The organism is Lentzea sp. NPDC055074, assembly GCF_053608005.1.
The window spans coordinates 94,909-151,436 of sequence record NZ_JBSGUQ010000005.1 but is presented as its reverse complement, the minus strand read 5'-3'; the positions used below and the strand labels follow the sequence as shown (position 1 = coordinate 151,436).

56 protein-coding genes (1 of these 56 running past the window's edge) are annotated in these 56,528 nt (G+C 69.5%); 24 read left to right on the top strand and 32 right to left on the bottom strand.

Features of this window, described 5'->3' with window-relative positions; translation table 11 throughout:
- The 7 genes from ACWF7A_RS13920 to ACWF7A_RS13890 all read right to left on the bottom strand — a co-directional run.
- Positions 1-1,800 carry the 5' portion of a caspase family protein gene (locus ACWF7A_RS13920; protein WP_452250814.1) on the bottom strand. Its footprint begins 615 nt before the window's first position, so only the first 1,800 of its 2,415 coding nucleotides appear in the window; the start codon lies at positions 1,798-1,800; the stop codon falls past the left edge of the window.
- 44 nt (positions 1,801-1,844) lie between these two features.
- Positions 1,845-2,720: a hypothetical protein gene (locus ACWF7A_RS13915; RefSeq protein ID WP_452250813.1), complete on the bottom strand. Its 876-nt coding sequence runs from the start codon at positions 2,718-2,720 to the stop codon at positions 1,845-1,847.
- Positions 2,721-2,792: 72 nt separating this feature from the next.
- Positions 2,793-4,460, bottom strand: coding sequence for an ABC transporter family substrate-binding protein (locus ACWF7A_RS13910; protein ID WP_452250812.1), 1,668 nt, complete (start codon positions 4,458-4,460; stop codon positions 2,793-2,795).
- A 113-nt stretch (positions 4,461-4,573) separates the two neighbouring features.
- On the bottom strand, positions 4,574-6,703 hold the full coding sequence (locus ACWF7A_RS13905) for a dipeptide ABC transporter ATP-binding protein (RefSeq protein WP_452250811.1): 2,130 nt from the start codon (positions 6,701-6,703) through the stop codon (positions 4,574-4,576).
- Positions 6,703-7,680 carry an ABC transporter permease gene (locus tag ACWF7A_RS13900; RefSeq protein WP_452250810.1) on the bottom strand — a complete coding sequence of 326 codons (978 nt, stop codon included), beginning with the start codon at positions 7,678-7,680 and terminating at the stop codon, positions 6,703-6,705. Before ACWF7A_RS13900 ends, ACWF7A_RS13905 begins: the two co-directional genes overlap by 1 nt.
- Before the next feature lie 16 nt (positions 7,681-7,696).
- Positions 7,697-8,674, bottom strand: coding sequence for an ABC transporter permease (locus ACWF7A_RS13895; protein ID WP_452250809.1), 978 nt, complete (start codon positions 8,672-8,674; stop codon positions 7,697-7,699).
- A gap of 486 nt (positions 8,675-9,160) precedes the next feature.
- Complete coding sequence (locus ACWF7A_RS13890; protein WP_452250808.1) at positions 9,161-10,189, bottom strand: hypothetical protein; 1,029 nt, start codon at positions 10,187-10,189, stop codon at positions 9,161-9,163.
- Between the two features lie 18 nt (positions 10,190-10,207).
- Here ACWF7A_RS13890 and ACWF7A_RS13885 point away from each other — a divergent pair, with 18 nt between their 5' ends.
- From ACWF7A_RS13885 to ACWF7A_RS13875, 3 genes are read left to right on the top strand one after another with little or no spacing between them, the layout of a single operon-like run.
- Positions 10,208-10,711: a DUF6886 family protein gene (locus ACWF7A_RS13885; protein WP_452250807.1), complete on the top strand. Its 504-nt coding sequence runs from the start codon at positions 10,208-10,210 to the stop codon at positions 10,709-10,711.
- A 9-nt stretch (positions 10,712-10,720) separates the two neighbouring features.
- Positions 10,721-11,377, top strand: a complete 657-nt coding sequence (locus tag ACWF7A_RS13880; RefSeq protein WP_452250806.1) for a response regulator transcription factor — start codon at positions 10,721-10,723, stop codon at positions 11,375-11,377.
- Complete coding sequence (locus ACWF7A_RS13875; RefSeq protein WP_452250805.1) at positions 11,374-12,642, top strand: ATP-binding protein; 1,269 nt, start codon at positions 11,374-11,376, stop codon at positions 12,640-12,642. The genes ACWF7A_RS13880 and ACWF7A_RS13875 overlap by 4 nt, the downstream gene beginning before the upstream one ends.
- On the opposite strand, the gene ACWF7A_RS13870 is transcribed toward ACWF7A_RS13875, so the two are convergent.
- Positions 12,599-13,126: an SgcJ/EcaC family oxidoreductase gene (locus ACWF7A_RS13870; RefSeq protein ID WP_452250804.1), complete on the bottom strand. Its 528-nt coding sequence runs from the start codon at positions 13,124-13,126 to the stop codon at positions 12,599-12,601. The two genes, ACWF7A_RS13875 and ACWF7A_RS13870, sit on opposite strands and share 44 nt — an antisense overlap.
- An 83-nt stretch (positions 13,127-13,209) precedes the next feature.
- On the opposite strand from ACWF7A_RS13870, the gene ACWF7A_RS13865 reads away from it, so the two are divergent.
- Entirely contained in the window at positions 13,210-13,584 is a 375-nt protein-coding gene (locus tag ACWF7A_RS13865) for a PH domain-containing protein (protein ID WP_452250803.1), read from the top strand.
- Between the two features lie 3 nt (positions 13,585-13,587).
- On the opposite strand, the gene ACWF7A_RS13860 is transcribed toward ACWF7A_RS13865, so the two are convergent.
- A complete protein-coding gene (locus tag ACWF7A_RS13860; protein ID WP_452250802.1) occupies positions 13,588-14,025 on the bottom strand; it encodes a DoxX family membrane protein in 438 nt (145 codons plus the stop codon).
- 104 nt (positions 14,026-14,129) lie between these two features.
- Positions 14,130-14,789, bottom strand: coding sequence for a winged helix-turn-helix transcriptional regulator (locus ACWF7A_RS13855; RefSeq protein WP_452250801.1), 660 nt, complete (start codon positions 14,787-14,789; stop codon positions 14,130-14,132).
- Positions 14,790-14,883: 94 nt separating this feature from the next.
- Here ACWF7A_RS13855 and ACWF7A_RS13850 point away from each other — a divergent pair, with 94 nt between their 5' ends.
- The 3 genes from ACWF7A_RS13850 (at position 14,884) to ACWF7A_RS13840 (ending at position 16,947) form a co-directional block, all read left to right on the top strand.
- Positions 14,884-16,029 carry an acyl-CoA dehydrogenase family protein gene (locus ACWF7A_RS13850; RefSeq protein WP_452250800.1) on the top strand — a complete coding sequence of 382 codons (1,146 nt, stop codon included), beginning with the start codon at positions 14,884-14,886 and terminating at the stop codon, positions 16,027-16,029.
- Positions 16,030-16,097: 68 nt separating this feature from the next.
- Positions 16,098-16,505 carry a VOC family protein gene (locus ACWF7A_RS13845; RefSeq protein ID WP_452250799.1) on the top strand — a complete coding sequence of 136 codons (408 nt, stop codon included), beginning with the start codon at positions 16,098-16,100 and terminating at the stop codon, positions 16,503-16,505.
- Positions 16,506-16,566: 61 nt separating this feature from the next.
- Entirely contained in the window at positions 16,567-16,947 is a 381-nt protein-coding gene (locus tag ACWF7A_RS13840; protein ID WP_452250798.1) for a class I SAM-dependent methyltransferase, read from the top strand.
- A gap of 160 nt (positions 16,948-17,107) precedes the next feature.
- On the opposite strand, the gene ACWF7A_RS13835 is transcribed toward ACWF7A_RS13840, so the two are convergent.
- From ACWF7A_RS13835 to ACWF7A_RS13825, 3 genes are read right to left on the bottom strand one after another with little or no spacing between them, the layout of a single operon-like run.
- The gene (locus tag ACWF7A_RS13835; protein ID WP_452250797.1) at positions 17,108-17,590 is read right to left on the bottom strand and encodes a hypothetical protein; all 483 of its coding nucleotides are present in this window, start codon (positions 17,588-17,590) and stop codon (positions 17,108-17,110) included.
- A gap of 53 nt (positions 17,591-17,643) precedes the next feature.
- Positions 17,644-18,573: a glycoside hydrolase family 6 protein gene (locus tag ACWF7A_RS13830; protein WP_452250796.1), complete on the bottom strand. Its 930-nt coding sequence runs from the start codon at positions 18,571-18,573 to the stop codon at positions 17,644-17,646.
- Between the two features lie 17 nt (positions 18,574-18,590).
- Positions 18,591-20,660: a glycoside hydrolase family 9 protein gene (locus tag ACWF7A_RS13825; protein WP_452250795.1), complete on the bottom strand. Its 2,070-nt coding sequence runs from the start codon at positions 20,658-20,660 to the stop codon at positions 18,591-18,593.
- A gap of 141 nt (positions 20,661-20,801) precedes the next feature.
- Between ACWF7A_RS13825 and ACWF7A_RS13820 the strand changes: the two genes are divergently transcribed.
- Genes ACWF7A_RS13820 through ACWF7A_RS13805 form a run of 4 tightly spaced genes read left to right on the top strand, consistent with a single transcriptional unit; the run spans position 20,802 to position 24,746 of the window.
- Positions 20,802-22,037 (top strand): ABC transporter substrate-binding protein, encoded by a 1,236-nt coding sequence (locus ACWF7A_RS13820; RefSeq protein ID WP_452250794.1) that lies wholly within the window; start codon positions 20,802-20,804, stop codon positions 22,035-22,037.
- Complete coding sequence (locus ACWF7A_RS13815; protein ID WP_452250793.1) at positions 22,034-22,915, top strand: carbohydrate ABC transporter permease; 882 nt, start codon at positions 22,034-22,036, stop codon at positions 22,913-22,915. Before ACWF7A_RS13820 ends, ACWF7A_RS13815 begins: the two co-directional genes overlap by 4 nt.
- Entirely contained in the window at positions 22,912-23,718 is an 807-nt protein-coding gene (locus tag ACWF7A_RS13810; protein WP_452250792.1) for a carbohydrate ABC transporter permease, read from the top strand. Before ACWF7A_RS13815 ends, ACWF7A_RS13810 begins: the two co-directional genes overlap by 4 nt.
- 26 nt (positions 23,719-23,744) lie before the next feature.
- Positions 23,745-24,746 carry a LacI family DNA-binding transcriptional regulator gene (locus ACWF7A_RS13805; protein ID WP_452250791.1) on the top strand — a complete coding sequence of 334 codons (1,002 nt, stop codon included), beginning with the start codon at positions 23,745-23,747 and terminating at the stop codon, positions 24,744-24,746.
- Here the strand turns inward: ACWF7A_RS13805 and ACWF7A_RS13800 are convergent.
- The 6 genes from ACWF7A_RS13800 to ACWF7A_RS13775 are packed head-to-tail and all read right to left on the bottom strand — an operon-like array spanning position 24,738 to position 31,497.
- Complete coding sequence (locus tag ACWF7A_RS13800) at positions 24,738-26,456, bottom strand: DUF2264 domain-containing protein (protein ID WP_452250790.1); 1,719 nt, start codon at positions 26,454-26,456, stop codon at positions 24,738-24,740. The two genes, ACWF7A_RS13805 and ACWF7A_RS13800, sit on opposite strands and share 9 nt — an antisense overlap.
- Positions 26,457-26,490: 34 nt before the next feature.
- Positions 26,491-27,441, bottom strand: coding sequence for a hydroxyacid dehydrogenase (locus ACWF7A_RS13795; RefSeq protein ID WP_452250789.1), 951 nt, complete (start codon positions 27,439-27,441; stop codon positions 26,491-26,493).
- Positions 27,438-28,265: a carbohydrate ABC transporter permease gene (locus ACWF7A_RS13790; RefSeq protein WP_452250788.1), complete on the bottom strand. Its 828-nt coding sequence runs from the start codon at positions 28,263-28,265 to the stop codon at positions 27,438-27,440. Before ACWF7A_RS13790 ends, ACWF7A_RS13795 begins: the two co-directional genes overlap by 4 nt.
- Entirely contained in the window at positions 28,265-29,140 is an 876-nt protein-coding gene (locus tag ACWF7A_RS13785) for a carbohydrate ABC transporter permease (RefSeq protein WP_452250787.1), read from the bottom strand. Before ACWF7A_RS13785 ends, ACWF7A_RS13790 begins: the two co-directional genes overlap by 1 nt.
- Positions 29,137-30,435 carry an ABC transporter substrate-binding protein gene (locus tag ACWF7A_RS13780; protein WP_452250786.1) on the bottom strand — a complete coding sequence of 433 codons (1,299 nt, stop codon included), beginning with the start codon at positions 30,433-30,435 and terminating at the stop codon, positions 29,137-29,139. Before ACWF7A_RS13780 ends, ACWF7A_RS13785 begins: the two co-directional genes overlap by 4 nt.
- Before the next feature lie 33 nt (positions 30,436-30,468).
- Positions 30,469-31,497, bottom strand: a complete 1,029-nt coding sequence (locus tag ACWF7A_RS13775) for a substrate-binding domain-containing protein (RefSeq protein WP_452250785.1) — start codon at positions 31,495-31,497, stop codon at positions 30,469-30,471.
- 97 nt (positions 31,498-31,594) lie between these two features.
- On the opposite strand from ACWF7A_RS13775, the gene ACWF7A_RS13770 reads away from it, so the two are divergent.
- Genes ACWF7A_RS13770 through ACWF7A_RS13755 form a run of 4 tightly spaced genes read left to right on the top strand, consistent with a single transcriptional unit; the run spans position 31,595 to position 33,610 of the window.
- Entirely contained in the window at positions 31,595-32,515 is a 921-nt protein-coding gene (locus tag ACWF7A_RS13770) for a TIGR01777 family oxidoreductase (RefSeq protein WP_452250784.1), read from the top strand.
- A 1-nt stretch (position 32,516) separates the two neighbouring features.
- A complete protein-coding gene (locus tag ACWF7A_RS13765) occupies positions 32,517-32,768 on the top strand; it encodes a hypothetical protein (protein WP_452250783.1) in 252 nt (83 codons plus the stop codon).
- The gene (locus ACWF7A_RS13760; RefSeq protein ID WP_452250782.1) at positions 32,761-33,027 is read left to right on the top strand and encodes an SH3-like domain-containing protein; all 267 of its coding nucleotides are present in this window, start codon (positions 32,761-32,763) and stop codon (positions 33,025-33,027) included. The genes ACWF7A_RS13765 and ACWF7A_RS13760 overlap by 8 nt, the downstream gene beginning before the upstream one ends.
- Positions 33,020-33,610 (top strand): nitrile hydratase subunit alpha, encoded by a 591-nt coding sequence (locus tag ACWF7A_RS13755; protein ID WP_452250781.1) that lies wholly within the window; start codon positions 33,020-33,022, stop codon positions 33,608-33,610. The genes ACWF7A_RS13760 and ACWF7A_RS13755 overlap by 8 nt, the downstream gene beginning before the upstream one ends.
- Positions 33,611-33,618: 8 nt before the next feature.
- Here the strand turns inward: ACWF7A_RS13755 and ACWF7A_RS13750 are convergent, their stop codons facing one another.
- The 5 genes from ACWF7A_RS13750 to ACWF7A_RS13730 form a co-directional block, all read right to left on the bottom strand.
- Positions 33,619-34,131 carry a hypothetical protein gene (locus tag ACWF7A_RS13750; RefSeq protein WP_452250780.1) on the bottom strand — a complete coding sequence of 171 codons (513 nt, stop codon included), beginning with the start codon at positions 34,129-34,131 and terminating at the stop codon, positions 33,619-33,621.
- Positions 34,132-34,145: 14 nt separating this feature from the next.
- Positions 34,146-35,372: an MFS transporter gene (locus tag ACWF7A_RS13745; protein WP_452250779.1), complete on the bottom strand. Its 1,227-nt coding sequence runs from the start codon at positions 35,370-35,372 to the stop codon at positions 34,146-34,148.
- A gap of 58 nt (positions 35,373-35,430) precedes the next feature.
- Positions 35,431-35,814 carry a hypothetical protein gene (locus ACWF7A_RS13740; protein ID WP_452250778.1) on the bottom strand — a complete coding sequence of 128 codons (384 nt, stop codon included), beginning with the start codon at positions 35,812-35,814 and terminating at the stop codon, positions 35,431-35,433.
- A gap of 136 nt (positions 35,815-35,950) precedes the next feature.
- Positions 35,951-37,609, bottom strand: coding sequence for a peroxidase family protein (locus ACWF7A_RS13735; RefSeq protein WP_452250777.1), 1,659 nt, complete (start codon positions 37,607-37,609; stop codon positions 35,951-35,953).
- Between the two features lie 132 nt (positions 37,610-37,741).
- Positions 37,742-38,779: a glycosyltransferase gene (locus ACWF7A_RS13730; RefSeq protein WP_452250776.1), complete on the bottom strand. Its 1,038-nt coding sequence runs from the start codon at positions 38,777-38,779 to the stop codon at positions 37,742-37,744.
- A 43-nt stretch (positions 38,780-38,822) separates the two neighbouring features.
- Here ACWF7A_RS13730 and ACWF7A_RS13725 point away from each other — a divergent pair, with 43 nt between their 5' ends.
- Positions 38,823-39,146, top strand: a complete 324-nt coding sequence (locus tag ACWF7A_RS13725) for an STAS domain-containing protein (RefSeq protein WP_452250775.1) — start codon at positions 38,823-38,825, stop codon at positions 39,144-39,146.
- Here the strand turns inward: ACWF7A_RS13725 and aroQ are convergent.
- The gene (gene aroQ / locus ACWF7A_RS13720) at positions 39,143-39,694 is read right to left on the bottom strand and encodes a gamma subclass chorismate mutase AroQ (RefSeq protein ID WP_452250774.1); all 552 of its coding nucleotides are present in this window, start codon (positions 39,692-39,694) and stop codon (positions 39,143-39,145) included. The two genes, ACWF7A_RS13725 and aroQ, sit on opposite strands and share 4 nt — an antisense overlap.
- Positions 39,695-39,703: 9 nt before the next feature.
- Between aroQ and ACWF7A_RS13715 the strand changes: the two genes are divergently transcribed.
- Positions 39,704-40,060 (top strand): RNA-binding S4 domain-containing protein, encoded by a 357-nt coding sequence (locus tag ACWF7A_RS13715; RefSeq protein ID WP_452250773.1) that lies wholly within the window; start codon positions 39,704-39,706, stop codon positions 40,058-40,060.
- 25 nt (positions 40,061-40,085) lie between these two features.
- Here ACWF7A_RS13715 and ACWF7A_RS13710 read toward each other — a convergent pair whose 3' ends face one another.
- The 4 genes from ACWF7A_RS13710 to ACWF7A_RS13695 all read right to left on the bottom strand — a co-directional run bounded on the left by ACWF7A_RS13710 (position 40,086) and on the right by ACWF7A_RS13695 (position 44,575).
- Entirely contained in the window at positions 40,086-40,952 is an 867-nt protein-coding gene (locus ACWF7A_RS13710; protein WP_452250772.1) for an NAD-dependent protein deacetylase, read from the bottom strand.
- A 1-nt stretch (position 40,953) separates the two neighbouring features.
- A complete protein-coding gene (locus ACWF7A_RS13705; RefSeq protein WP_452250771.1) occupies positions 40,954-42,648 on the bottom strand; it encodes a cellulase family glycosylhydrolase in 1,695 nt (564 codons plus the stop codon).
- 151 nt (positions 42,649-42,799) lie between these two features.
- Positions 42,800-43,681: a class A beta-lactamase gene (gene bla, locus ACWF7A_RS13700; RefSeq protein WP_452250770.1), complete on the bottom strand. Its 882-nt coding sequence runs from the start codon at positions 43,679-43,681 to the stop codon at positions 42,800-42,802.
- 63 nt (positions 43,682-43,744) lie between these two features.
- Positions 43,745-44,575: a phosphatase PAP2 family protein gene (locus ACWF7A_RS13695; RefSeq protein WP_452250769.1), complete on the bottom strand. Its 831-nt coding sequence runs from the start codon at positions 44,573-44,575 to the stop codon at positions 43,745-43,747.
- A gap of 66 nt (positions 44,576-44,641) precedes the next feature.
- Here ACWF7A_RS13695 and ACWF7A_RS13690 point away from each other — a divergent pair, with 66 nt between their 5' ends.
- Positions 44,642-44,980 (top strand): hypothetical protein, encoded by a 339-nt coding sequence (locus ACWF7A_RS13690; protein ID WP_452250768.1) that lies wholly within the window; start codon positions 44,642-44,644, stop codon positions 44,978-44,980.
- Here ACWF7A_RS13690 and ACWF7A_RS13685 read toward each other — a convergent pair.
- Entirely contained in the window at positions 44,953-45,624 is a 672-nt protein-coding gene (locus ACWF7A_RS13685) for a TetR/AcrR family transcriptional regulator (protein ID WP_452250767.1), read from the bottom strand. The two genes, ACWF7A_RS13690 and ACWF7A_RS13685, sit on opposite strands and share 28 nt — an antisense overlap.
- 80 nt (positions 45,625-45,704) lie before the next feature.
- Here ACWF7A_RS13685 and ACWF7A_RS13680 point away from each other — a divergent pair, with 80 nt between their 5' ends.
- From ACWF7A_RS13680 to ACWF7A_RS13660, 5 genes are all read left to right on the top strand, one after another.
- On the top strand, positions 45,705-46,721 hold the full coding sequence (locus ACWF7A_RS13680) for a hypothetical protein (protein ID WP_452250766.1): 1,017 nt from the start codon (positions 45,705-45,707) through the stop codon (positions 46,719-46,721).
- Positions 46,722-46,731: 10 nt separating this feature from the next.
- A complete protein-coding gene (locus ACWF7A_RS13675) occupies positions 46,732-47,295 on the top strand; it encodes an ester cyclase (RefSeq protein ID WP_452250765.1) in 564 nt (187 codons plus the stop codon).
- A gap of 61 nt (positions 47,296-47,356) precedes the next feature.
- Positions 47,357-48,880, top strand: a complete 1,524-nt coding sequence (locus tag ACWF7A_RS13670) for a hypothetical protein (RefSeq protein ID WP_452250764.1) — start codon at positions 47,357-47,359, stop codon at positions 48,878-48,880.
- 82 nt (positions 48,881-48,962) lie between these two features.
- On the top strand, positions 48,963-49,988 hold the full coding sequence (locus tag ACWF7A_RS13665; protein WP_452250763.1) for a hypothetical protein: 1,026 nt from the start codon (positions 48,963-48,965) through the stop codon (positions 49,986-49,988).
- Complete coding sequence (locus tag ACWF7A_RS13660; RefSeq protein WP_452250762.1) at positions 49,985-54,058, top strand: P-loop NTPase; 4,074 nt, start codon at positions 49,985-49,987, stop codon at positions 54,056-54,058. Before ACWF7A_RS13665 ends, ACWF7A_RS13660 begins: the two co-directional genes overlap by 4 nt.
- 7 nt (positions 54,059-54,065) lie before the next feature.
- Here the strand turns inward: ACWF7A_RS13660 and ACWF7A_RS13655 are convergent, their stop codons facing one another.
- Complete coding sequence (locus tag ACWF7A_RS13655; RefSeq protein WP_452250761.1) at positions 54,066-54,671, bottom strand: response regulator; 606 nt, start codon at positions 54,669-54,671, stop codon at positions 54,066-54,068.
- On the bottom strand, positions 54,668-55,630 hold the full coding sequence (locus ACWF7A_RS13650) for a sensor histidine kinase (protein ID WP_452250760.1): 963 nt from the start codon (positions 55,628-55,630) through the stop codon (positions 54,668-54,670). The genes ACWF7A_RS13655 and ACWF7A_RS13650 overlap by 4 nt, the downstream gene beginning before the upstream one ends.
- 75 nt (positions 55,631-55,705) lie before the next feature.
- Here ACWF7A_RS13650 and ACWF7A_RS13645 point away from each other — a divergent pair, with 75 nt between their 5' ends.
- Complete coding sequence (locus ACWF7A_RS13645) at positions 55,706-56,230, top strand: GlcG/HbpS family heme-binding protein (protein ID WP_452250759.1); 525 nt, start codon at positions 55,706-55,708, stop codon at positions 56,228-56,230.
- The last annotated feature ends 298 nt before the right edge of the window (positions 56,231-56,528 follow it).

Below are 56,528 nucleotides of genomic sequence, written 5' to 3'. Positions count from 1 at the left end.
CACGAACAGGGCCGCTACCAGGGCCCACGGCCAGATCGCGGCGAAGAAGAAGGTGTTGGGGCCCGCTTCGGCCAGCACTCGGACGATGCCGCCGGGAACCGTCATCAGGCTGAGGACGAGCAGGGAGAGGGCCAGGCCTGCGGCGAGGCGGGGCAGCGCGGCGGCCACCTGGTGGTTCGGAATCGATACCGACTGGCCGGCCCCCTGGGGGGATTCACCCCCCATCCCAATCTTCTCAGGCGGCACCGACAGTTTTCGGGCTGTCGTGTCGTCCTCGGCGCGCAGCCTCGAGGTCGGGGCGGGTGCGGTGGCGGGCTTGCGAGCCGAGGCCGCGGGCACGGCAGCAGACACGGGTGCGCGCCCGATGCCGGACGCGGTGCCGGGTCCGGTGCCGAGTGCGGACGCGGTACCGAGTGTGGACGCGGTACCGGGTCCGGACGAAGACGCGGTGCCCGCCGCGGGTGCGGTGCCGGCACGGGCGGACGCGGGCTTCTCCCCCAACGCCTCCCGAGCCGCCGAAGCCACCATCCGGCTGTCGTCCTCCGTCAGCCGCCGCAACGCCAGCCGAGCCGCCAGCACCCGCCCCTCGTGCGCGACCGACAACAGCCGCCGCAGCTCGGGAATCGCCCCGGCCCGCACCCCGGGCAACGAGTGGTCGATCGCCTCCTGCAGCTCCGAGGGCAGCGAGGAAGGCACCGACACCGGACGCGCACGACGGGCGATGCGCAGGTCGCCGCGCACGTCCAGCATCCACTTGCCGGGAGTCTGGTGCGGGGTCACGCGGCGGACCCGGTCGTAGACGTAGTCGTACAGCTCGTCGAGGCCCACGTGGCCGTCCTGGTCGCGGTCGGCGTCGCCCGACTCCAGGCCCTCGACCAGGGCCGAGGTGAAGACGGACGGCTCACCCTCGGACGAGTCGGCCACGGCGGCGCCCTCGAAGGCGTACTCCATCGACGACGAGGCGGTGATGACGGCTCGGCCGCTGCCTCCGAACTGTTCCTCCAGGCCCACGGAGCCGCCGGCGCGGGCGACCATGCCGCGGCCGAACGCTCCGGAGTAGCAGCAGTCCAGGAGCAGGACGACCCGGCGGGAGCGGGAGCGGTTCATGCGGCGGGCCACGAAGTCCGCGGACACGGCGGTGCCGGCCAGGCGGGTCAGCTTGGTGCTGGACGTGGCGAAGTGGAGCTCCCCTGCCTCGTCCTTCACGCCGTGGCCGGAGAAGTGCAGGACCAGCAGGTCGTCAGGGGTGCGGTCGGCGAAGAAGTCCTCGACGGCCTCGTTCACCTCGGCGGCCGGGGAGTTGATCAGGGTCCGCACGTGGAAGGCGCCGATGCGCGGGTCCGCGAGCACCTCGCCGAGGCGGGCGGCGTCGTGGGCCGGGGCCCGCAGCGCGGAGAGGCCGGGGTCGGTGAACTCGTGGCTCGCGATGATCAGCGCGTAGCGGTGCAGGTGGCGGCCGAGCCACGCGGAACGCCGCGCCAGCTCCGCCTCCGTCGGGGCACCGGTCAGCTCCAGGGGCTCACCGTCCGCCTCGACCGTCACCGAACGGTCGCGGCGCTGGCCGAGCCACGACGACACGGCGTTGATCAGCGCGGCCAGGACCGTGGACGACGAGATCGTGGTCAGGAGGGTGCCGAGCTCGAGCGGGTCGACGGCCTTGGCGCCCGCGGGGGCCTCGCCGGAAGGAGAGGAAGAGACGGCGGCGAGCTCCCGCAACTCGGTCCCCAGGAACCCCGTGAGCTGCTCGATGCGCTCGTCGTCGGCCCCGTCCTCGTGCACGCGCAATGTGACGTCGGTCATAGCGGCCTCCTACTCCCAGGAGGTCGCTCGCCGAACACAAAGCATTACGACGGGTCGGAACCCCGCAACGCCGCCCACCACAGGCCCAGCACCGCGGCGACCACGGTGGCCGTGATCCAGCCGACGAACCCGCTGCCGTCGAGGTAGGCCCAGAACAGGCCGACGATCGGCGCGGGCACCATGAACACCGCGTCGACCCGCAGCTGGGCGAGAAGGCCCCGCGGCGCGCGCGTGTCCGGATCGGGCTGCACGGGGTTGTCGAGGCGGCGGCCGCGCGGGTGCCTCGTCACCGGGCGGCCCGACGGGTAGACGGTCACGCCGTCGATCACGGCGATCCTGCCGCGCAGCTCGACGGTCGACGGCGACGGCAGCGTCACGAGCACCGGGTCGTAGTAGACGGGCAGCCAGCGCTCGGTCTTGCCCTCGATCTCCAGCCACGACCGCACCATCAGCCCGGACTGCAGCCGGATCCGCCGCACGGTCACCTGGGAGGCCGCGGACCGCGTGGTCCGCACCGCCAGCAGCACCCGCACGAGACCGGCGAAGAGCACCAGCAGCACCACCGCGGCGGCGAACGTCACGCCACCCAGCGCCCGGTCCGCCTCCACGAACACATCGGAGCCGGGGATCACGGCACGCGACGGGTCGGCCGGGTCGAACGCCACCTGCGTCTGCTTCCCGACGACGCGCTCTCCGTTCTCGTACGCGACGCGCGCGGTCCCCTCCGGCCACCGCACCTCGACGGCACCGTCCGCATAGGACACGACCTCGCCCGTGCCACGAGACGTCAGCGACGCCAGCGCGGCTCGATCGTCCGAATAGGACAGCCACGAGAACAACGCGACGACGAAGCACACGACCAGCACGGCCGCCGTGGTCAACAGGCCATAACGCAGCGCACGAACCCGGGAACGCAGCAAAACGAGCTCCAAACAGAAAGAAACGGCCCGGCGGAGAGACCCGCCGGGCCGTCAGGAACAGCTAACTACACATCACTCGGTGAAGCCCATGTGGATGTAGTCGTACGGACGGTTCGCGTACGCGACGGCACCCATGTTGGCGACGTTGCTCTTGATCGCGACCGCACCCGGCAGCTGGTACAGCGGGATCTGGTGGCCCAGCTCCCAGATCTTCTTGTCGGCCTCGTTCGCGATCTCGAGGCGCTTGGTGTCGTCGAGCTCGCCGACAGCCTGCTCGAGCAGCTTGTTGACCTCTTCGGACCCGATGCGGCCGTAGTTCTGGTTGGTGCTGGCCGGGTCGAGCGCGTAGATGCCCTTGCTGTCCGAGACCGGCGTGGCCGAGGCCAGCCAGCGGAAGCCGGTCATGTCGAAGTTGCCGACGTTCACGAACTGCTTGAAGAAGTCAGCCGACGGGACGGCCTGGATGTCGATCTTGGCGCCGACCTCCTTCAGCTGCGTCTGCACGAGCTTCGCGATCTGGTCGGAGGTGGGGTTCGGGGTCGGGATGACGTAGCGGACGACGAGCTCCTTGCCGTCCTTCTTGCGCGTCTCGCCCTCGAGCTTCCAGCCCAGCTCGTCGAGCTGCTTCTTCGCGGCCTCCTTGTCGAACGACGCCACGGACGAGTTGTCCTTGTAGCCGGCCGAGCCCAGCAGGAAGAAGTGGTTACCGGTGACCTGCGCGTCGCCCTTGATCATCTGGCCGAGCAGCGCCTTGGTGATGGTCTTGGTGTCGATACCGCGCATCAGCGCGACGCGGAGCTTCGCGTCCTTGAGGATCGACGTGTCCGCACCGTTGAACGTGATGTGCGAGTAGTCCGGCGTGATCGCCTGGCGGATCGTCACACCCTGCATCGACTTGGCACGCGTGAAGTTGTCGATGCTGGAGCCGATGTCGAAGAAGTCGATCTGGCCGTTGGCGAGCGCGTCCGCGAGCGCGGGACGGTCGACCTGGCGGAAAGTGATCTTCTCGAGCTTCGGCTTGTCGCCCCACCACGCCGGGTCCTGGACCACGGTCACGAGCTTGGCGGTGCGGTCGATCGTGCCGATCTTGAACGGACCGGCGGTGATCTTCGGGGCGTCGGCCCAGCCCTTGTTGAACTCCTCGGCGACCGAGGACATCGCCTTCGGGTACAGGGGCGAGAACATGCCCTTGTACTCGGCGAACTTCTTCTTGAAGGTGACCTTGACGTCCTGGTCGGACGCGCCCTTCTCGACCTTCTCGATGTCCTCGTAGCCGGTGGTGCCGGCGACCTCGAAGGCCTTGTCGGCGCCGCTCAGCGACTTCCACATGGCCTCGAAGTCCTGCCACGAGATCGCGGTGCCGTCCGACCACTTGGCCTTCGGGTTGATCTTGAACTCGAGGACCTGCGGCTCGGTGGAGGCGAGCTTCGCGTCCTCGAGGTAGTCCTTGTTGAGCTCGAACGTCGCGTCGGCCTTCTGCTTCCACAGGTTCGGCATCATCGTGTCGATCATGCGGCGGCCGTCGGCGTTGGTGCCGTCGAGCTGGTTGTAGTTCCAGTTGTCCGGCAGCTGGTCGACGGGCCAGCGGAACTCGCCGCCGTCCTTGACCTTGGCCGCGTCCTGCGGGTTGATGTCCGCCTGGCCGATCGTGTTGTCCGCGCCCTTGAGCCCGGAGTTCCCGTTGTTGCTGGGCCCACCACACGCGGTAAGCGTGAGCGCGACCGCAGCAACGGCGATCACTCCCACCTTGGTACGTCGACTCACTGTCGTGAACCTCCCTCGTGCCCGGACACCAGTTGCCGGGGACACTGTTCCTTCGTGCTCGCTGGTCTTGTTCTGAGGCGACGGATGCATCAGAGGACCTGGCGAATCTGGGCGAAGTGGCAGGCGGCCTCGTGGTCCGCGGCCTGCGTTTCGCGTAGTGGTTCCACCTCGATGCACTGGCGCTGCTTCTCGGGCGGCAGCGACGCGTGCAGGAAGCAGCGGGTCCGGAAGCGGCAGCCGGACGGCGGGTTCGCCGGGCTCGGCAGGTCGCCGGTGAGGATGATCCTCTCCCGCTGACGCTCCTTGACGGGGTCGGGGATCGGGATCGCCGACAGCAGTGCCTGCGTGTACGGGTGGCGCGGCGAGTCGAACACCGAGTCCACCTCGCCGATCTCGATGATCTTCCCGAGGTACATGACGGCCACCCGGTCCGCGATGTGGCGCACCACCGACAGGTCGTGTGCCACGAACAGGTAGGCCAGGCCCAACTTGGACTTGAGCTCCTCCAGCAGGTTGATGACACCCGCCTGGATGGAGACGTCCAGCGCCGACACCGGCTCGTCGAGCACGACGAGCTTCGGTTCGAGCGCGAGCGCCCGCGCGATGCCGATGCGCTGACGCTGACCGCCGGAGAACTCACCGGGGTAGCGCGACAGCTGGTCGGGACGCAGGCCGACGAGCCGCATGAGCTCCGGCACGCGCCGGTTGATCTCGTCCTTGGCGTAGCCGTGGACCTGCATCGGCTCGGCGATGCAGTCGTGGATCGTGAGGCGCGGGTCGAGCGACGCCATCGGGTCCTGGAAGACGACCGACATGTCGCGGCGGATCGCGAAGCGGCGCTTGCTGTCCACTTCGGACGACTTCGTGCCGAGCACGGAGATCTCGCCGCCCATGGGCTTCTGGAGGTTGAGGATCTCCATCAGCGTGGTGGTCTTGCCGCAGCCCGACTCGCCGACGAGGCCGAGCGTCTCGCCCTCGCGGATGTCGAACGAGATGCCCGCGACCGCGTGCACCGTGCCGACGCGGCGCTTGAACACCACGCCCTTGTTGACCGGGTACTCCTTGACGAGGTTGTCGAGGCCCAGCACGACGTCGCGCTCCTCGCGCGGGATCTTCGCGACCTCGGGCTCGTCGGCCACCTCGGCACCGAAGATCTCGACGGCGGCCTCGGCGCCGTCGGCGTCGGCCGCGGCGATCTCGTTGGTGCGGATGCACGCGGCGGCGTGCTCGAGCGACCCGTCGACGTCCACCAGCGGCGGTTCGGCGGTGTGGCAGGCGTCGAAGACCATCGGGCAGCGCGGCGCGAACGGGCACCCCGGGGGGAGGTCCGTGAGCGACGGCGGCTGGCCCTTGATCGGCACGAGCGCCTGCTTCTCGCTGAAGTCGAGACGCGGGATCGAGCCGAGCAGGCCGAGCGTGTACGGCATGCGCGGCTGCTGGTAGATCTCGTCGACCTTGCCCTTTTCGACAGCGCGGCCCGCGTACATGACCATCAGGCGGTCCGCGAACCCGGCGACGACGCCGAGGTCGTGGGTGATGATCACGATGCCCGCGCCGGTGACCTCCTGCGCGGTCTCGAGCAGCTGCAGCACCTGCGCCTGCACCGTCACGTCGAGCGCGGTGGTCGGCTCGTCGGCGATGATCAGGTCGGGGTCGTTGGCGATCGCCATCGCGATCACCGCGCGCTGCCGCATGCCGCCGGAGAACTCGTGCGGGAACGCCTTGACGCGCTCGGCCGCGTTCGGGATGCCGACGAGGTCGAGCAGCTCGACCGCGCGCTTGGCCGCGGCGGCCTTCGACACCGCGCCCTTCTTGTGCACCAGGATCGCCTCGGCGATCTGGTCGCCGACGGTGTAGACCGGCGTCAGCGCGGACAACGGGTCCTGGAACACCATCGAGACGCGGCGGCCGCGGATCTTCGACAGCTCGGTGTCGCTGCGGCCGATGAGCTCACGGCCCTGGAACTTGATGGAACCGCTGATGCGCGCCGAGGACGGCAGCAGGCCCATGACCGCGAGCGACGACACGGACTTGCCCGAACCGGACTCGCCGACGATGCCGAGGACCTCGCCGGGCGAGACCTGGTAGCTCAGCCCGCGCACGGCGTGCACGCGGCCGGACTCGCTGGGGAAGGACACTTGAAGGTCCTCGACCTGCAGAACCGGGCCGTCGACGACCGCGTCCGCGGGTGCGTCGAACTGGATCTCCGAGGTGGTCATCAGGCGGCCTTCTCCTTGGTGTCCTTCTTCTCCTTGCGGCGCACGCGCGTGGAGGTGGGGTCGAGCGCGTCACGCAGTCCGTCGCCGACCCAGTTCACCGCCAGCACGAACACGACGAGGAAGCCCGCCGGGAACAGGAACAGCCACGGGAAGGTCGTCGCGGACTCCGCGTTGAGACCGATGAGGGTGCCGAGCGAGACGTCGGGCGACTGCACGCCGAAGCCGAAGAAGCTCAGGCCCGTCTCGGCGAGCACGGCGGAACCGACGTTGATCGTCGCGTCGATGATGAGCAGCGACGCCATGTTCGGCACGATGTGCTTGGCGATGATCTTGCGCGCCGGCTGGCCCATGAACTTGGCCGCCTTCACGAACTCGCGTTCCTTGAGCGTCAGCGTCATGCCGCGCACGATGCGGGCGGTGATCATCCATTGGAACGCCGCGAGCATCACCACCAGCAGGAACCACGACTTGCCGCGGAACCACGGGCTCAGGATCGCGATGATCAGGAACGACGGCAGCACCAGCAGCAGGTCGACGACCCACATGAGCGTCTTGTCGGCGACACCGAGGAAGTAGCCCGCGGCGGCACCGACGACGGCGGCGATGGTGGTCGAGATCAGCGCCACGAGCAGGCCGATGATCAGGGACTTCTGCAGTCCGCGCATGGTGAGCGCGAACATGTCGGTACCGATCTTGTCGGTGCCGAAGATGTGCTCGGAGTAGGGCGGCTCGAGGAACGCCGAGTAGTCCTGGGTGTCGTAGGTCCACTTCGACAGCAGCGGGCCCACGAACGCCATCAGGTACATCCCGATGATGACCACCAGGCCGATCAGCGCCAGCTTGTTGCGCATGAAGCGGATGAGCACGAGCCTGCCGCGCGTCATCGCCTTCTCCGGGTCGGGAGCGGCGTCGACTGGGCTGCCCGAGGCGGCACCGGTGGTTCCGGCGGCGTCGCCCTCGTTGAGGATCACGGTCACGTCGTCGTCACCTTGCCTAGTTCACGCGGATTCGGGGGTCGAGCGCGGCGTACAGCACGTCGGCGAGCCAGCCGGAGAACAGCACGCACACCGCGACGAACAGCGTCACCGTGGCAGTGATGTTCGCGTCCTGCGACCCGATGCCGACGACCAGCCAGTCGCCCATGCCGTACCAGGTGAAGATCTTCTCCGTGAACGTGCCACCGACGACGAGCAGGCCGAAACCGAACGCGAACAGCGTCGCCATCGGGATCAGCGCGGTGCGCAGGCCGTGCTTGAACAGCGCCTTGCGGCGCGTGAGGCCCTTGGCCTGCGCGGTGCGCAGGAAGTCGCTGCCGAGCACGTCGAGCATCGACGAGCGCTGGTAGCGGCTGTAGAAGGCGATCTGACCCAGCGCGATCGCGAGCGTCGGCAGGACCAGGTGCTGCAGCCGGTCTCCGAGCTGTTCGAACCAGTTGCCCTGGAAGCCCGGTGTCGTCTCACCGACGAAGATCAGCACGTTGCTGCCGATCGCGTCGTTGAGGCCCTGGGCGCCCATCTTGAGCAACGGTCCGAGCACCAGGACCGGCATGGACAGCAGTATGAAGCTGAACAAGGTCGCGAAGTAGTCGCTGAACTTGTACTGCCGGATCGCGCTCACCACACCGAGCAGCACGCCGAAGACGATGCCGAAGGTGATGCCGAGCAGGAACAGCCTCAGACTCACGCCGACGCGCCGGCCGAGCTCGTCGGTGATCGGGCGGTCGGCGACGGTGCGACCGAAGTCGCCCTGCACCACCCCGCTCATCCAGGTCACGAACCGCTGGGGGATCGGCTGATCGAGGTGGAGGGCTACTTTCTTCGCCTCGATCGATGCCGCCGGCGGCGGTGGGTTGCGTTGTTGCAACACCCCGATCGGGTCAAAGGTGGCGGAGGCCAACGTGAACGCGAGGAACGTCGCCACTAGGGCGAGCACCACGTAGTTGACCAACCGCCGCAACAGAAATCCGGCCACCCGTGTTCAGTCCTCTCCCCGGTGGTTGCGACGTCGGCTCACTGGATTGCAGTGGACGAGTTGCAAGAGATTAACCGCCGTTCTGGCGGACCGCTGCCCACCCCCACCATTGCGTGGAGGCCCACTGACCGGGCCATAGTCACCCATGCGTGAAGGATTGGTCGGTGGAACAGCCACATCAACAGTTGACTCTCGTCAATTGTGTGTCCAAGCGTGACCATTGTGCGGCCGGATCGCCGTATTCACCGTGAAGTTCTGTCTCACCACGGATGGATGTGACGCATCTGGGTGAATGCATTGACCAGAAGACGTGGGACAAGCAGCGCAATGTGATCAGAAACCGGGCATCACGCTGTGAAGCGCTTCAGGCGTCCACGGTTACTGCATCGATGCGGAGCAGGGAGAACGTCCGAGCAGCTCACGGACGGCTAGACCGAACGGCGTGAAGCGCGTCACAGCGGGCACGACCAGATGGCTTAGGTCAGCCTAAGAAAGGCGCCAGAGACGACTGCCGGCGATCACGAAAACCTGGTCGCCCGCCTTTTCCGCCGCCACGATCTTCCCGGAGGGGCCGTCCGCGGGCCTTTCGTCCTTTTCGGACACGAGCTTCACACCGCCGTGATCCACGAACAACGTGGGCGTGCCACCGACGTCGACCGGCGCGGCCAGGGTGTCGTCGTCGCTTACCGGGATCTCCGGGGTCGTGACCTTCTTCCAGTCCGCGCCCGTACCGGACCACCAGACGAGCTTGCCCTCGCCACGGCCCACGACGTGGCAGGTGCCGTCCCAGCAGCGGGCGGCCAGCGCGGCGTCGCCGTCCGGGAGGGTGGCGGTGGTCCAGGTGGTGCCGTCGAACCTCCAGACCGCGGCGCTCACCTCACCCTTCGCGATCTGCCAGCCGGCGACCAGCGCCCCGTCGCCGTCGGACGTGACGGCGAGCGGGAAGCGCAGCAGCTCCTGCGAGCTCTCGAGGACGGTGCCGGCCGAGGGCTGACGGGTCCAGGTGCCGGCGTCGTAGGTCCAGGCGGCGATGTCGAGCCCCGCCTTGGCGCTCTGCCACGTGCCGATGATCAACGGGCCTTTCGAGGTCCGCACCGGCCCGATCAGCTCGCCCGCGCCGTACCCGCCGAACGTGCTGAAGGCCTGTGGTTTCTCGTCGATGGCACGGGTGTCGCCGGTCCAGGCGCTCCAGCGGACGTTGCCGTGCGCCCCACCGCGTTCACCACCGACGCCGGTGATCGTGGTGCCGTCGGAGGTGATGCCGTACCAGTGCGCTTCCTTGCCGTACGGGGTCGCGGGGGTCAGCCGGGAGTTGGCGATCGTGCCGTCCTTGGTGCGCGTGACGAGTTCGGGGTGATCGGACGGGCGGGTGCCGATGACCAGCGATTCGCCGTGCGCGGCCAACGCTTCCGGGGTCGCCGTGAGGTCTACGGCGGTGAAACCGACCGAGTTGTCGTCGCCACCTGGGGAGCAGGCGGCGAGGAGCAGCAAAACCGCGAGCGTCAGCCTCCGCATGCGCGCCAGTATGACCACATGCGGCCCGAACACGATCAGGTGTTGCACTTCTCCGAGGACCCTTCGATCACCCGGTTCGTGCCGCACGTGGCGGCGACCGCGCGGCAGGCCGACGAGTACGTGTGGGCGGTGGACGCGCGCCGCTCCCCCGACTACTGGTTCCCCCGTCAGTGCCCGCGCGTGCTCACCATCGCCGGGACGGCCAGGGTGCACGCGATCGAGTACGGGTGGCTGGAGCGGATGCGGACCGTGGAGCTGTACGCGTACCGCTTCGACGCGGCGCCGTTCCGGCCGTTCGGCGAGGAGGGTGCAGGGGGCGGGCACGCGATGGTGTCGACCGAACCCGTGGTGCCGCTCGGCCCCGCGGAAAGGGTCGGCGACCTGTTCGCGTTGCACGAGGAGGCGGGCATCGAACTGCGCGTGCTCGCCAACCTGTGGCCGTTCGTGGACGAGGTCGTGGCCGGTCCGCTCGAGTACAGCGGCATCCGGCTGCGGAACGCCCTCCCGCGTTCAGTGGAATGATCCGCACCCATGCGGGTGCTGCTGGTGGAGGACGACGAGCCGATCGCGGAATCGCTGACGCGAGGGCTGTCCCGCTACGGGTTCGAGGTGCACTGGGTGCGCACGGGCGCGGAGGCGCTGGTGGCCGGGGACTTCGCGCTGGTGCTCGTCGATCTCGGGCTGCCCGACGTGGACGGCCTCGACGTCTACCGTGAGCTGCGGGCGCGCGGGGACGTGCCGATCATCGTGATCAGCGCGCGGTCCGACGAGGTCGACCGGGTGGTGGGGCTGGAGATCGGCGCGGACGACTACGTCACGAAACCGTTCGGGGTGCGCGAGGTCGTGGCGCGGATGCGGGCGGTCCTCAGGCGCGTGCAGCCTGCGCAGAAGGAACCCGAACCGCAGCAGCACGGGCGGGTGCGCATCGACCGGCGTGAGCGGCGGGTGCACCTCGACGGCGGCGAGGTCGAGCTGACGCCGAAGGAGTTCGACCTGCTGGCGTTCCTGGCCGAGGACCCCGGCGCGGTGTTCACCCGCGAGCAGATCATGGAGGCGGTGTGGGACGAGAACTGGTTCGGCCCCACCAAGACCCTCGACGTGCACGTCGGGGTGCTGCGCCGCAAGCTCGGTGACGCGGCCGCGCTGGAGACCGTGCGGGGCGTGGGGTTCCGGCTGGTGCTCACGTGATCCGCCGGCTCGTCTGGAGCTACGTGCTGCTGGTGGCGATCGCGATCGCGGCGTTCACGGTGCCGGTGGCGTTCACGCTGAACAACCAGCTCTACGGCGACGCGGAGAACACCGCCCGCCGCGAGGCCGAGACCGCGGCGCTGCTGCTCGCCTCCGGGGACACGCGGTCGTTGAGCGCGCTGGTGGACGCCTACGAACGCCAGACGCCCGGCCAGATCGACGTCCTCGGGCCGGAGCCCGGCGGGGTGGTCTGGGACGACGAGGGCCTGAAGCTCACGGTGCCGGCGACGGCGCCCGACGGCACGGTCGCCGGCGCGATCCAGCTGTCCTATCCGGACGGTCCGATCACGCAGAGGCTGTGGCAGATCTGGGGTTTCCGCGCCGCGCTCGCCGTGGGCGTGCTGATCGTGGCGGCGTTCCTGGGGCTGTGGCTGGCACGCAGGCTCACCCGGCCGTTGCGCGACCTCAACGCGATGGCGGGCAGGCTGCGCGACGGCGACCTGACGGCGCGGGCCGAGGAGACGGGGCCGCCCGAGACCCGCACGCTCGCCCGCACCCTGAACACCGCGACCGAGACGATCGGCACGCTGGTCGGCTCGCAGCGCGCGTTCATCGGCGACGCCTCGCACCAGCTCCGCACGCCGCTCACCGCGCTGCGGCTCAGCCTCGACAACGTGGCCGACGGCGTCGACGACCCGACGGTGCGCGAGGACGTCGAGATGGCGACGGCCGAGGTCGTGCGGATGTCCAGGCTGGTCAACGGTCTGCTGGCGCTGGCCCGCGCCGAGGCCGACGTCGCCCACCCCGAACCGGTGCAGGTGCTCGACGTTGTCGCGGAACGGTTCACCGCGTGGCGCGCCGCCGCGGACGAACGCTCGCTCTCGCTCGTCAGCGAGGGCTTCGACATCCGCGTCCTCGCGACGCCCGGCCACCTCGAGCAGGTGCTCGACAACGTGCTGTCCAACGCGCTGGAGGTGTCCCCGGACGGCGCCACGATCCTCGTCCGCACGACGCGGCCCGGCCTGCTGGAGGTCATCGACGCCGGCCCCGGCCTGCCGGAGGCCGACCGGGCGCGGGCGTTCGACAGGTTCTGGCGCGGCCAGGGCCTCACCGGCCGGGGCGGGTCGGGTCTCGGCCTCGCGATCGTGAAGCAGCTCGTCACCGACGACGGCGGCGCGGTGTCGCTGGAGGCCGCGTCGACCGGCGGGCTGTGCGTGCGGATCAGGCTTGCTCCGGCATCGCCGACGAGTGGTGGTTCACGATGAGCCACTTCCCGTCGATCTTCTCGTAGACGAACGTGTAGCGGGCGTCGACGGTCGCGGGCCTGCCCTCCCTGGTGAGCGCGAACCGGTAGGTGCCCGCGTCGATCGCGTCGTCGGCGTCCAGGACGGCGACGTGCGAGTCGAGGATCGTCCCGCTCGGCCTGGCCTGCAGGAAGTGCTCGAAGTAGTCGACGATCTCGGCCCGCGTGGACCGCACCTGGTTCGACACCGTGGGCAGCAGGACCGCGTTCGGAGCGTAGCGATCGGCCACCTTCTGGGCGTCCCCCGTTGCGAGGGAGGCGTTCCAGTCGGCGAACAGCGCCTTGATCTGCTCGGTGGTCGGCCGCGAGTCCGCCGGAGTGGAGGTTTGCGCTGGGGCGCTGGAACATCCGACGAGCAGGGCGGTTGCCCCTGCCAGTCCGGCGGCTCCGATGAGGTGCTGGCGCATCGTGTCGTTCTCCCCGATCGAGTGGCTGTTGAGATCCACTTTCGAGCTACGACCGGAAACGCTCGGACAGGAGCGGACCAGCACCGGGACAAGCTTCGGGAAAGCCTGGTAAACGTGGACGTATGGGACTTCTCAGCGGAATGATGGGGAACGCGTCGAAGCTCGACCCGCGGGACGCCGCGAAGGAGTTCGGGCGGCTGCTGGCGCACGGTGAGCAGATCCACGCGGCGTACCAGCTGGTGCGCGACTCGATCCTGTTCACCGACCGGCGCCTGATCCTGGTCGACAAGCAGGGCATGACGGGCAAGAAGGTCGAGTACCACTCCGTGCCCTACAAGGCGATCACGCAGTTCTCGGTCGAGACGGCCGGCCACTTCGACCTCGACGCCGAACTGAAGATCTGGGTCTCCAGCGCGGATGCCCCGATCTCCCAGCAGTTCGGCAAGGGCGTCGACGTCTACGAGGTGCAGGCGATGCTGGCCACGTTCGTGCGGTAGGGCCTAGCGGGCCTGCAGCATCGGGCGGAACTTGTCGCGGTAGGCCCACGCCAGACCGATCTCGGCGGCGACGACGAGCAACGCCACGACCATGCCCGACGGCTCCAGGAACAGGTGGATCAGGAAGATGTTCACCACCATCGGAGCGAGGATCGCGAGGGCCAGCGGCACGAACCGGCCGATGAGCAGCAGGACGCCCGCGACGACCTGCACCCCCGAGGCCAGCTGCAGCATGTAGCCCGTCGCGTACAGCGCCGTGGTGAACGCGACCCCGGCCGGCGCCATCGTGCTCGGGTCCGGTGCGGGCATGAAGTTCAGGAAGCCGTTCAGGCCGGTCACGGTGAACAGCAGGCCGGTCAGCACGCGCGTCACGAGCGTGGCGTGGCGGGCGGCGGCCGACTTGCGGACGGTGGCGGCGGGGGCGGTGGCGAGCGCGGTCATGGGTTCCTCCTGGGCTGTCGTGTCCTTCCACTGATGCGTCGAACGGGCACCGGCGCGGATCGACACGACGACCCAGAAATCTTCGAGAATCTTGTCCGCGCTGGTCAGACGCGCGTGGCGCGGACGATCTCGGCGACCGGGCTGAGCTTGAGCCAGCCCGGCAGGCCGCGCACCACCCAGCGCGGGCCGGTCAGCTCGATCGTGCCCGCGCGCACCCCGTCGAGCAGTTCGAACTCCCCCTCCCACATCCGGTAGAGCGTGGCGATGTCGGACGCCAGCACGGCGTCGACCTCGAGGCCCGGGTCGGTGTAGCAGACCGAGGCGTCGCCGGGTTCGAGGACGAGCCAGAACGTGCGGCGGCGGTCGTTGATGCGGACCTCGATGTTCGCGCGCTTGCTCAGCGAGCCGGTGTCGATGCGGCCGTGCATCCACCACATGAGCACCTCAGGGTCGAGCTCGTCGGCGCGCGGGTCGCCGAACGCGTAGCGCGCGCCCCAATCGGCGAGGCCGAACACCAACGGCCGCAACGCCTGCCCGGCAGGTGTGAGCGTGTAGCCGTCCCCGGTGCGCTGCACCAGGCCGGCGTTCGCGAGCTGCCGCAGCCGTCGCGACAGCAGGGCCCGCGAGAGTCCCGGCAGGCCGCGCGAGAGCTCGTTGAAGCGCGAGGCACCGACGAGCATGTCCCGCACGATCAGCAACGTCCACCGGTCGCCCAGCACCTCGACGGCGCGGACGATCGGGCAGTACTGCGCATACGTCCTCACAGGGGAAGTCTCCGTCCCCGGGGCGGTTTCGTTACCGCCGTCCGGTTCACTTTCAGAACTACCCGCGGGGCTTGCGCGTTCCTACCGTCGTCCTATGACAACTCTTGACGCACCACGGGTGACCAGCACGTTCCCCACCGTGACCAGAGCCGGCGACGCGAAGTTCGTCGACATGGCCGCGCGCATCGGCACGATCGCGGCGGCACACGCGTCCGAGCACGACAGGGACGCCACGTTCGTGAGCGAGGCGTACGAGGCCATGCGCGAGGAGGGCTATCTGGCGTTGGCCGTACCCGAGGAACTGGGCGGGCTCGGCGCCACGATGCGCCAGGTCTGTTACGCGCAGGCCGAGCTCGCGCGGCACGACGGCGCCACCGCGCTGGCCGTCACCATGCACCTCTACCTGACGCTCATGCAGTGCTACCGACGACGCAAGGGCGCACCGGACGCGGAGGGCGTCCTGCGGCGCGTGGCCGCGGAGGGCCTGGTCATCGCGACCAGCGGCGGGTCGGACTGGCTGTGGCCGACGACGACGGCGACGCCCGTCGACGGCGGCTTCCTGGTGAGCGGGCGCAAGGCGTTCTGCAGCCAGTCGCCGCGCGCGAACGTCGTGGCCACCTGCGCCGTCCTCGGCGAGGAGGTGCTGCACTTCAGCGCCCCGTTGAACGCCGACGGCGTGCGCATCGAGGAAACCTGGGACACGCTCGGCATGCGCGGCACGGCCAGCCACGACGTCGTGCTGGAGGACGTGTTCGTCCCGGCCGAGAAGATCGCGGCCCGCCGGCCCTACGGCGAGTTCGGCGCTCCCCTGTTCGCCGCGGTCGTCCACTTCGCACCGGTGTGCGGGGCGACGTACTTCGGCATCGCGGCGGGCGCGCGGGACGTGGCCGTGCGGTCGACGTCGAAGAACGCCGTGCGGCAGATCGGGCTGATGGACTACAAGCTGCGCACCGCGTGGTGGTCGCTGATGGGCTCGATCGACGAGCTCGGTGACGACTACACCGCGGGCGCCGAGACCGTCACGACCGTGATGCTGGCCAAGCGCCAGGCCGTCGTCGAGGCGATCGAGGTCGTGAACATCGCGATGGAGGTCCTGGGTGGACGGTCGTTCTTCAGGCGTTCACCGCTGGAACGCGCCTACCGCGACGTGCGCGCCGGGACGTTCCACCCGCTCACACCGGAGGCCACACTCGTGTACGCGGGCAAGGTCGCGCAGGGTGACTCGGGCGTCACGGAATAAGTTCAAGTTGTAGGCATGCCAAGGGTTTGCGAGTATGCGGGCCCGTCTCTGAAGAAGGAGCGATTCCGGTGGCCACTCGCCTCAACCCGTACCTCAGCTTCGACGGCCAGGCCCGCCAGGCGATGGAGTTCTACCAGTCGGTCTTCGGCGGCGAGCTGAAGATGAACACCTTCGGCGAGTTCGGCATGCAGGACACGCCGCAGGCCGACCAGATCATGCACGCACAGCTGGAGACCACGCTCGGCTACACGATCATGGCCGCCGACACGCCGCCCGGCATGGAGTACAGGTCCGGCTCCAGCATCACGGTGTCGCTGTCGGGCGACGAAGACGTGCTGCGCGACTACTTCACCGCGCTGGCGGAGGGCGGCAAGGTCGGTACGCCGCTGGAGAAGCAGATGTGGGGCGACGAGTACGGCGACCTCGTCGACAAGTTCGGCGTCAGCTGGATGGTCAACCTGGGCGGTCTGGGCTGATCGTCGTCCGGCGGGGCCGCGGGAGTGGCCCCGCCCGCCGCGCTGACGCATGATGTGGACCATGAGCGAGCGTCTGCGGGGTGTGGTCGGCCAGCTCGGCGTCCGGCCTTCCGAGCGGGTGCTGGAGATCGGCTGCGGCCAGGGCGTCGCCGCCACGATGGTGTGCGGGCTGCTGACCACCGGCACGCTCACCGCGATCGACCGCTCGGTGAAGATGGTCGAGGCCGCGACCCGCCGCAACGCCGCGTACGTGGCGTCGGGCAAGGCCGAGTTCCTCATCGCGTCGCTCGAGGACATGAACCTCGGCGACCGGCGGTTCGACCTGGTGTTCGCGGTGCGGGTCGGGTTGTTCCACCGGGACCCGGAACGGGCGCGGGCTCTGGTGGAGCCGTGGCTCGCACCAGGAGGCCGCGTGCTGTCGTTCTTCGACGTGCCGGTCTAGGCGCTGTCCTGCAAGTTCGTTCGGTGACAGGCGCGGGCGAGAGACCCGGAGGCGGTGCCGCCGCGACGCCCTCATACCGGGCGTATTCGGGCGTTGCGGCGGTGCCGCCTCCGGAGTCCTCGGCCGCCACTGCCGCCCAACGAGACTTGCAGGACAGCGCCTAGATGCGGCCGAACAGGTCCGTGATCAGCTTCTTCGACGGCTCGACGCCCGCGGGCGACATCACCTCGATCTGCGTCTTGCCCTTGCGCGCGGCCACGGTGTGCTGGCCGGTCTCGGCGCCTCCGGTCGTGGCCTCGTAGGCCTCGTCCAGGAAGCCCTCGATGGCCTTGGCCTTCTCCGGCTTGCCCTTGGCGAACGTCGCCGCGGTCGCGTTCGTCGTGAACCGCACCTCGACCGGCATGCCCGCGCCCACGTAGTTGCAGGTCGTGACGGCCTTGTCGACCGTCTCCCGCTGGCCCTGCAACCGCAGGTTGAGCGCCTTGCCCACGACGGACGAGTTCGCGTTCGCGCAGTTCGGCCCGTTGCCCGCGGGCTGCTCGACGGTCGTCTGGGTCGCCGGGGCCTGCGTCGGGGCGGCCTGCGGCTCGGAGGTGCAGGCGGCGAGCAGGAACACGGCGGCGGCGAGAAGGGTGAGGCGCACATCCCTTCATCGAGCCTGCCGCCGCCGCGTTACCCCGGGTGGAACTCTTCCGGCTAGACGCCGTCGATGAGCCTGATGGCGATCGCGGGGCTGAACTGACCGGCCGGAACGGTCGGCGCGATGCCGCACTGGCCGTCGGAGTTGCCCGGCGTCTTCACCCACAGCAGCATCTCCGCGCCGCCGCCGACCTGCGCGGGGACGCCGAGCCTGCGGCCGGCCGGGTTGCACCACTCGCCGTTGCCGCCGTTGGCGTTGCGGCTCGTGTCGATGACGAACCGCGGCCCACCGCCCAGCGCCGAGACGACCGCGTTGCCGTAGCTCGCCGACGCGCTGGTCGTGTAGTAGTTCGACACGTTCACCGAGAAGCCGCGCACGTTGCGCACGCCCGCGGCGTTCAGGCGCGACGCCATCGTGGCCGCCGGGACCCAGCCCGCGTTGCCGCCGTCCAGGTACGCGTAGGTGTTGGGCGCCTTCTGCTGGAACATCTGCGTGGCGTAGACGAGCATCGCGTTGCGTTCGTTGATCTGCGTCTGCGTCATGCACTCGAAGTCGCCCAGCGCGTCGGGCTCGATCACGACCACCGCCGGTTTCGTGCCGATGCCCGCCGCGAAGCCCGAGATCCACGTCCGGTAGGCGGACACGGACCCCGCTCCCCCGCCCGAATGACCGCCGCACGCGTCGCGGCCGGGCAGGTTGTAGGCGACGAGGACGGGCAGCTTGTCGTTGCCGTCCGCGGCGCCGGTGTAGTTGGCGACGGTGCTGCCGATGTTCGGGTCGTTGCCGAACCAGCGCGCGATCGGCCTGGAGCCGATCGACGCCTGGATCCGCGCCGCCCTCGCGTCACCGGGGTTGGCGCGCGCCCACACCGCGGGTGACGAGTTCGGGTTCACGTAGAAACCGCTCGTCAGGTCGATCGGACTCGCCGCGTGGGCGGGCGCGGGCAAGAGGAACAGCAGTGCTGCCACAGCCATGACCCACTTCATTGTGGATCTCCTTCCTGCTAACGGGAATCTGCGTACGCGGCCACCCAAGCCAGTGCGGAGTTCCAGTTGATCGCGACCTCGTTCGTCGACCACGAGCCGATGTCGTCGATGTAGCACTTGGCGGGCGAGCAGCCGCGCAGGTTCTGCTGCGCCACCGGGTCCTGCAACCCGGTGTTCGGGCCACCGGCGAGTGAGCCGGCGGGCGGGTTGGGCAGCTTCGGGTCGAGCTGGTTGGCCCAGTGCCGGTGGTGCTGGTTGCGGGCGGCCTGCTCGCCGTACCCGCTGACGAACGACCGGTTCACCGCGTTGCGGCCGAGCAGGTGGTCGAACGACTCCAGCACGGCGTCGCGGTACACCGGCAGCCGGGTCAGGTCGTGCGCCCGCGCCATGATCATCGCAGCGTTCGCGGTGGAGCTCGTGGAGCCCCACAGGTAGCCGGGTGCCGGGTCGGGATACCCCTGCTGCCGCAGCGACTTCACGTAACCGTTCGCGACGGTGAGCAGCCGGAGCTCGGCGAGGACGACCTTGTCGAGCGGGAAGCGCGAGGGCGTGCGCAGGATCGTGAGGTCGGCCAGCGCGCCGGTGTCCTTCCAGGAGAAGCCGTCTTGGGTCAGCTTCGTGGTGATCCGCCTCAGGTACCGGCGGTCGCCCGTGAGCGCGTACAACTCCGTTGCGGCCCAGGAGAACTCGTCGGTGACGTTCGTGTCGTCGTACGCGCCGCCGCCGACGTTGTCCTCGCGTGACGCGTAGACCGCCGGGTTCTCGTCGGCTGCCTTCCACGCGCGTTCGGCGGCGGTCCGGCACAGGGTGGCGAGATCGGGGATCACCCGCGCGCACCGGGCACCCGCGGCGGCGAGGTTCAGCGTGGCCGCGGTGGAGACGGCGTGCAGGTAGCGCGGTTGCGGGTCGAGGTGGGGCAGGGTCGGCAGCGCGGACCAGTTCAGGTCGTGGATCTTGTGGTGGACCATGCCGCTGGGCGCCTGCATGCGCATCAGGAACTCGACCTCCCAGCGCGCCTCGTCGAGGACGTCCGGGCGCGGGGACTCCTCGTAGGAGTCCATCAGCTGCCACGCGGCGAGCGCGCCGTTCACCACGTACTTGCCGTGGTCGCCCGCGTCGTACCAGCCTCCGCGCACGTCCAGCGAGTAGTCGCACACACCGGGCAGGCACGGAACCGAGGCGTCACCGAGGTGTCCGGCCGGGCGCGCGTACTTCTCCCCCACCCGTGCCGCGTCGATCGGGATGCCGCTCCTGTTGTGGTAGAAGTACGCCAGCGCGTCCTTGCTGAGCTGCGCGTACGGGTTGTTCGAGATGTCGAACGGCTGCGAGACGTCCTGCCCGACGACGAGCGTGAAACCGCTGCCCGCCTTGCGGTAGGTGGTGAAGTCCGCGATGTGCACGCTGTCGCCGGACGACGCGTCCGCGCCGCGCACCTCCGTCCGTCCACTCCGGACCGTTTTGCCCATGGCGTCCTTGAGCTGCCAAGCCAGGGGTGTCGCCGACGTGCTGACGACGGTCGAGCGCTTCGGCCCGCCGACGTCGTAGGCGTGCTGGTTGACGCGCACCGGTGAGCCGTAGGTCCAGCCGCCGCCGGGCGGGATCGCGCCGCCGGTCAGCGACACGTCGTCCAGGCACAGCGTGTACGGCTCGGTCGCGCCGCCCATCTGCAGCGACACCTGCTGGTGGATGTCCGAGACCGTCGAGGTCCCGGTGAACTCGAACGTCTGCGGCGCCGGCGTGAGGGCCGCGGCCTTGTTCAGCGTCGACCCGACGACCGCGCGGACCGTGACGGCCTTCGTGGCGGACGCGGTGAACCGCAGCGCGTAGGGCTGACCGGCCTCGAGCGGGATGTCGTTCTGCCCGATCATCGAGCTCCACGGGGTGACCGTCCCCGCCGGAACGTCGGCGCACAGCCGGCCGTCGACGACCTTGGACGGCGTGTTCCCGCTGCTCCACCACGGGGTCCTGCCCGCGTCGAAGGAGCCGTTGAGCACGCGTTCGTGCCCGGCCGCGAACGCCGGGGTGGCGAGCGCCAGCGCCAGCACGACCGGGAGGGCGGCGGCGGTGGTTCTGAGTCCAGCAGACATTGATGGCCTCTTCACAGATGCGTCATCTCGTGGTTACAGTTTTGGAAGCGCTTCCAATTTTGGCGAACTGTACGCCACATCACAGCACTTCAAAAGACCGTAATCGCTTCCGGAACAACCGCCGGAACCTGGAGGTCCACCTTGTCCAGACTCATCGCACTGGCCGCTGTCTGCGTGCTCGCGGGCTGCGGTGCGCAGGCCACCGACGGCGACACCACCCTCGTCGTCAAGACCTTCAGCCAGTTCGGCTACGAGGACCTCTACCGCGAGTACGAGGCCGCGCACCCCGGCGTGAAGATCAAGGAGGAGAACATCGGCAAGCTCGGCGACTACTCGCCGAAGCTGCAGCAGTGGATGCAGACCGGCAAGGGCGCGGGCGACGTGGTGGCGCTGGAGGAGGGCATCCTCGTCCAGTTCATGGCCAAGCCCGACCAGTTCGCCGACCTGCGCGAGCACGGCGCGGCCGAGCTGGAGCCGAACTTCCTGCCGTGGAAGTGGAAGCAGGCCGTCACGCGCGACAGCAAGATCGTCGGACTCGGCACGGACGTCGGCGCGCAGGGCATGTGCTACCGCAAGGACCTGTTCGAGGCCGCGGGCCTGCCGAGCGACCGCGAGCAGGTCGGCGCGCTGTGGCCCACGTGGGACAGGTACGTCGAGGTCGGGAAGTCGTTCAAGGGCGCCAAGTTCTTCGACTCGGCCGATGGCGTCTACCAGAACGTGCTGATGCAGCAGGGTGACCACACGTACTACGACGCGTCGAACAAGCTCGTGATCGACAGCAACCCGGCCGTGCGCACGGCGTGGGACACCACGATCAAGATGATCGAGGCGGGCCTGTCCGCGAACGTCGACCAGTGGAGTCCTCAGTGGAACGCGGGCTTCAAGAACGGCGCGTTCGCCACGATCCCGTGCCCGTCCTGGATGCTCGGCACCATCGAGAAGCAGTCCGGGCCGGAGCTCAAGGGCAAGTGGGACGTCACGCGCGTGCCCGGTGACGGCGCGGTGCGCGGCGGTTCGTTCCTCGCGGTGCCGAAGCAGAGCAAGCACCAGAAGGAGGCCGCCGAGCTGGCGAAGTTCCTGACCAGCGCGAAGGGTCAGACCTCGGCGTTCAAGTCGAAGAACAACTTCCCGTCGTCGCCGCAGGCCATCGACGACCCGGCGGTGCGCGACTTCACCAACCCGTACTTCAGCGACGCGCCGGTCGGCAAGATCTTCGGCGAGAGCGTCAAGGCGCTCGAGCCCGTCTACCTCGGGCCGGACAACATCGCGATCAACGACCGGGTGGCGAACGCGCTGACCGCCGTCGAGCAGGGCAAGCTCTCGCCCGCCGACGCGTGGACCAAGGCCGTCGACGACGCCCAGCGGCTGGTCAAGTGAAGTCTCTCGACTCGAAGTGGGCGCCGTACCTGTACGTCGCGCCCTTCTTCGTGATCTTCGCGGCGTTCGGGCTGTTCCCACTCGTGTACACGGCCTGGGTGTCGTTGCACGAGTGGGACATCGCCGGGCAGGACGGGTTCGTCGGCCTCGACAATTATGCGACCCTGTTCGGCGACCCGGACTTCTGGAACGCCACGTTCAACACGGTCGGCATGCTCGTGCTGGCCACGGTGCCGCAGCTCTTCGGCGCGCTGGTGCTGGCGTCGTTGCTGAACCAGAAGCTGCGCGGGCTCACGTTCCTGCGGATGGGCGTGCTGCTGCCGATCGTGACGTCGGTGGCGGCCGTCGGCATCGTGTTCAGCCAGATCTTCGACCGAGACGCGGGCATGGCGAACGGCCTGCTGGGCCTCGTCGGCGTCTCCCCGGTCGACTGGCACGCCGACAAGTGGTCGTCGTGGACGGCGATCGCGACGATGGTGAACTGGCGCTGGACCGGCTACAACGCGCTGATCTACCTGGCCGCGATGCAGGCGGTGCCGAAGGACCTGTACGAGGCGGCCACTGTGGACGGTGCGTCGAAGGTGCGGCAGTTCTTCAGCATCACCGTGCCGAACATCCGGCCGGCGATCCTGTTCACCGTGATCATGTCGACGATCGCGGGCATGCAGCTGTTCACCGAGCCGCTGATCTTCGCGCAGGGCGGGTTCGCGATCTCCGGCGGCAGCCTGCGGCAGTTCCAGACCGTCTCGATGTTCATGTTCGAGAAGGCTTTCCGCGACTTCGACTACGGCTACGGCTCCGCCGTGGCGTGGGTGATCTTCCTGCTGATCACGCTGCTGGCCGTGGTGAACTTCCTGATCACGAGGAGGGGCCGATGATGCTCCGGCTCACGCTGGCGGCCGCGATCGCGCTGTCGGCGTTCCCGCTCTACTGGCTGTTCGTGGTGGCGACCCGCGCGAACGACGTCGTCGGCGACTGGCCGCCGCCGTTGCTGCCCGGCCCGAACCTGGGCGAGAACGTCGCCAGGCTCTTCGACGCAGACCAGGCGAACTTCCTGCTGGGCATGGGGAACTCGGCCCTGTCGTCCGCCGTGGTGACCGTGTCGGTGGTCTTCTTCAGCACCCTGGCGGGTTTCGCGTTCGCCAAGCTGCGGTTCCGCGGCCGCAACGCGCTGCTGCTGGTCATCCTCGGCACCATGATGATCCCGGTGCAGATGGGCATCATCCCGCTGTACCTGATCATGGTGGAGCTGGGCTGGCAGAACCGCCTCGAAGCGATCATCGTGCCGTCGCTGGTCTCCGCGTTCGGCGTGTTCCTGATGCGCCAGTACGCGGAGAAGGCCGTGCCGGACGAGCTGATCGAGGCGGCGCGGGTGGACGGCTGCTCGACGTTCCGGATCTACTGGACTGTCGTGCTGCCCGCGTTGCGGCCGGGGGCGGCGGTGCTCGGGCTGTTCACGTTCATGGGGACGTGGAACGAGTTCCTGTGGCCGCTCGCGGTCCTGGAGGCGGACAACCCGACGGTGCAGTTCTCGCTGTCGCAGCTGTCGACCACCTACTACACCGACTACACGCTGATGTTCGCCGGCGCGCTCGTGTCGACGGTGCCGCTGCTGGTGGTGTTCGTGCTGTTCGGCAAGCAGATCATCGGCGGCATCATGGACGGCGCGATCAAGGCGTGAGGCAGGGTGTGAGGCAGACTGTGGGCATGAACAACCGGCCGGTGACCGTGGACGACGTGGCGAAACACGCCGGGGTGTCCACCGGCACCGTGTCGCGGGTGATCAACAACGCGCCGCACGTGAGCGGCAAGGCGCGTGCCGCCGTCGAGCGCGCGATCGACCAGCTCGGGTACGTCCCGAACAAGACGGCGCAGTCGCTCGCCGGGCAGCGCCGCGGGTCCGTCGTGCTGGCGATCTCGAGCGACGACCCGGCCCTGTTCGCGAACCTGTTCTTCGCGCAGGTCGTCACCGGCGTCAACGCCGTGGTCGAGGAGACCGAGCTGGAGCTGCAGCTGGTGCTCGCCGCGTCCGACCGAGGCCGGGCCCGGCTCTCGCGGATCTTCCGGGCGCGCGCGGCGGACGGCGTGATGCTGCTGGCGTTGAAGGAGAACGACCCCTTGTCCGCGCTGGCCGAGTCGAGCGGCGTCCCCGTGGTGCACGGCGGCCGCTCGCTCGACTCCGAACCGCGCTACTACGTCGACGCGGACAACCGGGGCGGCGCGCGCGAGGCCGTCGAGTACCTGATCTCCTCGGGCCGCCGGCGGATCGCGACGATCACCGGCGGCCAGGACCAGCACGTCGGTGTGGCGCGGTACCTCGGCTACCGCGAGGCCGTCGTGCTGGCCGGGCTCGACGACACGCGGGTCGCCCACGCCGACTTCAGCGAGGCGGGCGGGGCGGCGGCCATGACGTCGCTGCTGGACCGCTTCCCCGACCTGGACGCGGTGTTCGTGGCGTCGGACGCGATGGCCGCCGGGGCGTTGTCGGTGCTGGCCGCCCGCGGGATCGCGGTGCCGTCGGACGTCGCGGTGGTGGGGTTCAACGACATCGTGACGGCGCAGCACACCACCCCGGCGCTGACGACCGTGCGGCAGCCGATCGACGCGCTGGGGCGGGAGATGACCCGGATGCTGCTGCGGCTGATCGACGGGGACACGCCGACGTCGCTCATCCTGCCGACGTCGCTCGTGGTCCGCGAGTCAGCCTGACGCGTCCAGCGTCGCCTTCAGGACCTCGTCCACGCGGGCGTCCCAGTCCACCTCGGCGATCGTGCCGCCCAGAGCCGCCACCGCCGCGAGCGTGACCGTTCCCTCGACGTCCGCGGTCAGCGTCGGAACGGTCGCGGTCGTGGTGAAGGCGGTGCCCTGCGGCGCCGTCCGCCACTCCACGCCGGTCCACCCCCGCACGTTCTTCAGCGGCGACGGCAGGTCCGTGGCCCAGCCGGTCAGCTCGGCCCACGTCCCGGGCGGCGCGCCGATCACCCGGTGGATCCGCAGCTCCTGGTCACCCCACACCGCCGTGACGCTCTCGACCCGCAGCCCCGGCACCATCGGCTGGTTCGCGTCGAACACCGGCCGGTGCCACGAGGCGGCCCAGTTGTCCTTCGCCCCCAGCGGGTGGATCCGCCTGCGCACGCTGCGGTCACCCCGGAAGACCAGGCTGAGGTGGTTGTCGGCGACGTTGTGCCGCGACGTCGGACCGGTGGTGGTCGAGTAGGCGAACCGGCTGTAGAGCGGGTCGTCCTCGGTCGCGTACTCGCCCTCGAACGGCCGGACGTGGTCACTGCCGTGGTTGTGCAGCCTCGTGACGCCGTTGTGCCGCTGGATGAGCAAGCCCGGGCCCGGCAGTGCGAGCGTGCGGTCCTCGTCCGGCGCCTCCTCCGTCTCGGTCCACAGTGGATGATCCGGGCGGGCGAGCAGGCAGACGAACGCCTTGGAGGCCCAGTAGGGCGAGGCCGGACCCGAGTAGGGCTGCAGACCGGCCTCGTGCGGGCCGTGCCAGCCGAGGCTGAGCAGGCCGTCGGTGAGCGAGCCCCGGTCGAGGAAGTACCTCAGCGAGTTGCTGATGAGGTGACGGGAGTGGCCGAAGCCCAGCGGCGTGTCCCGGGTGAGCGCGCCGAGCGCGACGGCGGAGGCGGCGGCGAAGCGGTAGGTGAGCGACCGTCCGAAGTAGAGCGGGGCGCCGTCCGCGCCGAAGAGCAGGTGGAAGCTCTCCAGGTGCTCGCGCAGGTGCGTGTCGCCCGGCCGGCCGTCGAGGTACGCGTCGAGCGCCGGGTAGAGGTGCAGCGCCCAGCCGTTGTAGTGGTCGAACGCGCGGCCGTCGCCGTCGGAGTACCAACCGTCGCCGACGTACCAGCCCCGCAGCAGGTCCATCGCGCGCTGCTTCGCCCGGCGGGTCTCGTCGTCGCCGCGGCCCGCCGCCTCCAGGAACGACGCCACGGTGTACGGGAAGAAGTACCAGTTGTTGGCCGCCGGCACGTGCCGCAGCGCCTCCCGCAGCCAGGCCTCGGCGCGGTCCTGGACCGCCTCGGGGAGCTTGTCCCAGAGGTCCCGCCGGGTGAGGCGCAGACCCAGCGCCACCGAGGCGGACTCGACCATGGGCTGGCCGACGTCGGTGATCGCGGGCCACTGCCCCGCCGTACCCGCGGTGAGGCCCGCGGCGTAGCGCTCCAGCAGGTTGTCCGGGTCCCCGTCGTGCGCGGTGCGGAAGGCGGCCGCGAGGAACGTGCGGGCGTAGCCCTCGAGGCCGTCCGACCGGACGCCGCTGCGCGAGGGACGGCCCGGCAGGTCGAGGAAGGCCTGGTCGGGAGACGCGTGCCGCCAGGCAGCCGCGAGCAGGCCGTCGGCCGCCGCGAGCCAGTGGTCACGGGTGAAACCGGTGTGCGGGCTGAGGACGTGGTCGGGGGGTGGGAGTTTCACGCTCTGCGGTCCCTTCGCTCTACCTGCAACCTGGTCACGCGATCCTCTCCCGGCGATCCGCGGGCACCGGAGTCGCGAACCCCTCCCCCGCGGCCCACCGCCGGACCTCCTCGACGGCGTGCCGCCCGAGGCGTCCCCACTCGTTGCCCTGCGACCCCGCCAGGTGCGGTGTGATCAGCACCTGGTCCGACCGCCACAACGCGTGGTCCGCCGGCAGCACCTCCGGATCCGTCACGTCGAGCACGGCACGGATCCGCCCCACCTCGGACGCCAGCGCGTCCTGGTCGACCACCGCACCACGCGCGGTGTTGATCAGCACGGCGTCGTCGCGCATCAAACCCAGCAGCTCACCGCTGACCAGCCCTCTGGTCTCCGGCAGCAGCGGTGTGTGGACGCTGACGACGTCGCTGCGTTCGAACAGCTCGGCCAGACCCACGGGCTCGGCACCGTCCACTTCGGTCACGAACGGGTCGTGCACCAGCACGTGGAAATCGTAGGGCGCGAGCAGCTCGATCACCCGGCGGCCGATCAGCGACGCCGACAGGATGCCGACGGTGGCTCCGAAGTTGCCCACCGACGCGGGGACCCCGTACACCGACATCTGCTTGGTCTCGCGGTACTCCCGAGCGCGTTCGAGCACTCGTTTGCCGCTCAGCAGGATCATCGCGACGGTGTACTCGGCCACCGGCAGCGCGTTGGCCTGCGCGGCCGACGACACCGCGATGCCGCGGTCCCAGCAGGCGTCGGTGACGAAGCCCCTGACCGAGCCGGCGGTGTGCACGATCGCCTTCAGCCGGGGCAGCCGGGCGAGCACCTCGGCGGTGATCGGCGGACACCCCCAGCCCGTGACGAGCAGGTCGACGTCCGGGACGCCTCCGAAGTCCGAGTGCACGCCGGTGAAGTCGCAGACCGAGCGAAGGTCGTGGAGCACGGGCGCGAGGACGGCGGAGGCGGCCTCCTCCGACATCACGCCCGCGGCCCTCACTTGACGGCTCCCGCGGTCATGCCGGCCTTCCAGAACCGTTGCAGCACCATGAACGCGAGGATCAGCGGCAGCACCGCGAAGAGAGATCCCATGATCACCACCGGGTAGTACTCGGGAGAGACAGTGGCCGAGCTGTTCCACTGGTAGAGGCCGAGGCTGACGGGATAGAGCTTCTGGTCGGACAGCATGACCATGGGCAGGAAGAAGTTGTTCCAGATCGTGGTGAGCTGGAACAGGAACAGCGTGACCATGCCCGGTCCGAGCATCCTGAACGCGACCTTGAAGTACGTGGCGAGGTCGCCCGCGCCGTCGATGCGGGCGGCCTCCAGCACCTCGTCCGGCACGTAGCCCTGCGCGAAGATCCTGCCCAGGTAGACGCCGAACGGGTTGAACAGCGCCGGGATGAACACCGCCCAGAACGTGTTCACCAGGCCCGCCTCGGACGCCATCAGGTACAGCGGCAGCGCGAGCACGGTCTGCGGCACCATGACCGCCGCGAGGACGAGCCCGAAGAGCTTCTCCTTGTGACGGAAGGCGTACTTGTCGAACGCGTAGCCCGCGGCGATCGAGATGAACGCGCTGACGCCCGCGCCGATCACCGCGTACAGCAGGCTGTTGACGTACCAGCGCCCGTAGAGGCCCTTGTCCATCGCGAACAGGTTCTTGACGTTCTCCACCAGCGAGAACCCGCCGAACAGGTCGCTGTTGAACAGCGCGTCGACGTTCTTGGTGGCGGCGAGCACCAGCCACATGACCGGCAGCAGCGTGTAGAGCACCGAGACGCCGATGACCACGTTCACCGTGGTGCGGCCGAGGAGGGTCATCAGTCGGCCTTCCTGTTCGTCCAGCGGGTGACGCCGTAGGACAGCGCGACCGTGAAGGCCAGCAGGATCACGGACGCGGCCGCGGCGAGGCCGTAGTTGTTGCGGGTGAAGGCGGCGTCGAAGATGTACATGCTCGGCGAGAACCGGGCGCTGATCATCGGTGTGGACTGGCTGAGCAGCACGGGTTCGGTGAACAGCTGCAGCGCCCAGATCAGCGTGAAGATGCCGACCGTGACGATGGCGCCGCGCACCAGCGGTGCCTTGATGCGCAGGGCCTGCTTGACCGGCCCCGCACCGTCCACGACGGACGCCTCCAGCACTTCGCGAGGCACGGCCTGCAACGCGGCGTAGAAGATCACCATGTTGTAGCCGAGGTTGCTCCACAGCGCGATGTTCACGATCGACGGCAGCACGGTGTCGATGCCGAGGAAGCTGATCTGGACGTCCGCCTTCGCGAACAGGTCGATGATCGGGCTCAGACCGGGCGTGTAGAGGTAGAGCCAGATCAGGGCCGCGATGATGCCCGGCACGGCGTGCGGCAGGTAGAGGCCCATCTGCATCCAGCCGCGCAGCTTCGCCACGCCGGAGTCGAGCAGCAACGCGAGGGTGAGCGCGCCGACGACCATCAACGGGATGTAGAGCAGGCAGTACAGCACGACGGTGAACAGGCTGTTGAGGAACGTCGGGTCGCTGAGCACGGCGACGTAGCTGCGCAGGCCGACGAACACGGTGCTCTCCGGCCCGAACCCCAGCCCCGGCTGGTCGGCGGCGAAGAAGCTGAGCCACATCGCTGTGCCGGTCGGGACGAGGAAGACCGTGACGAGCAACAGGAAGAACGGCGCCATCAGGACGGCGCAGGCGAGCTTGCTCCTCACCGCACACCCTCCTCAGTGGACAGACCGAGCGCCTCGAGGTCGGGCATGGTGCCGCTCTGGGCCTCCCGCACCGCCTCGATCACCGTGCCGACACCGGCGCCCGCCTTCGCGAACCCGTCCTGCATGACCTTGAGGGTGGCGGTCATCCGCGGTCCCCACACCCAGCCGTCGCGGATCTTGTCCGCCTCCTGCTGGAAGAGCCGGTAGATGTCCTGGCCGCCGTAGTACTCGCCGGGGAACGCCTTCGCGCCCGCCTCGACGAGGCCCGGCGCGACCGGGTACTGGCTGCTGGTGCCGCTCTTCAGCCGGGCCGTCAGCGCGTCCGGGTGGGTGCACTGCCACTCGATGAACTCCATCGCGGCCTCGGGCTCCCGCGAGTCCTTGGTGACCGCGAACGTCGAACCGCCGTGGGTGCCGACCACCTGCTCGTCCCAGACAGGCATGGGGGCGATGCGCCACCTGCCCTTCTGCGCGGGCCTCGCCCTCATCTGCGCACCCGCGTCCCACGCGCCGCTGAGCCTGGTGATCACCCGGTCCTGCCCGATCTGCGCGTCGTGCTGCTTGCTGTCGCCCGCGTTGCGGAACACCAGGTCCTCGTCGATCAGTCCCTGCCAGTAGGCCGCGACCTTCTGGGTCGGCCCGTCGGCCAGGGACACGCGCCACCTGCCGCCGCTGGTGTCGAACCACTGGGCGCCGGCCTGCCAGGCGTGGCAGGCGAACTGCGTGCCGCCGTCGGTGGGGAACAGCGTGAGCCTCTTGTCCGGGAACCTGCTCCTGACGGTCCGAGCGAGGCCGGCGAACTCGTCCCACGTCGTGGGGATCTCGAAACCGTTGGCCTGGAACAGGTCCGCGCGGTAGTGCAGGACCATCGGCTCGACGTCGAGCGGGACGCTGAACACCCGGTCGTCGAACGTCGTGAGCTTGAGGGCCTGCGGCAGCAGCTTCTGCTTCAGGCGGTCCGTCACCAGGTCGGTGATGTCGCGGGCCACGCCGTCGATCGCATACCCCGGGACCTGCGGGTACTCGATCGTGGCGACGTCCGGTGCGTTGCCCGCACGAGCCGCGTTGCTGAGCTTGGCGTACCCGCCCTGCCCACCGGAGGGGATCTGCTGGAAGACCACCCTGATGCGGTTCTGCGAGGAGTTGAACGCGTCGACGACCTGCTGGCTACCGCGCAGGGCCGACCAGAACGTGATCTCTACCGGACCTCCGGCACCGCGGCGTTGCGGAGTGGAGCAGGCCGCCAATGGTGCCGTGAGGCCCGCCGCGAGAAGTGTGCGACGACTCAGGCGCATGGATCGCATCCTGATCGCCTGATCGGTTTGACGTCAAGAAACGGTCAAACGCTCAGTTGATGAGCGGATCTTCAACGTGGGCAGCAGCTCGACCCGCGCGGTGGCCGTGACCTCGCCTTTCAGCTTCCTCAGCAGCAACTCGGCGGCGACTTTGCCGACCTCGGTCTTCGGCGGCGCGACGGCCGTGAGCGGAATGCTGCCGAGCGACGCGACCACGTCGTCGTACGACACGACCGAGCACGTCCCCGGCACGTCCATGCCGGCGTGCATCATCTGCTGGACCAGCATCAACGCGTCCTCGTCGCCGTGCAACACGGCCGCCGTGGCCCGATGCCGGCGCACCACGTCCACGATCCCGGTGTCCGGCGAGCTCAGGACCGTGACCGCGTCCTCCAGGCCCGCCGAGATCTCCCGGAATGCCCTGCGCAGCACGCGTGCGGTCGGGCTGTCGTCGCGTGCTGCGAGCACGATCCGCCGATGCCCTAGGTCGGTCAGGTGCTTCACGGCCAGACGCATGCCGTACCAGTGGTCCGAGCACACCGAGTTCATCGCCCGCAGGCCACCGCTCGGGCGGCGTTCCATCAGGACGGTCGGCACGCCGGTGTCCGCGAGCCAGTCGTCCTCGGCCTCCTCCTCGAACGTGCGCCACCGCGGCGCCATCAGCAGGCCCTGGACGGACTCGGTGAGCGCCTTCTCGACGATGGGCCGTTCAGCACCCCTGACCTGCGGCGCGATGTGCAGGACCACCCGCATGCCGGCCTCTTCGAGGGTCTTGCGGGCGCCGTTCATCGTCTCGTAGAGGTACGTGTGGCGCTCCGGCACGACGAGCGCGATCGCCCCGTTCGTGGCCTGCGTCGGCATGGGCTGCTCGACGGGCGTGAGGGAGCGCGCGACGCCGTGCCCGCGCCGCAGCTTGCCGAGCCGGGCGAGCTCCTCGACGTCCCGTCTGATCGTGACGATCGAGACGTCGAGCTCCTCGGCCAGATCGCTCACCTTGACCGTGCCCCGCGACGCCGTGACGGCCAGGATCCGCTGCCGTCGTGCCTCGCTGGACTCCCGCATGACCGACCGCCTGTTCGTTTGAGCGTTTTGCGGGAGCATAACTGAAACACCTCTCAGCAACCGGGCACTAGCGTCGCCGGAGAGGGGGACGGACGACATGAAGATCGTGATTCCAGGTGGAACGGGCCAGGTCGGCGGCGTGCTGACCCGTGCGCTGAGGGCGGCGGGCCACGAGGTGGTGATCATCGGCCGCAGCGCCGGCGTGCGCTGGGACGGCCACACGCTCGGCAGGTGGGCCGGCGAGATCGACGGCGCCGACGTCGTGGTCAACCTGGCCGGGCGGAGCGTGAGCTGCCGCTACACCGCCGAGAACCTGCAGCAGATGATGCGCTCGCGCGTGGACTCGGCACGGGTCGTCGGCGAGGCCATCGCGAAGGCGGACGACCCGCCCGCGGTGTGGCTGCAGATGAGCACGGCGACGATCTACGCGCACCGGTTCGACGCGGCCAACGACGAGGACACGGGCACCCTGGGCGGCCGTGAGCCGGACGTGCCGGGCTACTGGACGTACAGCGTCGAGATCGCCAAGCGCTGGGAGGCCGAGCTGGACGAGGCCGACACGCCGGGCACCCGCAAGGTCGCGCTGCGGTCCGCGATGGTGATGAGCCCGGACCGCGGCGGAGTCTTCGACCACCTCTCGTGGATGGCGCGCCTGGGGCTCGGCGGGCCGGTGGCGGGCGGACGCCAGTACATCTCGTGGATCCACGACGACGACTTCGTCCGGGCGGTCGCGCTGCTGATCAGGGAACCGATCGCGGGGCCGGTCAACCTCGCGGCACCGAACCCGTTGCCGCAGCGGGAGTTCATGCGCGAGCTGCGCGGCGCGTGGAAGGTGCCGGCCGGCCTGCCCGCGACGAGCTGGATGGCCGAGATCGGCGCCTTCGCACTCCGCACCGACACCGAGCTGCTGCTCAAGAGCCGCCGGGTCGTGCCGGGCAGGCTCGGGCGGGCCGGGTTCGAGTTCCACTTCCCGAACTGGCGGGAGGCGGCGCAGAATCTGGCTGAACGCAGGAGGTGAGATGCCGAGGATCAACGACGTCGGCGGCCAGGACGGCTTCGGCCCGGTTCTCGAGGAACTGGACGAACCGCCCTTCCACGCCGACTGGGAAGCGCACGTCATGGCCATGAACCGGGCGCTGATCGGCCGGGGCGTCTACAACCTCGACGAGTTCCGGGACGCCGTCGAACGCACGATGTCGCACGAGTCGTCCTACTACGAGAACTGGTTCCGCGCGATCCAGACGCTGCTGAAGGAGCGCGGCGTTGTCTGAGCGCTTCCGCACCGGCGACCGGGTCCGCACGTCCACAGTGGACCCCGACCACCACACCAGGCTGCCGCACTACGCGCGCGGCCACGTCGGCACGGTCGTCGGCCGCGACGGCGTGCACCCGCTGGCGGACCTGAGCGCACAGGGAGTCCAGCAGTCCCAGCAGGTCTACCACGTGCGCTTCTCCGCACGCGAACTGTTCGGCCAAGGCGACCACAGCGTGACGCTGTCCCTCTGGGAGGACTACCTCAGCGATGAGTGACGACCACGACGACTCCCCGATCGCCGCGCGCGTCCGGGAGCTCGAAGCGATCCTCGAGGAGAAGGGCCTCCTGGACGCGCAGGAGCTGGACCGCGCGCTGGAGGCCTTCACGCACCGGGCCTCCCCCGCCAACGGCTTCCGCGTCGTGGCACGGGCCTGGACCGACGACGGCTTCCGCACCCGCCTGCTGGACAACGCGAACGACGCCCTGCCCGAGCTCGGCCTCTCGATGGGCGGCGGCCTGCAGGTGCAGCAGCTGCACGTCGTCGAGAACACCGAGGACGTGCACAACGTCATCGTGTGCACGCTGTGCAGCTGCTACCCGCTCTCCCTGCTCGGACCGTCCCCCACCTGGTACAAGAGCCCGGCGTACCGCGCGAAGGTGGTCAGCCACCCGCGCGAGGTGCTGGAGCAGTTCGGGCTGACCCTGCCCGGCACCACCGAGGTCGCGGTGTGGGACGCGAACGCCGAGTCGCGCTACATGGTGCTGCCGCGCCGGCCCGAGGGCACCCAGGACCTCAGCGAGGCAGAGCTCACGGCGTTGGTGACGCGCAACGGGCTGATCGGCACCGCCGCCGTGTAGGCCCTGTCCTAGTGCGTCTTCGGGGTGTAGCAGGACCCCTCGCCGTTCGTACCGTCGAGGAAGATCCTCACCAGACCGGGCTTGAGGTCCCCGAGCACGCACGCCCCGCCGTCGAGGGTGATCGTGAACCCGAGGAAGCGCTGGTCCGGGTACGGCTGCTCCACCTGCGGCCGCAGCTCCGCCAGCGCCTTCTCGGTGGTGCCGACGGAGAAGTCGCCCGACTCGCACACCCGCTTCAGGATCGGGCCGACCTGGGCGATCGTGTCACGGCCCTTGGCCGTGGCCTCGGTGCCGAGCGGTTTGCGCTGCTTCCAGCCGTTGTTCTCGACGTGGTGCGGCGCGACGTCCGGCCCGCCGCCGTCGGTCGGCTGCGCGGCGACGCGCTGCACCGGCTTCGGCACGTTCTCCTCGACCTGGCACGGCGCGGCCTGGTGCGTGGTCGGCGGTGGCACCGGCTTCTCGTCGGCAGAACAGGCCGCGCACACCAGCGCGACGGCAAGAACCCCCAGAACTCTCCCCATGCCGGGCACTCTGGTCACACCGGCTGCGCGGCGGGTTCGTTCACGACGGTCCGCACCGACCGGGACGCGAGCATCCCCGCCGTTGCGAGCACGTAGATCACGGCACACCCCAGCAGCGCGGCGGAGGTCCCGAACGCGTGCGACAGCGGGCCGATCGCCAGCTGCGCCAGCGGGATCGCCACGACCGACCCGAGCATGTCGTAGGAGTAGACGCGCGCGAGCTTGTCCGCGGGCACGTGGTGCTGCAACGAGGTCTCCCACGCCACACCGAACTGTTCCATGCCGAGCCCGCACACGAACGCGGCGAGCAGGAGCGCCCAGGGCTGCGGGTACAGGACCATCACGAGCGGCAGGGACACGAACGCGCCCACGCAGGCCACCCCGACGAGCAGCAGGCGGCGGGCCTTGAGCCGCATCGCGACGAACGCGCCCGCGACCATGCCCGCCGTCTGCGCGGCCAGGACCAGGCCCCACACCTCGCGGCCGAACGTGGTGTCGGCGAGCACCGGGCCGAGGAGGAACACGCCCCCCACGTACGCCGCGTTGACGAACGTGAAGGCCACGACGACGACCCAGACCCATTGCCGCGCCACGAACTCCGTCCAGCCCACCCTCAGCTCGGCGAACACCGACGGCTTGTGCTCGGCCGCGGCACGGGCGGCCGGCACGCGCACGAACGCGAAGAACACACCGGCGAGGGCGAACGACAGCGCGTCCACCGCGAGGCCCCAGCCGGGACCGGTGAACGCGATCAGCAGCCCGCCCAGTGACGCGCCGCCGATGTTGCCGGTGTTCGAACCGAGGCGCAGCACCGCGTTGGCACGCTGACGCAGGTCCGCGGGCACCGTCTGCGGCAGCAACGCCGCGGAGGCCGGGAACGCGAACGCGCTCGACATGCCGTTGACCGCCGACAGCACGACGAACCACGGCAGCGACACGGTTCCGGTGAGCACGAGCGCCGCGATCAGGGCCTGGCTGACGAAGCTGACCGCGCACGAGCCGGCGAGCACGAGGTTGCGCGGCAACCGGTCCGCGACCACCCCGCCCCACAGCAGGAACACCACGTTCGTCACCGACCGCGCGGCGACGACGAGGCCGAGCGAGGTGACCGAGCTGGTCAGGTCGAGAACGGCGAAGGCCAGTGCGATCGGCGCCATCGAGTTGCCGATGACGGTCGTGAACCTGCCTGCGAACAGCCAGCGAAAAGCCGGATGCGCCAAAGGCGCGAACATCTCCCCCATTCCCAGCACCGTACAACGCCGGAAGCCGCCCGATCCCCGAGGTTCGAGCGGCTCCCGGTCATCGCACCCTCGGGTGCGATGAGGCGATGACCACCGCGGCGGCGACGGTCACCAGGTTCTTCAGGATGTACTGGCCTTCGAGCGACGCCCGCAGCGGACCGGACCACATCTCACCGGGGAACAACACCAGCGGTGTCGACACCAGCACGACGTGTCCGACGAGCAGGACCGCGGTCAGCCGCGGCGCGCGGAAGCTCAGCAGCACCAGTGCGATCCCGATCTCCGAGATCGCGGCGCCCACCCGGGCAATGTCCCCGTGGACGATCCCGAACGTCAGCACGGACACCGTGCGTTCGACGAGGTCCTGGGCGGGGCTGCCACCGGGAAAGAGCTTCAGGGCGCCGAACCAGAGGTACACGACCCCCAGTCCGATGCGCAGCAACGGGATTCCGGACTCTCGCGCAAGACGAGTCAGGCGTTCCCCGGTGCTTTCGCGGCGTGTGGTTCCTGGACGCGACATGATCTCCCTCTCCTGTCTGGCTGCCACCACCCGGCCAGACAGGACGAACGAGGAGGGATCAGGCCGCCGGGTCGCCCAGCGGGTTCAGCAGGTCCGCCTTGCCCTCGAAAGCGAACAGCAGCAGGTCGACCATGCGGAACGTGCTGGAGTCCGGGCCGAGCGTCGGCCGCCAGTACGGCGAGCGCACGATCGAGATCCGGCTGCCCTCCATCGCGCGGTGGAACACCTCCGCGGTGAGCCGGCCGCCGACCGGGCCCATGAGCCCGTTGCCGACCTCGGCCTCGCGCAGAACGTAGAACCACAACGGGGTGGCGGCGACCAGCTGGGCCTGCTGCTCTTCCGAGAGCCCTTCGACGACCGCGCCTCCGTTGCCGACGAGGATCTGCTCGGCGGTGAGGGGCTCGGCGCAGAACAGCTCGGCGAGCTGCTGGCCCGTGGCGAGCTCCATCATCGAGGCCCTGGTCAGGTTCCGGAACGCGAGGTTGCGCTCGATCTCCCGGAACTGCGTGCCGCGCCCGCCGAACGTGCCGGCCGGCAGCTCCTTCAACGGGTCGACGAGCAGTGTGTCGATCCGCTTGGTGACGTTGCCGCCGCCGAGCTCCGCGGGCGGCACCAGGTCGTCCCGCTCGGCCTCGGTGAAGTCGTAGAGCCTCCGGAAGTCCGCGATCCAGTTGCTGGGCAACGTGAAGATCGGGCCCCGGTTCACGTCGTCGAGGTCGGCGGGCGTCCCCGAGGTGGGGTCGAAGTTGCCGCTCACACCGGTGAAGGTGAAGAGCTGGAACAGCGTCGCGAGACCGCCGGGGCCCGTCGAGTTGAACACCCGGTTCCACTGGTACCGCGCCCGGACCTGGCTGTGCCCGAAGCGGTACGACGCGACCGAGAACTCGATCGGCATCGTCGGCGAGTGGTCCCGGCAGTGGCCCGGCACCTCGAAGAACCTGCGGCCGTGGGTGAAGACGTCGTCCACGATCGCCGGGTCGATGATCCGCGGCAGGTGGTCGGTCCGCAGCATCCACTGGTAGTGCCGCACCACGAGCTCCTTGGCGGCGCGGAACAGCCGCTCGCCCGTGAGGCCGGTGAGCGCGAGCTCGTCGACCACGCGGTTGTGGAAGCGGATGAACGCGAGGTGCGTCTGCGCCACCACGAGGTTCTCGTCGTTGCGGGCGTCCGGGATCAACGGCAGCCGCCGGTCCGCCGCGGTGCCGGCCGTCCCACCGCGGCGCGGCAGGTCGAAGCCCTCGAACGGGACGTTGGTGCCCTCGTCCGGGAACGGCACCGGCGTCGTGGTGCCCACCTTGAACTTCACGCCGTCCTGGGCGTAGAAGGCCTGGTCGTCCTTGTCGCGCGGGCCGCGGCCGTACACCGAGTCGAGGTCCAGCGCGGGCGAACGGCCCTGCGTCAGCTCGTCGAGGTTGACGTCCTGCCCGAGCTGCGACTCGGTGCGGTCCATGGTCAGGTCGTGGTCGACGAACTGGCCGAGGTAGGTGAAGCCCGCCGGGACGGCCGGGTCCGCCGAGTCGGGCTGCGCCACGTCCGCGGTGATCGCGGCCGCGAGGGCAGCCCGCGTCTCCTCGTCCGTCCGCGGTCCCTTCGGCCCCAGCCGCGAGAACCGGAACCTGCGCAACTCCTCCGCGGTGGAGGGCTGACGCGTGGTGGCCTCACCTCGTCCGTCGAATTCCAGCACACCTTCGCCCACGACGAAGAAACTGTCGCGCACGTGCCTCTTCATATATCCCCCTGGTTTCCCCTCTTACAGGCGACCTGTTCTCCCCAACAAGCACCTGCCCCACCGCCAGTCTCCAGACGGACTAAATTTCCGTCGAAGCTTTTGACCACAACCAAAAAGCCGTCACACAGCGGATACGAGGTGGTCAGGAATATTCGTGAATTCCTCCGAATCGATCATCTGCGCAGCGTGGCTCTTCGCGGTGTCGTGATAAGTCTTCGTGTTCAGCACGTGCTGGACCCGTTCCGCGAGAACGTCGGCGGTCAGTCCTTTCACGTCCACTCGAACGCCCAGTCCGAGATCTTGAATTCGATCCGCGTTGCGCGGCTGGTCGGCGAACAACGGCAGCGCGACCATCGGCACGCCCGCGGTCAACGCCTCCCGCACACCGCCGCAACCCGCGTGCGTCACGAACACCTCCGCGGTGCCGAGAAACCGTTGCCGCGGGATCTCCGGTTCGAGGCGGACGTTCGACGGGCGCGGACCGGTCCACTCGCCGGGGCCGACCGCGACGACCGACCGGGCGCCGACCCGGCCGAGCGCCTCCACGACGACGTGCGGCAGCGTCGAGTCCGGCATCCGGGTGTGGGCGCCGAAGGACGCGACGACCTCCGGTCCGCCCTCGACCGGCGCGTCGATCGGCACGCGGAAGTGGTGCTGGGCCGGATGCCACGAGGAGGGCATCAGGCCGGCGGTGAGGACGGGATCGACCGCGCCGACGCCGAACCGGGCGCGGACCTTGTCCATCAGCTCGTCGAGCAGCGGGATCTCCAGCGGCGCGAACGGCGCGATGTCGACCAGGGCGTGCGGGATGCCGAGCACCTCGGCCGCGATCTGGCCGCCGTACTCGCTGGTCTCGCGCACGATGACGTCAGGCCGCCAGGTGCGGGCGAAGTCGAGGAGGTTGGCGGCGGACGCGACCACGAGCGGGCTGGACCAGAGCGGCGCCTTCAGCACGCCGTCGCGTTCCGGAAGCCACGACGCCTCGACGCCGGACGGCGCCCGGACGTCGGGCATCACGACGGTGTGCTCGAGGTGCGCCATCGCGGGCCCGGTCGCGATCACCGCCTGGTGCCCGCGCCGCCGGAACGCCCGCGCCAGCGGCACCATCGCGGGCAGCAGGTGGGAGCCGATGGGCAAGGAAGTCAGCAGAACTCGCACGTGAACCAGTTTCGCGACAGCCACCAGTGGGTACAGCTGCGAAATGCTCGAAGTCACGGTGACCGAGTCGTCGCCTGCCTCCACCCTCGTCACGGTGTCCGGCGAGCTCGCCGGTGCCGGTTCGGAAAGGCTGCTCGCGCGGCTCGACCGCCTCCTCGACAACGGCCACCGCTACGTCGTGCTGGACCTCACAGGGGTCCGGTTCTGCGACTCCAGCGGCGTGAGCGCTCTCGTGCGCGGACATGCCCGTGCGTCGGCCGCGGCGGGCGGACTGAAGCTCTCCGCCGCGTCCGACCAGGTCACACGGGTGCTGGAACTGACGGGCCTCGCGCGCATGCTCGGCCTTCAGTCCACAGTGGAGGCTTAGGCGCAGACCGTGCGCATCGCCTCGGCCAACGCGGCCTCGTGCAGCCGGTCGAGGCGGTGCAGCACCACCGCCGACCGTTCCGCGACGGTCGCGTGGATCTCGCACCGCAGCGTGGGCCTTCTGAGCTGTTCGGTGTCCTTGAGCTCGGCCAGGATTCCGGTCGTCAGCCGGTCGAGGACCGGCCGGACCTCGGTGGCGAGATCGGGCCGGTGCTGCGGCGCTTCTTCGGGGTGCTCGGTCCAGCGCGCGTGGAGGCCGCGCTGCACGAGCTTGTTCGCCTCGATCTGGGCGCGGAAGAACCGCGCCGCGTTCTCCGGGTCCAGCCGCAGGTCCACGGCCTTGGCGCGCACGCCGTCGAGCACCTGCTGCTCGCGCACGGGATCGTCGATCGGCTGTGCCGTCCCGAACTTGGCCGCCGCCACCAGGTCGGCGACCTGGACGCGCTGCACGGCCAGGCCGGTGAGCTCGCCGAGCGGGCCGACGGGGGTCAGTGACGCGGCGAGGGTCAGAGCGACCGCCAGAAGCCTCATGATCTCCGAGAGTGCCATGATGGCGGGGTGGAGTCCACGCGCATCGACCGCTGGCTGTGGGCGGTCCGGCTGACGAAGACCCGCCCGGACGCCTCACAGGCGTGCAAGGGCGGTCACGTGCGCATCAACGACAAGCCCGCGAAGGCCTCGGCGACGGTCGTGCCCGGCGACCGGGTCCGCATCCGCGTGAACGACAAGACCTGGACCGTCGAGGTCGTGCGGGTGATCCAGAAACGCGTCGGAGCGGCGGTCGCGGTGACCTGCTTCATCGACCGCACTCCACCGCCGCCCGTCGAGCTCCCGATCGCCCGGCGCGACCGGGGCGCGGGGCGTCCGACGAAGCGCGAACGGCGCGTGCTGGACCAGTTCCGGTCACAGAACTAGTGGTGTGGCCCGGCGACCTTCCGGGTCACGTCACCAGGTCGGCGAGCTCCGTCAGCGACTGCCCGAGCGGCAGGTCGACCCTCAACGACGCGTGAGCGTCACCTCGGGTCTCGCCCCGGTTGATGATCACGACCGGGATGCCCGCGGTGGCGGCCCTGCGCACGAACCTCAGCCCGGACATGACCGTCAGCGAGGAGCCGAGGACGAGCAGGGACCGCGCGTTGTCGACGAGCTCGAAGCACTGCTCGACGCGGGGGCGCGGCACGTTCTCGCCGAAGAACACGACGTCCGGCTTGAGCACGCCGCCGCACTCCTCGCACGGGACGACCTCGAAGCCTCGGACGGTCTCCTCGGGCAGGAAGACGTCGCCGTCCGGGTTGACCTCGTCGGTCGTCACGTGGAAGTCCGGGTTCGCCTCGCGCAGGCGGCGGTCGAGGTCGATGCGCGGCGTGAGCAGCCGGCAGCCGAGGCAGATGACGCGGTCGAGGCCGCCGTGCAGCTCCACGACGTCCTGCGAGCCCGCGGCCTGGTGCAGTCCGTCGACGTTCTGCGTGATGACGCCGCAGAGCCTGTCCGACAGCCTGGTGACGGCGTGGTGGCCCGCGTTCGGGTGCGCGCGGGCGATGGTGCGCCAGCCGACGTGGCTGCGCGCCCAGTAGCGCTGCCGCCCGGCCTGGCTGGAGGTGAACTCGTCGTAGGTCATCGGGGTGTGCTTGCGCAGGGACCCGCCCTCGCCGCGGTAGTCGGGGATGCCGGACTCGGTCGAGAGGCCCGCACCGCTGAGCACCAGCACCCCACCCTCGGCGACGATCGGCACGACGTCGGTGAGGGTGGTGGCGCGCGGCAGCGACGGGCCCGGGTTCGTCCAGCTCAGAGTGGGCCTGGTTCGCACTTCACCAGCTTACGTACCACTGGCGGATCTCGGCCTCCGCAGCCGCGACGTTGCCGTTCGACGGGGCCGTGACCAGCGCGAACTGCCGTCCCGCACCGGATCGCAGCAGCAGCTTGTCGCCCTGCACCGTCGAGGACGCCGAACTGACCACGAGCGGCGACCGCAGTGACTCGGGCAGGTGCAGCTCGGTCGGCGCGCTGCCTCCGTCCGAGTCCCAGACGATCACGGCGAACGGCGCGGAACCGACCAGCGTGCGAACGCCTCCCAGCGGGATCTGCTGCCAGGTCTGGTAGGCGCGGTCCTCGTAGGTGAACGCGAGCGTGGTGCCCGCGACGGCCTGCGGGTAGACCCGGTCGACGATCGCGCGGTCGACGTTGAGCACCGCGTTCCCGGCCGCGTCGAGCCTGACCGCCGAGAAGTGCTCGTCGTTCATGGCGTCGCCGTCGGTCTTGACCTTGCCCGGGTTGTCGTTCATCAGCTCGCGGTGGCGGCCGTAGTTGGTGTCCCAGTGCCACTGGCTGCCCGAGATCACGCTGCCGCGCGGTGCCGACCACCAGCGGGCGCCCGGTGCCGTCGAGTCGAGCCCCTGGTAGATCGCCTTCAGCACGGACGGCGTCTTGTCGGAGGTGAAGCCCGAGACGGGGTGGCCGAACTCGGAGACGATCGCGGTGGTGCCGAGTGCCCTGGCGCGGTCGCGGATCGTGCCGAACGCCTGCGTGTACTGGCCGTCCGCCGCCTTGCCCGGCATGAGGACGCCGGACTGCGCCTTGCCGTCGTAGAAGTGCGCGTTGAACACGAACCGGTCGCCGAGGTTCGGGACGAGCGTGAGGCCGCCGGGTTCGGCGAAGAAGTCCACGTTCTGATTCCAGAACACCAGCGGCTCCACGAAAGCGGGCTTGTGCGCCCAGCCCGCCTCGTCCATCTCCGCGCGGAAGCGCTGGTAGAACGGCATCAGGAGATCGCGCTCCCACATTGGTGACGTCTGCCCGGCGTCGTACTTGCCCGCATAGGGCTCGTTGAGCGGATCGACACCGACGACGAGCTTGAACTCGTTGGCGGGCAACGCTTCCCTGACGTGCTTCAAAGCCTCGCCGGCCGCGTTGACGAACGAGTCCTGAACACCGTCGCGGTTGTGCCAGAAATCGTAGGTGGCGGCGGTGACGGCGTTGTTGTTCTTCATGTTCTGGCCCCAGTGCACGCAGATCCCGCACGATTCCTTGGGGTACCCGCTCGCCGCCCACGCCGGCGCGCCGTCGCCGGTGTACCAGCTGTCCTTGTTGAACAGGTGGCGCGAGTAGAGGTCCTGGTGGAAGTCCAGGTAGACGCGGATGCCCTCGTCGGTGAAGGCCCGCAGCTGTGCCGTCACGCCGTCGAGGTAGGCGTGGTCGATCTGGCCGCGCTGCGGTTCGATCCACGCCCACGTCAGCAGGAACCGCACGGCGTTCGCGCCGGTCAGTTGTTTCATGGCTCGCGCCGACCTGCGCGCGTCCGCCGTGCCAGCGAACGGGAGCCCGCGGTACTCGGCGAGCTTCGCCGTGCCGGAGACGTTGAAGCCGCGCAACACCACCTCGCGGCCGTGTTCGTCGCGGAAGACCCCGCCGGACACCCGCAGCTCGGAGCCGTCGAACTCCGCGCGTGCCGGGGTGACCGTGAGGGAGAGGAGGAAGAGGACCACCAGGAGAACCGCTCGCCGCATCGCCGCCGCCTTTGGGAACGTGAACGAGATTCGCATTGCACCGTAGCCGGTGTGCGCGCGTTCGACCAGCGTTCGACGGAGAGGGCGTCCGGTTGGCGGAGCGGTCCGGGGCAGTTCCCTGGGCTGTCCCGGACCGCTCCACCGGTGCCGGTCAGCTGAAGGTCGCCGCCACCAGTTCCGCGGTCTTGGCCAGCAGCGGTTCGTCGGCGCCGCCGGTCGGTTCGTCCTCGCGGGTCGAGAGGACCGCGATCACGATCGGCGCGCGGCCGGGCGGGAACGCGATGCCGACGTCGTTCGTGGTGCCGTAGCTGCCGGTGCCGGTCTTGTCGCCCCAGCCCCACGCGGCGGGCAGGCCTGCGCGGACCCGGTTGCCGCCGGTCGTGTTGGCCAGCAGCCACTTCGTGAGCTGGTCGGCGTCGTTGCTGTTGAGGGCGTGGCCCAGCGTCAGGCGCGCGTAGCTCTGGCCGATGGCGCGCGGGGACGTCGTGTCGGTGACGCGGCCGGGTTCCGCCGAGTTCAGCTCGGGCTCGTAGCGGTCGAGGCGCGTCACCGGGTCGCCGATCGACCGGCTGAAGCGGCTGATCGCCGTGGGGCCGCCGAGCTCCTTGAGCAGCAGGTTCGCCGCGCAGTTGTCGCTGTAGGTGATGGTCGCCTCGCACAGGGCCGAGACGGTCATGCCGTTCGCGAGGTTCTCGGGCCTGCCGGTGACCGGGCCGTGGCCCGACTTGTCCACATCGGACTTGGTGTAGGTGATCACCTTGCCCAGCAACGTCCCGTCGCGGTCCTTGCGCAGGATCGCCGCGGCCGCGATGGTCTTGAAGGTCGAGCACATCGGAAAGAGTTCGTCCGCGCGGTGCAGGACCGTGCGGCCGGTGCCGGTGTCCGTGGCGAACACGCCGAGGCGTGCGTGGTGCCGCTTCTCCAGTTCGCGCAGCCTGCCGGTGATCGTCGAAGCGTGCGCCTGGGCGGGAACCGCCACCGCCAGCGCCGCTCCGGCACCCAAAGTCAGCACCGCACGTCGGTTAAAGCTCAACGTCCTGTCCCCTTCTCCGGAAACCTCTCCACCAGACAGGACGCGCGGGAGATCAACTGGTTGTCACCCGATCCGGCGCCAGCACGCGAGGTACGTCAGCGCGGCGATCCCCGACCCGGCCGAGGCGAACGTGCCGGCACCGAGGTAGAGCACCCACTCGTCGGCGTTCAGGCCCTCCCGGGCCAGCGGAAAGACCCACAGGATCACGCCCAGGGCGAGGGAGACCGCGGTGGCCAGCGACCAGAAGACCACCAGCACGACACGTCCGATGCGGCGCGGTCCGGCGTAGGGCTCTAGGGATCCCCTGCGCTGCAACCACCACGCGGCCAGCGCGGCGATGCCGAGCGCGATGCCGTCGGCGGCGAGGGTGTCGCTGAGACGGTGCCACTTCGCGGTCAGCGTGTACTGGCCGATCGCGGTGGCCCACGGCAGCACGAAGAACAGCATGACGCCGCGCCACTTCCACGGCACCACGATGATCGCCGCGAACAGCACGGTCATCGCGATCGTCGTGTGTCCACTAGGGAGGCTGTTGTGCGCGTAGTCGCCGGTGACCTCGACGAGCGCAGGGCGCGGGAGGATGAACCGCTTGAGCGCCTGCACGACGAGCTGACCGGCGACGATCACCCCGACCGCCGCGATCGTGAGGTCCCAGCGCTTTCTGAGCACGCCGACGAGCGCGACCGCCACCACCGCGGCGGCGAGCGAGTAGACGGTGATCTGGCCGAGCGCGTTCCAGGCGGCGTCGGACTCGTTGACGTTGTCCTGGTCGGCACCGCGCAGGGCCGCGTTCTCGATGGTCTGGCCGGCCCTCGTGAGCACCGCGAGGACGTACACGACCGCCGCGAAGACGAAGCCGGACGCCGCGGCCACGGGCCATCGTCGAAGATTCACGCTTGCCGAGTCTGCCGCCGTTCGGCCCAGCGCGCAGCGTGAAGATCAACCGGCATGCTGTCCGGCATGGACCTCCACGACGACGAGAAGATCCCGCAGCGTGCGCGGACGCGGTTCCTGCGCGGCATGTGGGAGATCGTCGACCAGCACGGCCCCGGCCCGACCTACTCCGGTGGCGAGGCCGCTCGCGCACGCCTCGCCGCTCTCGGCGCGTCCCCGGAGGACCTGGGAGCGTTCGCACGCATGGTCGCGTTCGAGGCGCTGCACTCGGCCCTGTACTTCCTGGACGATCCCGGCGACGACGACACCGGCTCGCCGGGGTGGGCGTTGATCGAGACCTCCGGCGGCGAACTGACCGGGCGGCTGGTGCAGGGCCTCTACGAGGACCTGGATCCCGACCGCTGACGGTCGATCCGGTCGAGCACGGCCGTGATCGCGAGGTCCACTGTGTACTCGAACTCGGCCGCGCGGTCGAACTCCGCGAGGTGCGGCGCCGTCCTGGCGACCGCCGGCAGCCCCGAGGCCTCCAGGGCGCCGCGGCGCCGCCCGTCGTCCCCGCCGAACGTCGGTGCCGCCGACACCTCCCGCAACAACGTGCCGATCAGCGTGGCGAGCAGCATCCGCAGCAGGTGCACGGACTCCTCGGGCGCGGCGCCCGCGGCGAGCAGGACGGCCAGCACCGCGTCGACCGGCGCGAGGCCTTCGAGCGACGACAGCTGGCGGGTGAGCACGAGCGGGGCGGCTCCGGGGTGGGCCAGGGCCCGTGCGCGGAAGGCCTCGGCGACGGCGTGCAGGTCGTGGCGCGCGTCGCCGGTGGGCTCGGGGAGGCGCAGGCCGCCGAGCAGCTGTTCGGCGACGGCGTCGAGCAGGCCGTCCTTGCCGTCGACGTGGTTGTAGAGGCTCTTCGCGTCGACGCCGAGTGCCCGCGCGACCGAGCGCATGCCCACCGCCGCGACCCCTTCCGCGTCGATGACCTGCAGCGTCGCCGCCACGATCGACTCGCGGGACAGCAGCGGCGTGCGCGGACGACCTCGGCGCGTTTCAGTCACCCGGCCATTGTGCCTTGCGGATATCCACGGCGTGGGTTTAGTCTCCGAATTAACCCACAGTGTGGGTATTGGAGGGGATGATGAGCTTCACCAGGATCGACACGCTCGACCACATGGACGTCGACGGCGGGCCAGGAGCGCGCCTGCGGGTCGTCCGCGCGCGGGGTGAGGCGTTCCGGCGGGAGTTCGCCACGACCGGCACACCGGACAGCATCGTCACGCGCGATCTGGTGACGCTGCCGTACCCGACGCGGTTCGGGCTGTTCAGGGCGTCGCGGGCGATCGCGCCGTTCCTGTCGATCACGAACCGGATGCTGGTGATCCGCTGGCACGACGGCGACCGCGAGCGCGTGCTGCTGTTCGAGCCGAGCGACCACGAGCACGGCCGCTACACGCCGTACTTCGAGGACCTGTCGGCTCGCACACCGGACGTCATCGAACGGCGCGTGGTCAAGGTCCACGGCACCGTGCCCGGCCACCTCGACCGGCTCGGCATCGCGCCCGAGGACGTCGACTACCTGATGTTCGACCACCTGCACACCCAGGACCTGAGGCGCTGGATCGGTGCCACGCCGTACTTCCCGAACGCCAAGGTGATCGTGCAGCGCGACGAGCTCACGGCCCTGACCGACCTGCACCCGTTGCAGAAGCCCTGGTACCAGCCGTCGACCTACCGCGACCTGCCGCAGGAGGCGTTCCTGCCGATCGACGGCTCCGTCGTGCTGGGCCCCGGCGTCGCGGTGATCAAGACCCCCGGCCACGTCTTCGGCAACCAGAGCCTCGTCGTCAACACGTCCACGGGCATCTGGGTGAGCAGCGAGAACGTGATCGCCGCCGAGGCCCTGACACCTGAGCACTCCCGGCTGCCCGGCCTCGCCGCCTGGTCGCAGCGCTGGCAGCAGGAGGTGGTGCTCAACGCGAACAGCATCGAGAGCACCGCCGACCAGTACAACTCGATCGTGCTGGAGAAGACGCTCGCCGACCGCAGCCAAGCCGACCCGCGGTTCCTGCAGTTCTTCCCCTCCAGCGAACTCACCGGCGCCTGGACGAACCCCGGCACCAGGCCCACGTTCAGCCACGGCCAGATCGTCCACTGAGGAGCAAGCGATGTCATCGCGTTTCGTGCTGCCGTCCGAAGAAGTCCTGCGAGCCCGCGAGAAGCTGGTGCTGGACCACTTCCACGACGAGGTGGCGCACGACTGGGACGCCACGCTCTCGACGTTCCCGCACCCCCACTACGAGATCATCGCCCAGATGGTCGTCCACGACGGCGACCAGGCCGTGCGGCAGTACTACACCGACACGCGCGTGGCGTTCCCCGACCAGAACCACGAGCTGATCTCGTTCCGCCACAGCGTCGACGCCGTGATCGTGGAGTTCTGGCTGATCGGCACGCACCTCGGCCCGTTGGGCAAGATCCCGGCGACCGGCGGCAAGCACCGCACGCGGATGAACGCGTACTTCATCTTCGACGCCGACGAGAACCTGGTGACCGAGCGGATCTACTTCGACCAGCTGTCGGTGCTCAAGCAGGTCATCGGGGGGATCGACCGGCGCAAGCCGAGCGGGCTGCGGAAGCTGCTGCAGGTGATGCGGGGGATGCTCGCGATGTCGGGCAGTCAGCCGGACGCGCGGCTGACACGTACGACGCCTCCTTCGCTGGACGACTAGAAACGAACACGCACGCCCCGGCGATCAGATGAAGGACCGGGGAGAGGGCGGGGGGTGTGCTGTGCGAGCTGTTCGCTGCGCCACCGCACTCCTGGTTCTGGGCTTTCTGGCATGGCCGGCCACCTCGTGGTCGGCCATGCAGGTGGAGACGGCACCGACTCCGGCGGAGATCTCACTACCGCTCAACGGCTCGGCAACGGGCGTTCTGCTGGTGCGCAACCCCGGTTCGGAGCCGGCGAAGGTGACGGTGGCGGCGGCACCGTCGGATCCTTCGGTCGAGATCACGGTCGCCGAGCCGAGCAGCACGGTCGCGGCCGAGAGTTCGGTAGCGCTGACGTTCACCGTGCGAAGGCTCGCCGAGGGCAGCGGCCAGCGAGTCGTCGTCCGCTTCGTCGTGACCTCCGAACAACGCTCCCGCCGCACAACGGTCTCATCTCTGACCGTGGTCCCGGCGCCAATGCCGGCCCTGATCGACGCGAAGATCAACTCGAACGTCGAGGCAGTCAACGAGAACAGGCCTGGAAACGGATACGTCGTTCTCACGAACCCCAGGGACACCGGTGTCCGGGTCAAGGAGATCGAGGTGCGCGCGCCCGCGTCGATGATCCTCACCGTGGTCTGCCCGAGTGGCACGGAGGTGTCCGCCACCAACGACGTGCGACGCTCGGCGCAGGGCTGCGAGTTCGATGTCGGACCGCGAGAACAGCTCGCACTGCCGGTGCGGTTCGCTGCAGGAGAGACGGTGGTGCCGGGACCCCGGTCGGTCGCGGTTCGGGTCACCGTCACCGATCCGGGCACCGGTTCCACCGCCAGCGTGCTCACCACCGCAGGCGTCGTGCTCGAGGTCTACGCCGAGTCAGACCTCCTCAAGGCGCTGGGAATCCCCATCCTGCTCGTCGTACCCGGCATGATCATCGTGGTCACCGTCTGGTTCCTGCTCCGGACGTTCGGTCCGTTGCGGCGCACACTGCGAGAGGCGCAGCCGAGTTCCGGCGTGACCACGGTCCTCGGATCGACGGTGCTCGCGGTAGCGGTGTCGTTGGGGATGGCGCCGGTCTACCCGTTGCTGACAGACGCCTTCGTCCCTGGTGAACGCAGGGACTACCTGGCCGCGTACGGGTTCGTCGACTTCTACTACGTGTTCGGCTACAGCTTCGCGGCGGCCGTCCTGATCTGGGCGGTCGTGGCGGCCGGCGTCGGCCTCCACCGTGGTCTTCTCGTTCCCGGCGCCCAGGACGACGCCACTGCACTGCTGCGCAAGATCGGACTGCGCGGGATCTTCGGCAGCGACACGTCGTTCATCAAGGTGACCGTGTCGGCGGACGGCCTGGGAGGTGTGGTGGTCGCGGACGCCGGGAACGGTCAGGTGCTCGTGGTACCGAGAATCGTGGTGACGACGCCCGGCGAGAACCACGTTCAGGACGAGCAGAACATCTCCGGCCACGACCTGCTCCGCCTGTGGTGGGCGAACCGCACGTCCGATGCGAAAGCGCACTTCCTGGGTTCGGACATCTCCGCCCCCAGGCTCGCCGACCGCGACTCCCTCACCACGGGGCAGAGGGTCTCGCTGGTGCGACTCGAATGACCCCGGACAGAACAGTGGCCGGGACGAGCCCGGCCACTTCCTCACCGTAGCAAGGAGTCAGCACAATCCTACCGGAGCTTCCATGGCATCGATAGACGAGATCGCACTCACGATCAGCTGGATCACCACCTACCCGGCTGTGCTCACAGGCGGCGGCAAGCTGACGAGCCGGGCCGATCACGCGGCGGCGGTCTACGGTGACGCGGCACTCGCATGGCCATGGAGAACCGACGACCAAGTCCAGCACTGGAGCCGATTCTGGTCTTCCTACCTGCGCAAGACGTCCAGGATTCGGACGATCAACGCGGACTCGGCCTGGAGTCAGCTGGTCCCGTTCCAGTCGTGGCCCGTGGTCTCTCTCCGGAGTCCGGGCGTGACGTCGGCCGAAGCCAGGGTGCTGATCTACCCGCACGCGATCGCCGTGTCGATCTCCGTCCTCGCGTCGGGCTCGTGGGCCGTGAACGACCTGGCGACAGAGGTCGCCGAACTGCGCACGAGCCGGGCCTGGGGACCATCAGCGGATCGCTCTCTGGACGGACTGGCCACTGACATGCGTTCACTGGCCTCGGTCCGGCATCTCGCCGAAGAGCCGGGCGATCCCGGTCAGACGACCGTGTACACGGTCGCCGCACCCTTGCGGGCGAGTGGACGGGAGTTCGGCCTCACCCAGGCCGACGTGCGTGCGACCCTGGCCGGGCTGGCCTCCGCGGGCCCGCCGGGAGAGTTCGACGAGGCGCGGCTGCTCGCGTCCAACAGCGACTCCTCGCTGGCGGCAAGGGTGTACCTGTCGCGTCGCGGGCACGCGATCTGGCACCCCGAACGGATGCTGGCCGCGGATCCAGGCGCGTCACTGAAGTGCCTGGTGGGCAACCAGACCGACCTGGTGGTCCACATCGCCGCACTCGACGGTGCGATCACGTGGGCCGAGGAGCAGATCAGCGCCGGCGCGCAGATCCCGCTCGCCGTGCAGCCGCTGGCTCGCCGCGCGGCCGAACGGGTCCTGTCGCTGCACGAAGGAGATCCGCGCAAGACCTACCGCAGCGGAGTGGCACGGGTCAGGACCGAGCCTCTGCTGCCGGCGGCACGGGCCGTGGTGGCGGCACTATGAGCGCGACCTTCACCGATGCCTCTTGGGCCCGTGACCTGGCCGAGTTGCAGCTGGCGGTCGCCCGCCGCAACCGAGGTGGGTCTGCGGGTGGCCGCGCGGCCGTCTCCGGACTCGCGTACCAGGCTCACGTGGCCTTGCTCGACGCTGTACGCGCTCACAGCAGCGCGACAGGCAGCTCGCCGGAACTGCGCTATGAACACCTTTCGGACTTCTCGCTGGCCGACGACACCACCCTGGTCACCTGCCAGGTCAAGCAGCGGCTGAACGAACCGTCTCTGCGCAAAGCCCTCGACGAGCTGTTCGGCATCCACCTCGCCGGCCGGGAGTTCGTTCCAGAGGTCGTACCGAGGCTGCGCTACCGGATCATCCACGCCGGGTCCAACCTCCAGGACGCGCGCGCCGTGACGAGCAAGTGGGCGCAGCAGAGGTCCGAAGAGCAGGACGCCGCCGAGGAGATGGCCAAGGCGCTGGAGATCCGGGAGGAACGTGAGCCGCTCGGCGAGTTGCTGGCGTTGCTCGCGCGCGAGTTCCAGGTCCAGAAGCCCCGTGAACTGGTCGACCGGTGGGTCGGCCGGATCTTCGCCGAGGCGTCCGAACGCCAAACGATGTCCACCGAGATCTCGATGGATCTGGACGCGGCGACGGCGGACGAGGACCTGCCGTTCACCGTGCTGCTCCCCGACGACCGGGAACCGGACGTGGTCGAGGTCAGGGAAGGCGGCTTTCTCGTCGGAGAGGAGCCGAGACTGCACCATCTGCGGGACGGGTTCTTCGCGCCGAGCCCGCAGGTCTCCTCGCTGGAGAGCGAGTTCTGGGACTGGCACGAGGCCACGCTGTCCAACGGCGCGAGCTCCTCGAGCGGAGCCGTGCCGATGTTCTGGATCCAGGGTCCCTCCGGTTCCGGGAAGAGCATCCTGCTCCTGCAACTGCTCGCACTCGTCAACCAGCGGCCGGGGATCAGCGTGCTCTGGCTCGGCTCGAACATCGAGTCCCTGCCGGAGGCGGTCCAGTTCGGCAAGCAGCTCGGTTCGGACCGCCGCGTCGTCATCGGCGTCGACGACCCGTTCGTCATGAGCCATGACGACGACAGCGACCAGAACTGGCGCAAGGCGATGGCCAAACTCAGCACGATTCGTCAACGCGGGGACACCGACAGCTTGCCGGTGATCCTCTGCTGCGGTCCCCGCGAGCAGCTGCGGCGGTTCCAGGATCGCCACGGTGGCGACGTGGCGCTGCGCACGCACCTGCACGCGATTCCCAGTGCCGGCGACGTCGACGTGCTGAGGAACTGGTACCGCGCCCGCACCGGTGACGACCGGGAACTACCGCCCGCCGAATCCAACATGCTGCCCGCCCAGCTCTTCTTCGAGTGGTGGAAGAGCGAGGGAATCCGGTTGTTCGCACGGAGGTTCCGGGCTCGGATGCGACGGCTCGGCAATCCCGCCCTCGTCGACTTCGTCGATCGGGTGCTCGCGCTCAACCGCATCTACGTGGGGTACCCGCGGCAGCTCATGGACCGGTACGACGAGCAGCTGCTCGACCATGTCGCGGCGCTCGAGCACGACCTGCACTTCACCAAGCGGAGTTCCGGACGAGCCGGCTACTGGCTGACGCACCCGCACCTGTCGACGATCCTCTACGACACCTGGCACCGGCCCGGCGAGGCGGCGAACGTCCGCGCGGCACACCTGCGCAACGCGATGCTGCAGGCGATCCGTGCCGACTCCGACGGTCTGCTCCACCACCGCCTCCTGTCGACGCTGCTGGGTTTCCTCGACCCGCTCAAGCCCACGGCGGCGGCCTCGGCGGGCCGGGTGTCGCGCTCCGACGCCGAGAACGCCGTGCGCGCGGCGATCGACGCGGTCGGCGACGGGCTGGCCCAGCTGGCACCGTCCGCCCTCGCGACCTGGGTCCGGGTGGAGATCGTGGCGCCGCTGTGCATGGGGCGGTGGCAGCCCACCTCGGAGGCTCTCGTCCTGCTCTCGACCGCGGACCTCCACACACCAGGACTGGCCACGCTGCTCCACGCCCTGGTCGAAGGTGGCCGGCCCGACGCGGTGCGGAGAGTGCGCGAGATCGTCGCCCACAACCCCCGCTGGGACGGCTGGGTGCTCCTCATGACCAGGCTCTTGTCGGTCTGCTCGGTGGCCGACCTCGCCGATGACGTCGTGTCGGGGGTGTCGGCCGCGCCCGAAGACCCGGAACGTGTTCAGCTGCTCGCCGACTTCCTCTCCCGAGCGCCGGAGACCGTGGAACTGCGGCAGCAGGCGCGCGTCCTGCTCGACGAGAGGGACGAGCCGGCCGCGCCGCTGGGCTCGCTGGCCGAGCTGCTGGTGAGCGGTTCCCCGGTCGAACGCAAGAGCTCACTCAGATGGCTCACCCGAAGACTGAGATGCGAGAACGGGCCCGCGCTCGTCAAGGCGTTGCAGGATCCGCGCTCACCGTTGGAGGTCCTCCACCACGCGAACATGTGGCTTCTGGAGTACCCGCAGGAGAAGACAGCGGGCCTTCTGTTCGCCAGAACGCTGACGTGGCACAAGATCCACAAGGGATCGCCCTACATCAGCGCTCTCCGCTCGCACCTCGACACCGTCACGAACTCCGCGGCCGTCGACGTGATCCTGTCGATGCTGACCCGCGATCCCGAGCACGTCGCGTGGAGTTACCTGTTCGGCACGCTGTCCCAAACCCACCGCGCCCAGCCCGAGACCCGGCTCGTGGGGGTGAACTGGCTGACCGAGTACCGCGACGCGGCCGGCTGGGTGAGCGTCTTCGTGAGGCTCGCGCAGGCGGTGCAGGGCGTGGACACCGAGTTGGTGGACCTCGGGGAAAGCCATCTCCCGCTGGTGGCGGACACCGCCGAGTGGCCGTACCTGATGAACCTGATCTTCAGCATGAGCCCTCCCGAACGCATGGCCGAACTCTCGGTGCGGTCGGCCGCCTGGCTGGACGGGCACAGCGACAGCGACGGCGGCTGGGGCTACCTCCTCCAGTCCGTGCTGCGGTGCGCGCCGGTCGACAGCGTGCGCGGCGTGGTGGAGATGGCATTGCGATGGCTCCGCGACCGACAGGATTCGGTGGCGTGGAGCTACGTCTGGCTCGCCTGCGTCCTGCACGAAAGGCAGCACGAGCAGGACGCGCTGATCGCGCTGGCCGCCGACTGGCTCACGTCGGACCGGAGCGGATGGCGACACGTCTTCCTCCCCTACCGGCGGATCGTCGGCGATCAGGACGCGGTGCTGGATCTCGCGCGTCCCTGGCTGGAGAACAACTACGCGACCGATGACTGGCCCGCCGTGTTCAGCGTGATGGCGCCCGCTCTCGGACGCGCCGACACCGCGCGCATGCTCGCTCGATGGTTCGACACCGATCCTGCCGCCGTCTCGTCGGTCGGCTACCTGTGGAAGGTTCTGATCGAGGACGGGCTCTATCCCCTGCTCAACGACGAACCCGCCGTGCTCGCCAGCACCATCAGATGGTTGCAACGAAATCCACAGGTCAACTCCTGGTGGCACGTCTGGCGAACGCTGTACATCGCAAGTCCTCTGTCACGGCCCCTCATGGATCTGGCGGTGACCGCGGAGGTCACCATCGAACGTTCCTTCGGTCTGGCGAACCGGATCGAGAAGACAACGCGCCTGCAGCCCGAGATCATCGAGGTCGCTCTGGCCTCGTTGAGGGCGAATCCGCACGGTGCTTCGTGGTTCCAGATCTGGATGGCTGTAAGCGTCGAACCGATTCCTCTAGCCTTGCGGTCCATCGGCCTCGACTGGATCTCCGAAGGCAGTCCCGAGTTCTTCGCGCCTGTGTGGAAGCGCCTGTGGGAAACCGTCGACGACGAGGGAGAGCGCTCGACCCTCGAGGACGTGGGACTGGCCTGGTGCCGCACGCACTTACCGCATCCGTCCTGGGGCAGCGTCTGGTATCGGCTCGCCACCGACTCGTCTCCGGAACGCGCAGATGACATCAGGGCACTCGGCCAGGTGTGGCTCGACGATCCCCTTGCCTGCGGCCGGTCCAAGCATCGACAGCGGATCTCGGAGGCGATCACTCAGCAGCAGGCGTCGTGACGCCGGACTAGATCCGGATCAGCTTGCGTTCGACGGCGGTCGTCACGGCCGCCGTCCTGGTCTCCACGCCGAGCTTCACGAAGATCCGCACCAGGTGGGTCTTCACGGTGGCCTGGCTGATGAACAGCTCCTTCGCGATGTCCCTGTTCCCGAGGCCCTTGGCGAGGCACTCGAGGATCTGGATCTCGCGCTTGCTGACCTTCGGCGCGGGATCGCGGACCTGGCCGAGCAGCCGTTGCGCGATGTTCGGCGAGAGCACGGTCTGGCCCGTCGCGGCCGTGCGCACCGCGTCGAACAGGGCCTCGGGGTCGCAGTCCTTGAGCAGGTAGCCGATGGCTCCCGCCTCGACGGCGCGCACGATGTCGGAGTCCGCGTCGTACGTCGTCAGGATCACGACGTACGGGGCATTCTCCGTCGCGCGGATGCGCCTGGTGGCCTCGACGCCGTCGATTCCCTTGCCCAGCTGGAGATCCATCAGCACGACGTCCACCGTGGACGCCTTGGTCAGCGACTCCTCGCCGGTCGCGGCCTCGATCACCTCGAAGTCGCGCGACAGCAGCCCGACCAGCCCGAACCGGACCACCGGGTGGTCGTCCACCACCAGCACTCTCATGGCGTCGGCACCGTCACGGCCACTGCGGTTCCCTCCCCCGGCGCGCTCTCGACGGACACGGTGCCGCCCAGCTCGGTGATGCGGCCGCGGATGGACGCCAGGCCGTAGCCGCGACCGTGCGCCGTCCTCACCTGCGCCGGGTCGAAGCCGCGGCCGTCGTCCACCACGTCCATCGACACCGCGTCTCCCAGGTACGACAGCGTGATCGCCACCCGGCCGGCGCCCGAGTGCTCGAAGACGTTCGCCACCGCGCCCTGTGCGACCCGCAGCAACGCCACCTCGGTCTGCACGCTCAGGGCGTACGGGTCGCCGTCGACCTCCACGTGCGGGACCAGCCGGTGCAACGCCTCGACCAGGGTGCCGTGGATCGGCGACAGGTCCCGCACGAACCGGCGGGCCTCGCCCAGGTTCTCCCGCGCGACCTCGGCGGCCTTCGTCGTCTCGCCCAGCGACAGCAGCAGGTTGATGCTGGAGAACCCCTGCGCGAGGGTGTCGTGGATTTCGCGCGCCAACCGTTGGCGCTCCTCCAGAACGCCTGCCTCGTGCAGCAGACGCGCGCGGTCGAAGAACACCGCCGCCGTCAGCACCGCGACCCCGACCGGCCCCAGCACCAGCGACCAGTCGAACGTCGCCGCGAGCCTGATCTGGGCCAGCACCACGGCCGCCGTGAGAACGCCCGCGATCGGCAACGCCACCCGCGGCTTGAGCTGGCGCAGGCACTGGAAGAACAACGGGATGGCGCACCAGCCGAAGCTCGGCGCCAGCCACACCAGCACCAGCCACACGGCGAGCACGACGGGCAACGCCCGCGTCCACCGCACGCCGGCCGGGTAGACCACCCCCAGCGCGAGAGCCAGCCCGAGCACGACGAGATCGGCGCCGTGGTACGCGACGTACCGCGCCGCCGACGCCGTCAGCAGCACGTAGAACCCCGCGTGCATCGCCCTGTTCAGCCACACTCCGGCGACACTAGGTGACCCGGCGGACATGGCGGGTCAACCGATGGGTTGAACCCCGGTTCAACCGTCACCACCATGGCACCCGCCCTGATCCAGAGCACCGTTGTGGCCATGGACCTCAAGAAGATCGCGATCGCCACCCTCGTCGTGCTGAGCATCGGCGGCGGCTACGCGGCAGCAGACCAGCGCACCACCACCCGCACCGAGAAGGTGCTGACCATCGACGCGGCCGTCAAGGCCGCCCAGGCCACCCTCGACGCCGCGGAGAAGGAGAACCAGCGCGTCACCGTGGCAGTCGTCGACCGCAGCGGAGACCTGGTGGTGCTGCTGGCAGGAGACGGCGCGGGCCCGCAGACCGAGGAGTCGGCACGCCGCAAGGCGTTCACCGCGGTGTCGTTCAACGCCCCGACATCGGAGCTCGCGGGCCGCGTCACGGGCCAGGGGGCGACGCTGCGGGACATCCCGGGCACGTTGTTCCTGGGCGGGGGCGTGCCGGTGGCGGTCGACGGCACGTCGGTGGCGGGCATCGGGGTCGGCGGGGCGCCGAGCGGGGAGCTGGACGAGAAGTTCGCGAAGGCGGGCCTCGCGACCCTGAGGTGACGCGCGCCGGGCTTCGCTGAGGTGACGCGGGCGGGGCTTCGCTGCGGTGACGCCGGCGGGGACGCCCTCGCGGCGAAGCGAGGCAAGGCCGTCCTGCGGCGGTGCGGAGCAGGCCTGCGCCTGCAGTGCCGCAGGCGGGCCGTCCTCGCTGTGACGTGGGCGGGGTCGTCCTGCGGCGAAGCCAGGCAAGTCCGTCCCGCAGTGGTGCGGTGCAGACCTGCGCCTGCAGTGCCGCAGGCGGGCCGTCCTCGCTGTGACGTGGGCGGGGTCGTCCTGCGGCGAAGCCAGGCAAGTCCGT

Bases quoted from the DNA above. Each gene is read 5' to 3' on its own strand.
- ACWF7A_RS13905 (WP_452250811.1), bottom strand. From the start codon at position 6,703: ATGACCACCTCGGAGATCCAGTTCGACGCACCCGCGGACGCGGTCGTC.
- ACWF7A_RS13890 (WP_452250808.1), bottom strand. From the start codon at position 10,189: ATGCGGAGGCTGACGCTCGCGGTTTTGCTGCTCCTCGCCGCCTGCTCC.
- ACWF7A_RS13885 (WP_452250807.1), top strand. From the start codon at position 10,208: ATGCGGCCCGAACACGATCAGGTGTTGCACTTCTCCGAGGACCCTTCG.
- ACWF7A_RS13880 (WP_452250806.1), top strand. From the start codon at position 10,721: ATGCGGGTGCTGCTGGTGGAGGACGACGAGCCGATCGCGGAATCGCTG.
- ACWF7A_RS13865 (WP_452250803.1), top strand. From the start codon at position 13,210: ATGGGACTTCTCAGCGGAATGATGGGGAACGCGTCGAAGCTCGACCCG.
- ACWF7A_RS13860 (WP_452250802.1), bottom strand. From the start codon at position 14,025: ATGACCGCGCTCGCCACCGCCCCCGCCGCCACCGTCCGCAAGTCGGCC.
- ACWF7A_RS13850 (WP_452250800.1), top strand. From the start codon at position 14,884: ATGACAACTCTTGACGCACCACGGGTGACCAGCACGTTCCCCACCGTG.
- ACWF7A_RS13840 (WP_452250798.1), top strand. From the start codon at position 16,567: ATGAGCGAGCGTCTGCGGGGTGTGGTCGGCCAGCTCGGCGTCCGGCCT.
- ACWF7A_RS13830 (WP_452250796.1), bottom strand. From the start codon at position 18,573: ATGAAGTGGGTCATGGCTGTGGCAGCACTGCTGTTCCTCTTGCCCGCG.
- ACWF7A_RS13825 (WP_452250795.1), bottom strand. From the start codon at position 20,660: ATGTCTGCTGGACTCAGAACCACCGCCGCCGCCCTCCCGGTCGTGCTG.
- ACWF7A_RS13810 (WP_452250792.1), top strand. From the start codon at position 22,912: ATGATGCTCCGGCTCACGCTGGCGGCCGCGATCGCGCTGTCGGCGTTC.
- ACWF7A_RS13805 (WP_452250791.1), top strand. From the start codon at position 23,745: ATGAACAACCGGCCGGTGACCGTGGACGACGTGGCGAAACACGCCGGG.
- ACWF7A_RS13790 (WP_452250788.1), bottom strand. From the start codon at position 28,265: ATGACCCTCCTCGGCCGCACCACGGTGAACGTGGTCATCGGCGTCTCG.
- ACWF7A_RS13780 (WP_452250786.1), bottom strand. From the start codon at position 30,435: ATGCGCCTGAGTCGTCGCACACTTCTCGCGGCGGGCCTCACGGCACCA.
- ACWF7A_RS13775 (WP_452250785.1), bottom strand. From the start codon at position 31,497: ATGCGGGAGTCCAGCGAGGCACGACGGCAGCGGATCCTGGCCGTCACG.
- ACWF7A_RS13770 (WP_452250784.1), top strand. From the start codon at position 31,595: ATGAAGATCGTGATTCCAGGTGGAACGGGCCAGGTCGGCGGCGTGCTG.
- ACWF7A_RS13765 (WP_452250783.1), top strand. From the start codon at position 32,517: ATGCCGAGGATCAACGACGTCGGCGGCCAGGACGGCTTCGGCCCGGTT.
- ACWF7A_RS13755 (WP_452250781.1), top strand. From the start codon at position 33,020: ATGAGTGACGACCACGACGACTCCCCGATCGCCGCGCGCGTCCGGGAG.
- ACWF7A_RS13750 (WP_452250780.1), bottom strand. From the start codon at position 34,131: ATGGGGAGAGTTCTGGGGGTTCTTGCCGTCGCGCTGGTGTGCGCGGCC.
- ACWF7A_RS13745 (WP_452250779.1), bottom strand. From the start codon at position 35,372: ATGGGGGAGATGTTCGCGCCTTTGGCGCATCCGGCTTTTCGCTGGCTG.
- ACWF7A_RS13725 (WP_452250775.1), top strand. From the start codon at position 38,823: ATGCTCGAAGTCACGGTGACCGAGTCGTCGCCTGCCTCCACCCTCGTC.
- aroQ (WP_452250774.1), bottom strand. From the start codon at position 39,694: ATGGCACTCTCGGAGATCATGAGGCTTCTGGCGGTCGCTCTGACCCTC.
- ACWF7A_RS13705 (WP_452250771.1), bottom strand. From the start codon at position 42,648: ATGCGGCGAGCGGTTCTCCTGGTGGTCCTCTTCCTCCTCTCCCTCACG.
- ACWF7A_RS13690 (WP_452250768.1), top strand. From the start codon at position 44,642: ATGGACCTCCACGACGACGAGAAGATCCCGCAGCGTGCGCGGACGCGG.
- ACWF7A_RS13680 (WP_452250766.1), top strand. From the start codon at position 45,705: ATGAGCTTCACCAGGATCGACACGCTCGACCACATGGACGTCGACGGC.
- ACWF7A_RS13675 (WP_452250765.1), top strand. From the start codon at position 46,732: ATGTCATCGCGTTTCGTGCTGCCGTCCGAAGAAGTCCTGCGAGCCCGC.
- ACWF7A_RS13665 (WP_452250763.1), top strand. From the start codon at position 48,963: ATGGCATCGATAGACGAGATCGCACTCACGATCAGCTGGATCACCACC.
- ACWF7A_RS13660 (WP_452250762.1), top strand. From the start codon at position 49,985: ATGAGCGCGACCTTCACCGATGCCTCTTGGGCCCGTGACCTGGCCGAG.
- ACWF7A_RS13655 (WP_452250761.1), bottom strand. From the start codon at position 54,671: ATGAGAGTGCTGGTGGTGGACGACCACCCGGTGGTCCGGTTCGGGCTG.
- ACWF7A_RS13645 (WP_452250759.1), top strand. From the start codon at position 55,706: ATGGCACCCGCCCTGATCCAGAGCACCGTTGTGGCCATGGACCTCAAG.